The sequence below is a fragment of the Ruegeria sp. BB5 genome (genome assembly GCF_056539405.1).
The window spans coordinates 1-57,671 of the sequence record NZ_JBQFUX010000009.1; the positions used below are offsets into that span (position 1 = coordinate 1).

Sequence of the window (57,671 nt, forward strand, 5' to 3'; positions counted from 1 at the left end):
AAAGGGTTCATGCTCATCAGCCCAACCTCACTCAGTCATCTCAATCAGCAACACCATAAACAAAACACAACTAACACAACCAAAACACACCGAACGGAACGGCCAAAAGAGATGCAATAGCCCAGCCTCAATAGAAATACGGAAGGTTCTTTTTACGGGCAGCACGAACCCAGTTAGGAACAAACGGAATGATTTTGTCTTGCGATGGCACCATGATCTCGATGAAATTTGCCCCTGGGTTGGCTATGGCATCCGACAGGATCGGCTCGATATCAGCCTCTGAGGTGATGCGAGCCGTTTTGAATCCGAAGCCTTCTGCCACTTTGACATAGTCGACTGCACCGAAATCGGTGCTCCAAGGTTCGTCGACATCGTCAAGAAGGATCGCTTCACCTCGAATCCAGCCAAATGTATCGTTGCGTGTCAGGATCACAGTCACGTTCCTGCCTGATCGTTTGAGCGTTTCCATATCTCCGATCACAAACCCAAAGGACCCATCTCCGGTGAATGAAATCACTGGTCCGTCATTGGCATAGGCGGCCCCTATACAGGCCGGCACCGAGTATCCCAAAGCCCCCATCGAATAATTGGTAATGTACCGCCGCCCGGGTTTGCGGAAGGTCAGCAGCGCCGAAGGGTAAATCGCGCTGACGCCCGGCTCTGAGGTGACCACGGCATCATCGGGCATGATCTTGTCCAGCACCTGCGATAGCCGAACAGGTGACAAGGTGCCTTCGGGCATGGGGATGTTGGAGTTGAAGACCTTGTCGAGCGCGGTTTTCTTGAACGGGTTCAGATCGACCTTGGGCCGATCCAGGTCGGGGTATTCGGACCGGATGAGTTCAACCATATATTCAAGGCTGGCGCGCGCATCGCCTACCAAGCCGACCTGCACCGGAAAATTGTTCCCGATATGGGCTTCGGCTATGTCCAAATGCAGGAACGTCTTTGTGTTTGGATCGCCATACAGTTTCCAATGATCGGTAGCGGCGCTGTCGGTGTTTGAGCCGATGAAAAAGATCGTGTCGGCGTCGTGGACGTATTGATTGGAATATTCCATACCACCCCGGCCACCAATCACACGCAGGGCCAGCGGATGGTCTTCGGGAATGGTGCCCTTGCCCGGTGTGGTGGTGCCGACCGGGATTTGCAGCAGCTCAGCCAGCTCTAGAATCACGTGTGACGCTTTGGAGATCAGCCCCCCCTGACCGCAGACAATGGCCGGATTTTTCGCTTTGATCAGAATATCAATGGCCGCGCGGATTTTGCTGTGATCCGCGACCGGGCGATGCGCCGGGTAATGGCTGTACTCGGGCTCGGCGTAAAGGTCATTGATCTCAGCCTCTTCGCCGTAAATGTTGATCGGCACCCGGATATGAACGGGCGCAGGACGCCCCGACGTTGCCACACGGAAGGCGCGGCGAAGCAGGAAAGGGATGTCCTTGACGTTGGTCAGAACAAAGCTTTCCTTGCAGATACTGTCGTAAAGCCTGGTTTGATCAATACCCGTCAGCCCATGTTTCTTGTCCTGATTAATCGGGATGTCCGAGCTGAAGAATATCACTGGAACCGAGCTGAGGAACGCCTCGGTGATACCAGGTGTGCAGTGAGTGATGCCGGGGCTTGGGGCCTCAAGAACACAAGGTCGACCCGTGATCTTGGCATAAGCTTCGGCCGCATAAGAAGCAGTACGTTCGTCCCGTGTCAGAACAAACTCGATATCGCTGTGTTCGCGCCATTCCTTGTACCAGCCGATTGTCGTTTCACCGGGCAGGCCAAACACATGGCGTACACCATGAAGCTCCAGCATCTTCATGATGACCTGCGCGCCGTTCATCCGCATGGATTCTGCCGGTTTCAACACATGAACCTCCGTTTCGTGAGTCGCTTATTCTAATTGTCGACAATTGATTATACAGTATTGCCGACCAGTCAATACTCAGTTCAAACCCCGGCAAAAACCTGTTAGTCCCAAGCTTGATCTTTGACTTGAGGAAACCGGATGACAAAAACCGAAGATCGTGTTGGTCGCGTCTATGATCTTGTGCGCAGGATGGCCGAGAACTTTGAGTTCAAACCAGAATCCCAGATCAATGAGGTTGCCCTGGCCAAAAGCTTTGGCACCAGCCGGACACCTGTACGCGAAGCGCTGAACCGGCTGGTGGCCGAAGGGTTCCTGACCTTTCAGGCCAGGCGGGGATTTTTCTGCCGTCCGCTTAGCCCCTCTCAGATTCTTTCCTTGTATGAGGCCCGGATCGCGGTTGAGACGGAAGCTGTGAGGCTGGCTATTCGCAAATCCTCGGATAGTCAGCTGGCCGCATTGGTGGAAACATTGCGTGGGGTTTTGAGGGAATATGACCAGTGCGAAGACCCCCGACGGTTGTTGGAGTTGGATGAGCAATTCCATGTGGACATTGCCAAGGGGTCCAAAAATCAGGAACTTGTGCGTATTCTTGAGAACCTCAATGCGCGCATCCGGTTCGTTCGCCTGATCGATCTAAAGAATGCGTATTTGAATGGTGGGGCTGAAACGACGAATAGCCAAATTCCCAGCCACCTGATGATCATGCAAAATATTGCAGACCGCGATGAAGGCATCGCAGTCGATACCATTCGAAAACACATCGAACGCCGCCGAGAAGAGACGACTGAAGCCGTCGCCAAAGCGTTCGCCGAAATCTACTTTGTGGATGACGATGCCTAAGCGCTATGACCCTTGACCACGCTTGCAGGATTTAACGATGTCTTGCACCAGAATTTCAACCGCCCTCCTTTGGGCCAGTGATGGCCGTGTTGCGAGGTAAAAGGTTGAGTTCCAGTTCAGCTTGTCCGGCGCAAGCTCTCTGAGTCGATCGCGGTGGGCCCAGTTTTTGATAAAGTGAACCGGTAGCGGACCCAAAAAGTGACCGGTTTCAATCATCATCGCCATTGCTTCCATATTTGCCACGGTGGCTTTTGGCTGCGCAGTCTGAAGCACCGGTGACACCAGAATGTTGTAGGAGCGCTGACAAATTTGGTGCTGTGAGATTACATCCAGATCAATCTGATCGTCGGGTAAGTCAAACAAGGGATGATCCTGCCCACAGTACAAACGATGCTCTTCCTGGCACAGTTCGGTGTATGTCAGCTCTGGGACCTGATTGCGGAAAGGGGCGATTGCAACATGCAAATCACCGGTAATCAGCTTCTGTGTTAACTCAGTTGGTGATGCGACGACCACCTCTAACTGCACTTCGTTGGGGCGGTCGAGAAACCGCTTAAGGACCTGTGCCAGATTAAGCTCTGCCAATGTATTGACCGCATCAATGGTACCAATCCGCAGATCTCCAGTAGTGGTCCCACGCAATTCCAGCAATTCAGCGTCGAAATCACGGGCACTGCGCAAAATGTCTCCGGCTTTGCGATAGGCGATTTCGCCCCGTTCCGTCAGGCGAAACCCGCCGCGGCCGCGTTCGCAAATCCGATAACCAAGCGCGGTTTCCAGATCTCGGATTCGGATGCTGATCGCCGATTGCGTAATGCCCAATGCGTATTGCGCATCCGTAAATCCACCGCATTCGACCACGGTCACGAAGGTTTCAAGCAGAGTATTTCTAAGCAGTTTCAACGCTTATCCGCCTTTCGGGAGTCGTGGTGTTATTTACATAAAAATACCTCATGTGAACATAAACAAGATGATATTTTTTTGTGTAATTTTCTATGCTGTCCTGATCCCTGAAGACTAAACCCAATAAGGCAACAGGGAAGAAACCAACATGACCTTGACCTCTCGTCCCCTCAAGATAACTGCCGCAGCAGCATTGCTGGGTCTGACCCCTCTCGCCGCCTTGGCCGAGGATTGGAAGTTCGCAATCGAAGAGATTCCGGGCTCGATCATGGATGCCTACGCGCAGGAGTTCAAATCACGCATCGAAGCCGCCACCGATGGTGAAGTGACCGTGACCGTCTATCCGATGGGCACGCTGGGCACACCGACCGAAACGGTTGAACAGGCCGCCGACGGTGTCATCCAGTTCACCAACGTATCGATTGGCAATCTTGGCACCGTGGTGCCAGAAAGCCAGGTTTTCCTGCTCCCCTACTTGCTGCCATCCGATCCGGCCGCGATTTCGAACATCCTCAGCAGCTCGGAAACCATCTACGGTCCGCTGAACGATGACTTCCGCCAGCGTGGTCTGGAAGTTATGACCATGTATTCCGAAGGGCCGCAGGTCTGGACCACCAACCGCGAAATCCGCACGCCCGAAGACTTTGACAACTTCAAGATGCGGGTAATGGTGTCGCCGATCCTGCTGGAGACCTATAAAAACATGGGCGCCAGCCCGACACCGCTGCCGTTTGGCGAAGTTTTCGGCGCGCTGCAACTGGGCGCAGTTGACGGTCAGGTCAATCCGATCCCGACCATCGAAGAGATGAAGTTCTATGAGGTCACCAGCCACCTGATCTGGGCCGGTGAGCAAGAGCTTGTCACCACCGTCGTTGCCGGTTCGGACTGGTTTGAAACCCTCAACCCCGACCGCCAGCAACTTGTGCGCGACACCATGGCCGACATGACAGGGTTCATTGATGGCGTCGTCACTGATTTTAACCAAAAACGTCTGGATATCATCAAAGAAGCCAAACCTGACATTGGCCTGGTCGTTCTGACCGAGGACGAGCGTGACGCCTTCCGTGAGCGTAGCACGGGCACCTCTGCCGCCTATGTCGACACGGTAGGCGACCGTGGTCAGGAACTGCTGGACGCGCTGCAGGCGGAACTGTCGGGCAACTGATCCCTCCCCACCCACTCACTCACTCAAAACTACCTCACGCGCCTTGCGCGTGGGGGCTTTCAAAGGGGGGAAACCATGCAAAGCAATACTGCCACTCCCTTCGGCTTGTTGGGAAAGATCGACGCCGTCATCGGACGGATCGAAATCTGGATCCTGGGCTGGGGGATCACCCTGATGGCCGTGAACACCATCGCCAATGTCTTTGGGCGATATGTGTTCAACCAATCCATCTATTTTTCGGAAGAGCTGAACGAGTTTCTAATTGTGATCGTCACCTTCATGGGACTGGGCTACGCCACTCGCAAGGGCATCCACATCCGAATGTCAGCCATCTATGACGCCCTGCCAGTCAAACTACGCAAAGGCCTGATGGTTGTGATCGCCACCACCACAGCCATCGTGATGGGTGTGCTGGCCTGGTACGCGTTTGAATATGTGCAGAAAGTCGCCTCACGCGGGCGGATCACCCCGGCGCTGCAGCTGCCGCTGTACCTGACCTATGTCTGGGTGGTGATCGGATTGGCACTGGCCTCGTTCCAATACCTGCTGACTGCGATCCGTAACCTGAACTTCGCTGACGAGGACGTCTATATCTCGTACCTCGAAATTGACAGCTATGAAGATCCGGAAACTGCGTCGGCCATCAAGAAATTCCAAGATACTGCGGAGGCGGACAAATGACCGAGTTGATGCTGGTTGTAATGATCGTCCTGCTGCTGGCAGGCTTTCCAATGAAAATGCCCTTGATTTCGGCGGCTGTGCTGGGGTTTCTCGTCTACTTCCCTGAAATGAACATGCAAATCCTGATCCAGCAGATGATCGGGGGTGTGAAGCCGGCTGCGCTGATCGCGGTGCCGATGTTCATTTTGGCCGCTGATATCATCACGCGAGGACATTCCGCCAACCGGCTTATCGATCTTGTGATGAGTTTCATGGGCCATATCAAAGGCGGCCTGGCAATTTCCGTCACTTCGGCCTGCGCCTTGTTCGGTGCGGTGTGCGGATCGACCCAGGCGACGGTGGTGGCCATTGGCGGTGCGATGCGGCCGCGTATGTTGAAATCGGGCTATAGCGACAGCTTTTCGATCGGGTTGATCGTAAATGCCGCTGATCTGGCCTATCTGATCCCGCCATCCATCGGCATGATCATCTATGGCGTGGTCTCGGGGACGTCGATTTCGCAGCTTTTCATCGCAGGCATCTTGCCCGGGTTGCTGATCGTAGTGTTATTCTCGGCCTATTGCATGGTGTACGCTTACCGTCACGATATCCCAGTTCTGCCTCGCGAGGGGTGGGGACAGCGCTTTACCGCGTTGCGCAAAGCCCTGTGGCCGATGGGATTTCCGGCGATCATCGTCGGAGGCATCTATGGCGGCGTGTTCTCACCCACCGAAGCGGCGGCAATCTGCGTGCTTTATGCTGTGATCCTCGAGGTTGTGATCTTTCGCTCGATCAAGGTCGGAGACCTGTTCGATATTGCCCTGTCCACAGGGGCCATCACTTCCGTCGTGTTTATCCTGATTGCCGCCGGAGCCGCCTTTAGCTGGACACTTAGTTTTGCCCAAGTGCCGCAGACTATCATCGCAGCGCTGGGGCTGGAACAAGCCAGCCCGCTTATGGTGTTGCTGGCGATCAACGTGGCCTTCTTCCTCGGCTGCATGTTCGTTGACTCGATCGTGGTGATCCTGATCCTAGTTCCGATCTTTGCGCCGATGATCAAGGCCAGTGGGTTAGACCCGGTACTGGTTGGCGTTCTGATCACACTGCAAGTCGCCATCGGCGCCGCCACACCCCCCTTTGGCTGCAACCTGTTCACCGCCATCGCTGTATTCCGCCGCCCCTTTGTCGAGGTGGTCCGCGGCGTGCCGCCCTTTCTGATCATCCTTTTGGTTGTCACCGGGCTGCTGATGGCATTCCCTCAAATCGCGCTGTTCCTGCCGGAATTGGCGTACCGATAATCCATAAGAAACGGAGAAATCATGTCGGGTCATGGCTATGAATCTGGTCGTCTGAACCTGCCTTTTGTCGGCATCGCGACTTTTGGCAAAAAACCTTATGTCGAGAATTGGGATAAGATCGACGCTGATGTCGCCGTCCTTGGTGCACCTTTCGATTTCGGGTGTCAGTTTCGATCCGGTGCCCGGTTTGGGCCGCGCGCTGTGCGCGAAGCGTCAACCCTGTTCAGCTTTGGCCACGCCGGTGCCTATGACCACGAGGATGACGCAACCTATCTGGCCAGCGATGTGCGCATCGTCGATCTGGGCGATGCCGACATCATCCATACCAAGACTGAGGAAAGCCACGCCAACATCGAATACGGTGTGAAGAAAATCCTGGATGCGGGCGCTCTGCCGGTGACTATCGGTGGAGATCACTCGATCAACATTCCGTGCATCCGCGCCTTTGAAGAAGATTGCGCAAAGAACGGACCTATCCACGTGATCCAGATCGATGCGCATCTGGACTTTGTCGACGAACGCAAAGGCGTCACCGATGGTCACGGCAACCCGATGCGTCGGGCAATCGAAAAAGACTATGTCTCGGGCATGACCCAACTGGGCATCCGCAACGTGTCCTCAACCGCGAAAGAAGGTTATGACGACGCGCGGGCGCGGGGTTCAGATATCCTGTCCGTACGACAGGTGCGTAAACTGGGAACCGAGGGCGTTTTGGATCGTATCCCCGAAGGTGCGCGTTATTACGTCACCATAGATATCGACGCGTTCTGCCCGTCGATTGCGCCCGGAACAGGGACACCCAGCCATGGCGGGTTCCAGTACTATGATGTCCTGGAAATAGTTCAGGGGCTCAGTAAACGCGGTAATGTGGTTGGCATTGATCTGGTTGAGGTCGCCCCTGCCTATGACCAGACCGAAAGCACTCAGATTCTTGCGGCGCAATTGCTGCTGAACTTCCTCGGGTTCATTTTCCACAACCGGAAATAAGGTCCCTCCCTGTCAGTCCGGCGTGCAGAAACCTTTCAACTACGCGCCGGGCTGCGAGTTTCCTTTCGCAGGTTTCCATCCAATGTCCCTACCCCAAATAGTCGCGCAGGCTGGGCGGTGGATTGTCCAAAAGGTCCCGGGTCGGCGCAGGAGGATGTGCCTGCTCGTTAGACACAAGAACCGTCTGGCCGGTAATGCGGCGCGCGTCCTGCGGGTCGTGGCTGACCATAAGCAGGGTCGTTCCGGTTTCCGCCAGCAACCCAGCCACAAGATCAAGCATTTCAGCCTTCAGTGCCGGCCCCAGCGCCGCAAACGGTTCGTCCAGCAGCAACATCTGACGGCGCTGCACAAGAACCCGGGCTAATGCGACCCGGCTTTGCTGACCTCCAGACAGTTCGGCTGGCTTGCGATCACCCAGACCCGGCAGGGCAACCCGATCTAGTGCGGTTTGGACCTGAGATTGCTCATCAACGGTCAACCGCCCATTCGGGCGCAAGCCCAAAGCGATATTCTGTTCGACCGTCAGATGTGGGAATAGATTGCCATCCTGAAACAGCATCGCCAAAGGGCGCTTGCCAGGGGCGCGGTTTGATATAAGGTCTCCGTCCCAGAATATCTTTCCCTGTTTAAGGTCACGAAACCCGGCAATCGCCTCAAGCAGTGTCGACTTTCCCGCACCAGACGGCCCAATAATGGCTACACTGGCACCGGTCTCGACGGCAAAATCAGCACGCAACGAGAAATTTCCGTTCTCGATTACGCAGCCTTTAAGTTTCAGCATGCAACCGCCCTCCGCGATCCAATAGCCAGAATGCCCCCATCGACAGCAACAACAGCAACAGAGCTGCCCCGGCCGCTGCTTGCATCTGATACGCCCCCATCAACCGATAGATCTGCAAGGGCAAGGTCGCGATCTGTGGATCGGCGAACAGGGCAATAACTCCCAGATCTCCCATCGATAGCGCGGCTGACAAACCCGTGGCAAAGCGGATCTGTGGGCGCATGCGCGGCAACAGGACGCGGGCAAAGAATGTTTTCTTGTCCATGTCCAGCGACAGGGCAAGCCGTCCGTGTCGCGCCACCACGTCGCGGGCCGCCGGCACCAGAATGCGTAGCGCGAAGGGCAAGGCCATGACGGCATTCACCAGCGTGGTTACCGGCAATGCCAGTGTTACTGGATTAGCGATGGGGCGGATCAGAATGAACAGCCCGGTGCCAATCACCAACGGTGAAGCCGCCAGCCCCAGAATACCGCTAAGCTCAACAATCCCGTGACGACCGGTTGCAACGGCCATGGCCATCGGCAGTGCAAGCATCAACAAAACAATCGTACTAGCAGTGGCAACCAGAACCGATATCACCGCCGCACGGAACACCAAGGCAGGCATTTCGAGCAACCCAGATAGGCCAGAGATCGCCACGGCAGCCAAAGGAAGAAGCAGAAACGCTGCCGCGAGCCCAATCCAGCACGCATCAATTGCGGGCGCGCCGCCATCCCATCGTTGTATCGCGCGATCCAATCCAGCGCCGAACCCGTCACCACGCGAAAACTTCAAAGCAGCTAGCGCGGCAGCAGCGGTCAAGGCCAGTTGCACCGCAGAAAGCAACGCCGCGCGGCCAAGGTCGAAATCGTAGGTAAAGGATTGATAGATCGCGAGTTCAAGTGTCGTTGCGCGAGGCCCTCCGCCAAGAGTCAACGCGACGGCAAAGCTAGTCAGGCAAATCGCAAAGATCACGGCCAGAACACCCGGCAGAATGCGCCTTAACATTGGCAGTTCGATCAGACGGAACATGGCAAAGCCGTCGCACCCCAATTGCGCGGCCAACCGAAATCTTTCTGCCGGAATTTCCTGCCACGCCTGCAGGATCAGCCGCGTGGCAAGTGGCAGGTTGAAAAATACATGGGCTAGAACCACCCCGTGCAACCCATAGATGCGCAGCGGCGGCAAACCAAACAGACCTAAAAAATCTGAAATCCAGCCGGCACGTCCGAAAACCTGCAACAACCCAAGGATCGCGACGATGACCGGCAGGATAAAGGGGGCGCCCAATAGGGCGATCAGGGCAGACCGTCCACGAAACCGACGCCGCGCCAGTGCCCGGGCGACCGGAATAGCCAGCCCGGCACTGAACAACGCAGACAACACCGCCTGAACCAGCGTAAAGCGCAGCGCCGCCCAATCGGCCGGACCCAACCCACCCGCTGTATCAGCGCGCAGGGCTACCGCGGCCAATGTGCCCAATATCAGCGCAGCAACCAGTGCCGCTGCGCCAACACCCGGCCAAGGGCTTACTGGCTGAGCGCGCCCAGCCATTCCGCAAGCGCCTGATCCCGCACGGAGGCGGCTTCATCCGGGGTATACAGCAAGGATTTCTCAGGCGTGATCAACGTATCAAACCCTTCGGGCAGGCCAGCCACAGGGGTCACTGCCGGATACATCCAGTTGGTGGTCGGGATGATCTGCTGGAAGGTGTCCGAGACCATGAATTCCAGAAATTGATCCGCCAGTTCGGGCTGATCGGTACCGGCCAGCTTCGCCGCAACTTCAACCTGCATATAGTGGCCCTCATCAAAGGCGGCCGCTGCTTTGCTGGCGTCATCCTCGGCGATCAAGTGATAAGCAGGCGATGTGGTGTAGCTGAGCACCATGTCCGCCTCACCCTCAAGAAACAGGCCATACGCCTCGGACCAACCTTTGGTCACGGTCACGATATTGTCGGCAAGCCCGGCCCAGATTTCGGGGGCTTCGTCTCCATAAGACGCTTTGACCCACAACAGCAGCCCCAGACCCGGAGTGGACGAGCGCGGGTCTTGAATAATGATCTTGGTTTCACCCTCGGCCAGTTCACGGAAATTGGCAGGTGCCGCCGCATCTGCGTTATGGACAAAAGCAAAATAGCCCCAGTCATAAGGCGCGAACACGTCATCTGACCATTCAATCGGCAGGGTATAATCGGCGCTGACCGAATTGGGAGCAAACAAGCCAGTTTCCTTGGCTGCTGCGATCAGGCCGGTGTCCAGCCCAAGCACCACATCGGCGTCCGTGTTTTCTCCCTCAAGCCGAAGACGCGACAACAGCGCCGCGCCGTCTTCGACGCCCACAAGGTTCAGATCACAGTTGCATACTGCTTCGAAAGCTTCTTCTACTTTCGGGCCCGGACCCCAGTCCGAGACAAAGCTGTCATAGGTGTAAACGGTCAGCTGAGGTTTGTCGGCCGCGACAGCCGCTGTTGCGCTCAGAAGTCCCGCAGCAATCATCAGATGTTTCATGTCATCCTCCATTGCGGCGAGAGGGCAAGGGTGGATGAAACCGTTACCTTTCCCTCCGCCGGTTCTAGCCGGTTCAGGTTCTACGGGTTCGCCAAAAGCATCTCAGCGCGGCAGGCCACGCACCCCGAGGTGAGGTTGTCAGTAGGTTGGAACGGACGAAAAGACAACCGGGTTAAAGTGTTTTTTGGATGCTCAAATTGGCATCCGTTCAGTTGGACTGAGAGATGCGCAACCTAATCGCCCTGTGGAACAATCACCGTGGGAAAGGTTTTGAACTACGTTCCAGGTACTGGAACGGTTTGCGTTTTTACCCTTGAGAACTTCAGAGGCCGAATCTCAAAACTGAGAGGACGGCCACCAGTCTTTTAGGCCTGAAGGCTAACCATCTTACCTTTCGGTCCCAGCCGCGTTGGGACGATAAAAGTCGCGGTACCACTTAACAAACTCAGCCACACCATCTTCGATCGAAGTCCTTGGTTGATAACCGGTCAATTCCCTGAGCAGCGATGCATCGGCCCAAGTTGCGGGCACGTCACCGGGCTGCATTGGCATCATGTTTTTATTCGCCTTGATGCCAGTGGCCGTTTCGATAGCTTCAATAAACGCGGTCAGCTGTACCGCATCATTGTTGCCGATATTCACCACTCGATGGGGGGCGACCGGTGACAAACTGTCCCCTTCTGGAACATTGCCGTCTGCGGGGCGCACAGGGACGGCGTCCATCAGCAGGCGGATCGCCTCAACCAGATCTTCAACATAGGTAAAGTCGCGTTTCATGTCACCGTGATTATAGACGTCGATCGCATTGCCCTCGAGGATCGCTTTGGTAAATTTGAACAGCGCCATGTCCGGGCGACCCCAAGGACCATAGACGGTGAAAAACCGGAATATGGTGATCGGCAAATCGAACAGATGCGCATAGGAATGGGCCATGCTTTCGGTCGACTTCTTGGTGGCCGCGTAGAACGACATCTGATGATCGGCGCGTTGGGTTTCCTTGTAGGGCATCTCGGTATTGGCGCCAAAGGCCGAAGAAGTCGAAGCCAACAGCATATGTTTGGGCGGATGCGCCCGCGCCGCTTCCAGAATTTCGAAAGTCCCTATCACATTGCTTTCCAGATACGAGCGCGGATTCTCGATCGAATAGCGCACCCCAGCTTGGGCAGCGAGGTGAATGACATAGTCAAAACCATGTTCCCCGAACAGCTCCATCATCAGGCCGGGGGTTTCCACCTTCCCAATGACGGGCGAAAAATTCTTACCATTGGGTTCGCGCGCCAGCATGTCGTGGCGGGCCTTTTTCAACGACACATCATAATAATCGTTCAGAGAGTCCAACCCCACTACGTGGTACCCTTGGGCCAGCAGAAGCTTGCTCAGATGAAAGCCAATAAAACCGGCTGACCCGGTGATGAGAACGCTCTGCATAATGTTGCCCTTGTAAAAAACTTGGTATTTCGGGCCTTTTTAGTGCGAGATCAAGGGAAGATACCACCACAGATATCGCAGAAAGCGGTGTATTCTGCTGTGCCCTTTCGCCACCTAGGCAACGCGTAGCAATAATCTATCTTTGTATAGGATTGGCAGCAGCGGACGCCAAAGGTTGTCAGCATTAATCATGCGCATAATTGACGCGCATATATAATGGACCTATCTTAGGGTGAAGGGAGGCATATCTGATGAACGCCCAATCACGCAGACCAACCAACCTTTCGCTGGACAGCGCATTGCTGTCCGAAGCCAAAGCTTTGAAGGTCAACCTTTCCCGCGCAGCCGAAGAAGGTGTTCGTATAGCTGTTGCCGAGGCCAAAGCCGAGCAGTGGAAAGCAGAAAACGCGGAAGCCCTCAAAAGCTCAAACGCGTTTGTTGAGCAACACGGCCTGCCGCTGGACAGCTTCCGGCAATTCTGATGCCCAAATACGATGTTTTTCCGAATCCATCGGGTGATGGCTATCTTCTGGATGTGCAAACCGATCTGCTTGGGGACCTGAATACGCGGGTGGTCGCCCCGTTGATACCATTGGCCAAGGCCCCAAAGCCCGCGACCCGGCTTAATCCAGTGTTCGATGTCCATGGCGAGCAGGTTGTCATGGTCACCCAATTCATGGCCGCGGTTCCGGTGGGAATTCTCAAATCTCAGACCGCCAACCTGAATGAGGAAGCCGACCGGATCACGGTTGCCATAGACATGCTGATGCAGGGCTTCTGATATCTGTGGAGCGACCGAAGTCTTGTTGATCAGGGTTGACTGAACCCTCCGCTAGTTGTCCTGACCCAGCACCTTTATGGCACCCAGTAGACGAGCGATTTCCTGTTCGGTGTTGTAGTGGCAGAACGAGATGCGGATGCAATCCGACAGGCCCAGTGGCTTTAGGACGTTGCCGGAATAGTGGTCATCCTTACGGGTGTGGGTGCGGATGCCCTGCTGACTCAATATCTCCACCACATCTTCCGAGGCATGCCCTTTGACCACGATTGAAACCAACCCTTCGCGCGCGGGATTGTCAGCCCCGGCCAGAATGGTGACGTGATCCATATCGCGCAGGCCAGGCAGATTTCCGGTCCCATTAATGGCGGCGTTGGTCAGGTGGGTCTCATAGGCATGGATAGCACGGCCAGCGGCCTCGATCCGTTTGCGCGGGTCGGTCTCGTCCGACACCTCTCCGCCCAGCCAGTCGAAATAGGACACCACGTCCGAGACGGTCGCATAAGACCCAGTGTCACGAGTGCCGAATTCCCAGCCCGTCGCAGGCGCGTCGATCAGCATGTCATGCGGGGTGTTGGTTAGCTTTTCAGAAATCCAGGCAATGCCATAGCCATGGCGCGAAAACACCTTGTAGGGCGAGATCGCATAGCCATCAACATTGTAGGCATCCAGATCCAGTTGCCCGTGGGCGGCGTGCTGAATGCCATCGACGATGATCATGCAATCCGGTGCAACCGCGCGGATCGCGGAGGAAATCGCCGCCACATCCATTCCCATACCTGTCACCGGTGAGGCATGCAGGATTGTTGCCACCGCCACATCGGGTGTCATCAGCGCAGTGTAATCCTCGGGTGTGACCAGCCCGGTTTCGTCATTATGCGGCACAATTACGTAGTCCAGTCCCGCAATCTCAGCCCAGCGGTGCGCAGCGCTGCGGGTGGCAGGGTGTTCTATGGACGACCCGATCACCTTGGACCCCTTGGGGGCGGCCAGACAGGCGGTGCGGATCATCCGGAACAGCAACTCTGTCCCGCTTTCACCGGCAAAGAACTGCCCGCCCGAGGCATTCATGAATACCGCCAGGTCACCCTTGGCCTTGTTGATCACATTCTGTGTCCCCTGCCCCGCCGGGTTGATGCGCCCGGGGTTGTCTGGGATCGCAGCATAAAAAGCCGAGGTTTCGGTGACTGTTTTCAATGTCAGCGCACCGCCTGCGTTTTCGAAAAAAATACGCTCGCCCTGAAACGGGCAGCTTTCGACATGGTTAAACCGGTCGCGGATCGCATCGATGAGGGCTGGGTTGTTCTGGATCATGGGTCTGTCCTGTAGTTTTTCAAAGCGCGCGGGGTGCGATCAGAGTGTGAGCGGTCATTCAGGTGTCTGCCAGCTTTGTCTCTGTAACCCAAGGATTGTCGAGCAGATTGGCGGCCGTCTGGCGCGTTGGCGACATCAGACAGTCTGCCACCGCCATCACTATCTAGAGGTATTGCCAACGAGAGCGACGCCGATAATCATGCGAAGTCTTGCCGGATCGCCAAAAGAGTGAGTGCAATATCCCTTAAAAACCCACATGAAACAAATAAATTCAGGATATTTGGGTTGAAATTGTATGTTTTTGTGGAACTATAGGGAAGAATGATGTCAAAAAGCCGGAATCTGATGTTACAAGAAGATGACAGCCTGGAACTTCAGGATTGGATTGTTGACTTGCACAGCGTGATGCAGTGTGCCGAGGGCTATCAGTGCGTCGGAATAGCGGGAGATGTCCGAGATTCTAAAGGTGAAGCTCGACCGCCCGAAAGGAAGCTGGGCGCCACCACGGGGCACGGCTATGCGCAGACGTTGGACGTTGAAGCAAATTCAAGAAATGCGATCGAACTTAATTGTAATTCGGCTAGAGCCCGCATGACCTTTCCCAATTATTGCTGCCCTAGCCCAGCAATCCATCACTAGACAGGACGGACATGGATGTTGAATCCAACAAGCTCACAAAATACCGAAATGGCTGATCTGGTAACGCATGCGATGGCGGTTGCCGACATAGCCAATACTGCGGCACGAGGGTATTTTCGCGGTAGGTTGGGTGTTGAATTCAAGTCGGATGAAAGCCCGGTTACACAGGCCGATAAAGGTGTTGAAACCCAGGTGCGCACTTACCTAGAGCAGCATTTCCCGGATCATGGTATCTTTGGCGAAGAGCACGGGTTTGACGGGCAGAATTGTCGTGAAGTTTGGATCATTGACCCGATTGATGGCACAAGATCGTTCCTTTCGGGGCATCCGCTGTTCGGCTTCTTGCTGGGGCATCTGGTTAATGGCAAGCCGGATATCGGAGTGATAGGTATGCCTGCGTTGAATGAGGTGTTTGTAGGCGTTTCCGGTCAGGGCGCGACTCTGAATGGCAATGCCATGGCAACGTCAAAAAAGACGCGGTTGGATCAATCCATCCTGTTTGTGAACGAAGGCGACAAGATCTATCGCGATCACCCGTCTTTATTCGCAAAACTGATGCAATCCGGGCAGACCCGCCGGTTCGCCTATGACTGCTACCCGCATGCCCTGCTGGCGGCAGGGCATGTGGATGCGGTGATTGATTATGACTTGCAGCCTTATGACTACTTGCCTGTTCTGGCCGTTGTTGAGGCCGCAGGCGGGGTGATGACCGATTGGAATGGCAAGCCCCTCGACCTGAACTCGGATGGTCGGGTGATCTCGACCGCAACGCCTGAACTGCATGCGGAAATGCTGGATATGGTGAACGGTTAGGCTCATGGCGATTGTAAGCTTTCTCATCAACTTGGCCGGAGCGACAATGTTGTTGCTTTTTGCCGTGCGCATGGTGCGCACGGGGATTGAGCGCAGCTATGGGGCCTCGTTCCAGCGCGTTATGACGGGTCAGCGCAGTTATTTGCAGGCGTCGATGGTGGGGCTTTCGATGGCTATTGTGCTGCAAAGCTCGGCGGCGGTGGCATTGTTGACCTCGGGCTTTGCCGCTGGTGGAATGCTGGCATTTCCTGCGGGCCTTGCAATGGTACTGGGTGGCGATCTGGGGTCTGCGCTGATTATTCAGATTCTGTCGTTCAAGCTGGATTGGCTGGTGCCGCTTCTGTTGGCGATTGGCGGGTATCTGTTCGTCAAAACCGAGTCCAAGAAACCGCGGCAATTGGGCCGCATTCTGATGGGCATCGCATTCATCCTGATCTCATTGCGCTTTTTGCGTGAGGCAATGGACCCGATCCGCGACAGTGCTTTTCTGCCCGCCATCGCCGACTATCTGGCCCGCGACTATATCACCGCGTTTTTGGTGGGTGGTGCGCTGGCCTTTGTCATGCATTCCTCGGTCGCGGCGATCTTGATGTGCGTGACGCTTGTGCAAATCGGCGCAATTCCTTTTGCCGCCGGGTTGTCGCTGGTGTTAGGGGCTAACTTCGGCTCGGCCTTTATCCCGGTTTGGTTGACGCGGGGGATGGATCTATCAGCCCGGCGCATCCCCTTTGCCAATCTAGCCCTACGTGGCAGTTGGGCCGTTATTACCCTTTTCGCGGCCACCACAGCCCTGAGGGCGGGCGTTCTGGGCGATCTGCAAGGCGGGCAAATGCTGGTGAACGCGCATCTGGCCTTTAATGCCTCTTTGCTGGTTCTGGCGCTGCCATTCTGTGGACGCCTAAGTGCCCCGTTCGAGCGGCTGTTGCCAGTCCCGATAACATCAGAGGCTGCGGTGCAGCCGGGTCGTCCCGCCAGCGCGTTGGACATGCGCAATATCGGCAGCCCCAGCCAGGCCCTATCGAGCCTCAAGCGGGAACTGCTGCGGATGAGCGATCTGGTTGAATCGATGTTCCGCCCATCGCTGGAACTGTACCGCAGCGGTGACAAGGAACAGATCCGTGCCGTCAGGGACATTGATGTCGAGGTGAACGAGTGCCTGTCTGGCGTCCGAAAATTCGTGGCGGCCATTCCGGCAGAGGATTTTGGAAAGCAGAATGCGAAAGTGGCGCGCGACTTGATGGAATACGCCATTCGCCTTGAAACCGCAGGCGACGTTGTCGCCAAACGTTTGACTGTGTTGGCAACCAGCATGCGCAAAAAAGGTGCATCATTCTCGAAAGAAGGTTGGGCAGAATTGGTCGAAATGCACGAGGGTATTTTAGCCAATCTCAAACTGGCCTCGAACGTGCTGATCTCGGATGATTTGGAAAGTGCCCGCCTACTGAGCCTTGAAAAGACCGAAATCAAACGGGCCGAGCGTGACAGCCGCAAGCGTCATCTCAAACGGCTTCAGCATGGCAGTACGGAAAGTTTTGAGACCAGCGATATCCATCTTGAGACGTTGCGCGCGCTGCGTGAATTCAACAGTCACATCGCAGCGGTGGCCTATCCGATCCTTTATCGGAATGGTCAGTTGCTGGAAACACGCCTGATCGAAGAAATGCCCCGGACGCAAAAAGATTCAGATACAGAGGTGAAAGGATGATTGCGCCCGTAGAGGTACTGAACGAAGAAGGCCAGGGCAAAGTGGTCTTATTGTGCGAACACGCGAGCCATCGGATTCCATCAGAATACAGTGATCTGGGTCTGTCCGAAGCTGACCGGCTAAGCCACGCAGTCTGGGACCCGGGTGCACGAAGCCTGGCGCTTCAGCTTTCGCAGGCATTGGATGCGCCGGTGGTGGCCTCGACCGTTTCGCGCTTGGTATATGATTGCAACCGTCCCCCGGAAGCCGCAAGCGCAATGCCTGAGAAATCTGAACAGATCATGGTCCCGGGGAATACAGGCCTGACGCAAGCGCAGCGCGATGCGCGTACGGCTGCGGTTTACGATCCGTTCTGCGCTGTTGTGTCCGAGGTTCTGAACAAGCGCCGGGCTGATACGGTGATCGTGACTGTGCATTCATTTACCCCGGTCTATTTCGGCCAACCGCGTGCGGTTGAGCTGGGTTTGTTGCATGATGAAGACAGTCGGCTTGTGGATGCGATGCTGAATTATGTGGATCGTATTCCGAACCGCCGAACCGAACGAAATGAGCCTTATGGTCCAACCGATGGGGTCACCCATTCGTTACGCCTGCATGCGCTCAACCGAAATTTGCCAAATGTAATGCTGGAAGTGCGCAACGACCTACTGCGTACCGATGAAGAGATTGCTGTCGCAGCAGAAGAGGTATTGACCCTGCTGTTACCGGCACTGAACGACATCGCGATTAAGGAGGATAAATCGTGAGCGGAACTTTCAACCTCGACGAACTGAAGGCGCGTGTGACTGCGGGCGATGTTGACACCGTTTTGGTATGTTTTGTTGACATGCAGGGACGTTTGATGGGCAAACGCTTTCATGCGGGTCACTTTGTTGCGGGTGCATGGGAAGAAACGCATTGCTGCAACTATTTGCTGGCGACAGATTTGGAGATGGGTACACCGGATGGCTATGCCTCGACCAGTTGGGAGCGGGGCTATGGCGATTACGTCATGAAGCCGGACCTCAGCACGCTGCGCCCTGTTCCGTGGCTGGAAGGCACTGTGATGGTGATGTGCGATGTGCTGGATCACCATACCCACGAAGAAGTGCCACATGCGCCACGCTCGATCCTTAAGAAACAGGTCAATCGTTTGAAGGCCATGGGCTATGACGCGATGTGCGCCACCGAGCTGGAGTTTTTCCTGTTCGAGAAAAGCTTTGACCAAATCCGCAAGGAAGGTTTCCGCGATCTGGAACCGATATCGGGCTATAACGAGGATTACCACATCCTGCAGACCACCAAGGAAGAGCATGTGATGCGGCCGATCCGCAACCATCTGTGGAATGCGGGCATCCCGGTCGAGAACTCGAAGGGTGAGGCCGAGACCGGTCAGGAAGAACTGAACATCAAATACGCGCCGGCAATGGAGACGGCGGAGTACCACTCGATCGCCAAGAACGCGGTGAAAGAGATCGCCTGGCAGCATGGTCATGCGGCGACCTTCCTGCCGAAATGGCATCATGACAAGGTGGGCAGTTCGTCCCACGTACATCAGTCGCTGTGGGCGGACGGTCAGCCGGCATTTTTCGATAAGTCGGATGCGTTAGGCATGTCGGCGCTGATGAAAAGCTACATGGCGGGGCTGCTGAAATACGCGCCGGACTACACCTATTTCATGGCACCCTACATCAACAGCTACAAGCGTTTCATGAAGGGCACCTTTGCGCCCACACGGATCATTTGGTCGGTGGACAATCGCACGGCCGGATACCGTTTGTGTGGCGATGGCACCAAGGCGGTGCGGGTCGAATGCCGCATTCCGGGCTCGGACATGAACCCGTATCTGGCGATGGCGGGGATGCTGGCTGCCGGAATTTCAGGGATCGAGGAAGGGCTGGAGCTGCAGCCGCCCACCCAAGGCGATGTGTATCAGGGCGACACCGGCATGATCCCCGGCAACCTGCGCGCGGCGCGGGATGCGCTGCATGGGTCAGAGATGTTGCGCGCGGCGATGGGGGATGAGGTGGTTGATCACTATACCCGCGCGGCTGAGGTCGAGATCGAGGAATTCGAGCGCGTGGTAACCGATTGGGAAGTTGCCCGCGGGTTCGAGCGGGCGTGAGCTTGGGCCAGGCTGGGGGCTCTGCCCCCAGACTCCCGAGGTATTTTTGGCCAGATGAAGCAGGGGATCCTGCCGTCTTTCGAAATGGAGTGGTTATGGGGCAGATGTTGAAATGTGTCTCACCGATTGATGGATCGGTTTTTGCGGAACGCGAGGTTCTGTCGCGGGACGCCGCCTTTGCAGCGGCTGAGTGCGCACGTGCCGCGCAGGCGAACTGGGCGGCGCGGCCGTTGGAGGAGCGTATCGATCGTGTGATGGCGGGCGTGGCGGCTGTTGGTACGATGAATGATGAGATCGTTCCCGAGCTAGCTCATATGATGGGCCGCCCGGTGCGCTATGGCGGTGAGTTTGGTGGCTTTAACGAGCGCGCCAGCCATATGGCCGGGATCGCCGAGGCGTCGCTGGCGGATATCGCGGTGGGCGAGGATGAGACCTTCAAACGCTATATCAAGCGCATCCCGCATGGGGTCGTGTTTGTGGTGGCGCCCTGGAACTACCCTTACATGACGGCAATCAATACGGTGGCCCCGGCGCTGATCGCGGGCAACACGGTGATCCTGAAACACGCCACCCAGACCCTGTTGGTGGGTGAGCGGATGGCACAGGCCTTCCATGCAGCTGGCGTGCCGACAGATGTGTTCCAGAACGTGTTCCTCAGCCATGACGTGACAAATGACCTGATCGCGGGCAATGCGTTCGACTTTGTGAACTTCACCGGTTCGGTCGGCGGTGGTCAGGCGATGGAGCGCGCGGCGGCGGGCACTTTTACCGGTGTGGGCACCGAACTGGGCGGCAAGGACCCCGGCTATGTCATGGAGGATGCCGATCTGGATGCCGCCGTGGATACGCTGATCGACGGGGCGATGTTCAACGCCGGACAGTGTTGCTGCGGGATCGAGCGGATTTACGTGCATGAAGCCCTCTATGACGACTTTGTCGCCAAGGCGGTGGAAGTCGTGAAGGGTTACAAGCTGGGCAATCCGCTGGACAGCGAGACGACGATTGGCCCCATGGCCAATGTGCGCTTTGCTGATGAGGTGCGCGCGCAGATCGCCGAGGCGGTCGCCGATGGCGCGGTGGCCCATATCGACACCTTCGCTGAGGATGACGGTGGTGCTTATCTCACCCCGCAGATTCTGACCAATGTGACCCATGAAATGCGAGTGATGCGGGATGAAAGCTTTGGTCCGGTGGTGGGCATTTTGAAGGTCTCATCCGACGAAGAAGCGATTGCGCTGATGAACGACAGCGAATTTGGCCTGACCGCCAGCCTGTGGACCCGCGACGTGGATCGCGCGGCCCGTGTTGGCGACCAGATCGAGACCGGCACCGTGTTCATGAACCGGGCCGATTATTTGGACCCCGGCCTGTGCTGGACCGGCTGCAAGAACACCGGGCGCGGCGGCGGCCTTTCGGTCATCGGCTATCACAACCTGACGCGCCCCAAATCCTACCATCTGAAGAAGGTGACATCATGAGCCTTGTTGGAAACTGGTCTTACCCGACCGCGATCAAATTCGGTGCTGGGCGCATCAAAGAATTGCCCGAGGCTTGTGCCACAGCGGGGATGAAAAAGCCCTTGCTGGTCACCGACAAAGGGCTGGCCGACCTGCCGATCACCACGGCAACGTTGGACATCATGGAGGCCGCCGGTCTGGGCCGGGGTCTGTTCAGCGACGTTGACCCGAACCCGAATGAAAAAAACCTTGAAGCCGGGGTTGCCGCCTATAACGCTGGTGGTCATGACGGGGTGATTGCGTTCGGCGGTGGCTCAGGGCTGGATCTGGGCAAGATGGTGGCCTTCATGGCCGGTCAGACGCGTCCGGTCTGGGATTTTGAAGACATCGGCGACTGGTGGACCCGCGCCGATGCGGATGTTATCGCCCCGATCATCGCGGTGCCAACCACCGCCGGAACAGGGTCTGAGGTTGGGCGCGCCAGCGTCATCACCAACTCTGAGACGCATGCCAAGAAGATCATCTTCCACCCAAAGGTTCTGCCGAGCGTGGTGATCTGCGACCCAGAATTGACCGTGGGCATGCCCAAATTTATCACCGCAGGCACCGGTCTGGATGCTTTTGCCCACTGTGTCGAGGCATTCTCAAGCCCGCATTACCATCCGATGAGCCAGGGCATCGCGCTGGAAGGCATGCGGTTGGTCAAAGAGTATCTGCCGCGCGCCTATGCCGATGGCACCGATCTCGAGGCCCGCGCACATATGATGAGCGCAGCCTCGATGGGCGCCACCGGTTTCCAAAAAGGTCTGGGCGCGATCCACGCCATGAGCCACCCCATCGGGGCGGTGTTCAACACCCATCACGGCACTACCAACGCGGTCTGCATGCCTGGCGTGCTGGAGTTTAACGCCCCTGCCATTGCCGACCGGTTCCAGATGGCAGCCGATTATCTGGGCATCCAGGGCGGCTTTGACGGCTTCCGCGCCTTTGTGCAAGACTTCAACGACGAGTTGGGCATTCCGCGCAAACTGTCTGACCTGGGCGTGACCGAGGCCGCAATTCCTGAACTGGTCCAAGGCGCAATCATCGACCCATCATGCGGTGGGAATCCCGTTGAGCTGACTGAAAGAAATCTGAAAACACTGTTCGAAGCAGCGTTGTGAAAGCAAGGGCCTCGGTGGACACTCTGCCGGGGCCAGAATTTATAATCACCAGTGGTGTTCCACAGGGTGAAGCCGGTAGGTCTTACCGGGCAAAAGCAGTCAAGTGTTCATATATTAGAAGACCAGACGCGTTTCAGTCGATGACCGGATTTATTGGAAAATATAAATAAATCCCCGTAATTCAAATATTGTCACAAAACATTCACAATTTTTGTGGATTTTTAAGTGAAACTATGTTGGGCTTAAAAAATGGATCACGATAGCGATAATATCCCTCATCGGGGCCGTGAACTTCTGGATGTCCTGGCAAGGTTGGGGGGCTCGGCGCGCAATACCCAGATCGCGCAGGTTATGGACGTTTCTGAGGAAACTGTTCGTCGACTGGTCAAAGCGCTGGCGCAAAAAAACATGGTTGAGAGGGTGCATGGGGGAACCTATCTTTCCCGGGCGCAGGACACGCCTATGTTTTCCGGGGCGTTGGAGCAAAACGCCGAAGAAAAGACGCTTATTGCCAACAAGGTCAGCCAAATGATCGAAGACGGCATGGTGCTGTTCATTACGGTGGGCTCAACGACCACCCATGTTGCCGAGCAGCTGCGCGATCTGAAGAACCTAACCGTGGTCAGCAACTCGCTATCGGTTGTCGCCTCACTGGCTGATCACAACGGAACGCGAGCAATCCTTGCCGGTGGTGAGGTTATTCGATCCGAACGCGGCAGTTTTGGTCGTGCGGCCGAGGAACTGGCATGCCAATACAGTTATGATGCGGTGATTTGCGGTGCGGATGCCATATCGCTTTCTGGCGGCGTGTTGGCTTCGAACCCGCTGGAGGCTGAGTTGACGCGCGCGTTGCTTAAAAATACGCGGCGCATGATTGTCGCAACCGATCACACGAAATTCGGGGAAAAAGCGACCAATGTATCCTGCCGATTTGATCAGGTGACCGATTTGGTGACCGACATACCCCCGTCTGAAACTTTCGCCACAGCTTTGAAGGATGCGGGGGTTACAGTCCATGTCGCTGCGCTGCGTGGCAAAAAAAAGAAAAAGAAGAAGAGAACCGACGTTGCTGCAGTCAACTAATCGGTTTCACAAGCAAATAAAAAACGAAACTGACGTTACCGTAGGGAGAAAACATGAAACAGCTTCTGATGTCAGGTGTGGCCTTGGTCACTCTGGGGGGAACTGCCTGGGCGAACTGTCCGGCAGCGACAGTTGCAGATATGCAGGGCCTATCTGATGGTGCTTATCCGCAGCAATTTGATCTGGCAGAGTTTCAGTCGGCCGCGGGCTGTACGCTGAGCTTTGCAGAAAACCCAGCCATTGCAGATCTAAATGGTAAAATCCGCGGCAATAGCGACCTGCCTGCGGTCGCGGATCGTCTGCCGGCCGAGCCTTTGGTCATCGTGCCATATGACTCGATCGGTCAGTATGGTGGGGTTTTGGATGCGCTGTCCAACGCCACCGAAAGCGGCACGTCAGACTTCCTGTCTGTACGTCACGTGAACCTGTTCCGGTATTCCGACGATCTTCAAACCTTGGTGCCTAATGTGGCCAAGTCCTGGGAATGGAACGATGATTTCACCCAACTGACCGTGCATCTGCGCGAAGGTCACAAGTGGTCGGATGGGGCACCGTTCACCGCGGCGGATGTCGTGTTCTGGTATGACAACCTGATGATGGACACCAATGTCATCGCCGAAGCCAAGGATTATGCTTTGGCAGGCGGTGAACCCATGAAGGTCGAGGCGCTGGATGATACCACGGTGCAGTTCACCCTGGTCGCACCCAAACCGGGCCTGACCGAGACGTTTTCGTTCACTTATGTGCAACCCTACCAGCCCAAGCATTTCTTCGAAAAGTTCCACCCGGCGTTGGACGAAAATGCGGACGCCAACGCACAAGCGCTTGGGTATGAAAACGGTTATGAACTGATCAAGGCCTACTACGGTAATTCGGACTGGATGGATACGCCGTCGCCAATGCTGACGGCAGGTGACAAGCTGGCGGGTCTGCCCAAGGATGCTATGCCGACCCTTGAAAGCCATATTCTTGTGAAGGAAAGCACCGAAGGGCGCCACTATGTCGCCAACCCCTACTTCTTCCAGGTCGACACACAGGGTAACCAGCTGCCCTATATCTCGGAAATGGATGAAACATATGTCCCGGATGAAGAGGTGCGTAACCTCAAACTATTGAACGGCGAGGTGGATTACAAATCTCAGGGTGTGAACCTGACATCTGCTCCGGTTCTTTTGGAGGGTCAAGAAAGCGGCAACTACACGTTGGAAGTAAAGCCCGCGATCGGCTATCCGGTGCTGACGTTCAACGTGACCGCCGAGGATGAGGCCAAACGCGCGCTCTTCAACGACATCCGTTTCAGAACGGCCATGTCGGTTGCGATGGACCGCAATCAGCTGAACGAAGTTACCGCTTTTGGACTGGGTGAGCCGACACAGTATATCGGGTTCTCACCGCGCCCGGACTTCATTGATGCCAAATGGTCAGAGTACGAGGCTGGTTTTGATCAGGACCGCGCCAATGCTCTGCTGGATGAGGTCGGCCTTGTTGACCAGAACGGCGATGGTTTCCGTGATCTGCCAAATGGTGACCCGCTTGTGCTGGACTGGCAGTTCTCGACGCAGTCAGCCTCTGCTCAACTGGTGGAACTGATCGCTCAGAACTGGAAAGACGTGGGCGTCAATACCGCGATCAAAGAGGTTACTTCGGATGAGTTCCGCGCGGCGCAATCGGCCAATACGTTGGATATGGGGATGTGGCTCAAGAGCCAGCCTGCCGGTTCGGTTCTGGGCGATGGCGAAATCTGGGTTCCCCCGTTTGACGGGTACTTCGATGTTCGAACCGGGATGCTCTGGGCGGAATACATCAGCTCGAACGGTGAAAACGGTGTCGAGCCGCCTGCGTGGGTTGCCGATCTGAAAGCCGCTCTGGACACATACCAATCCAGCGCACCTGGATCGGACGCATCCATTGCTGCCGCTCAGAAAATGGTTGAGATAATGACCAGCGAACTGCTGTTCATTGGTACGGTCAACTCGCCGGCACCGATCTACCACTCGAACAATCTGCAGAACTTCACCGAGTTCAAGACGCAGTCCTACGAGTTCTATCGGACCTATCCGTACCGCCCCGCACAATGGTGGCTGTCCGAGTGATCCGATCCTCGATCTGAGATGACGGAATGGGGCGCCCGCGCCCCGTTCCATATGCTAGCCGGGAACAAAGACATGCTCCAATTCGCCCGCTTTGCCGCCACGCGCGCGGTGATGGCTGTGGTCACACTTGTATTGGTATCACTCATCGTGTTCACGCTGATGGAGCTTGTGCCGGGCGATTGTGCCGAACGCTATCTTGCCTATAAAAATACTCAAGGCTCGGCCATCACACTGGCGGATATCGAGGCCGAACGGGCCCGACTAGGGCTTGATCGCCCGTTCCTGACACGCTGGGCCAGTTGGCTGAGCGGTGCCTTCCGCGGTGATTTCGGCGAAAGCTGCATCTTGCGCGTAAATATCGCGCAGCTATTGGGCGACAAGTTTTGGATCTCGTTGTGGATCTGCCTTGGATCGTTGACGCTGGCCTATATGATCGCGCTGCCCGTGGGCATTATCTCGGCGGCTTCCAAGAACGCATTCCTCAACAATTCCCTGCGCCTGATCAGCTATCTGGGTCTGGCCATGCCCAACTTTCTGCTGGCGCTGATGGTAATGCTGTTTTCCACCATCTATTTCGGCGAGACGCTCACCGGCTTGTTCAGCCCAGAATATCGCGAGGCCCCTTGGTCATGGGCCAAATTCGTGGACCTGCTGAAACATGCCTGGTTGCCCATATTCATTCTGGGTTGGTCCGCGACTGCCTTTGCGTTGCAGACCGTGCGCGCATTGATGTCGGATGAGATCGGCAAGCTTTACGTAACCGCAGCTGCGGCGCGTGGGATTTATGGCCCGCGTTTGTTGTGGCGCTATCCCGCCCGTCATGCGCTTGGGCCAATTGTCAACTCGCTGGGATTTGACCTGAACCGCATCTTCAACGAGCTGCCCATTGTCGCCCTGATCCTGACACTGACCGAGGCAGGGTCGCTGCTGCTGGAGGCTCTCGCACGGTCGAACGACCAACAACTAGCAGGCGCCATCATCTTCCTGCTAACAGCCGCCATCGTCACACTCAATTTCGCCACGGATATCCTGTTGGCCGTGATTGATCCGCGTGTGCGCAAGAGCATTCTGAGGTAAGATCCATGTCTGCAAAAACCTCCACGAAAATCGACGATCAGAAGGCCAAGGAAGCGTATTTCACGGCGTCGCAAAGACAGCTGATCTGGGCCAGGTTCAAAAAGCAGCGCGCGGCGATGATCGCGGCCACCGTTTTGGTTGTTCTGATCCTGTCGGGCCTCTTTGCGCCGTTTTTGTCGCCATACGATCCAACGGTCGCAGGACGGGACAAGGATTACCTGAACGGGGCCCCTCAGATACCGAAATTCTGCGACAAGAACGGCTGTTCGATCCGCCCGTTTCTGCACACGGTGACGCGCGAGCGGTCGATTGCCACTAACTTTCGCTGGGTCGAAAAGATAAACGAGGATGAACGCCGCTACATGCAGTTTTTCGTCCACGGCGACAGCTACAAACTGTTTGGGTTCATTCCGGGCAACATCCATCTTTTTGGCATGGATCAGGGCTATGTCCATCTTTTCGGCACAGACAGCGCAGGAAAAGACATCTTTTCACGCACACTGCACGCGGTCTGGACGTCACTTCAGGTGGGCACGTTAGGCGTGGTGATCTCGTTCGTGTTGGCTTTGATAATTGGTGGCGTGGCTGGATATTATGGCGGGGCCATAGACAGTGTGATCCAGATGATCACCGACGCGGTCAGGACAGTACCATCTATCCCCCTTTTCATGGCCATCGCCGCCTTTATTCCACCCGAATGGTCGGCTGAAACCCGATTTTTCGTCATAACCCTGATCCTCGGGCTGGTTGGATGGCCAACCTTGGCCCGACGGGTACGGACCCATCTGCTGACCGAGCGCAATCAGGAATACGTTCTGGCCGCGCAATTGTGCGGGGCACCCGCCGGTCACGTCATCAGGCGGCATCTTCTGCCAAGCTTTACCAGCTATATCATCGTCGACTTGGTCATCTCGTTCCCCTACGTGGTCCTGTCGGAAACGGCGCTCAGCTTTATTGGGCTGGGCCTCAAAGACCCGGTGAACTCATTGGGTGTTATGTTGCAGAACGTGACCAAAGCAGATGTGTTGTTGAATTATCATTGGTACTTCATCCCGGTCCTCTTCTTCATCGCGCTTGTCATGGCCTTCGTCTTTGTGGGCGACGGGCTGCGCGATGCTGCCGATCCCTATTCGGAGACCCGTAAATGAGCCTGATCGACGTCGAAAACCTGACGCTGCAATTCAAGACCGACGAAGGGCTGATCACCGCGGTCGACAACGTGTCATTTTCGCTGGCACCGGGCGAGGTCATGGGCCTTGTGGGTGAAAGTGGCTCGGGCAAATCCGTGACCGCGAAATCGCTGATGAAGCTTAATCCGGGCAATGCAGTCTACGCACCGGAAAGCCGTATCACGCTTCATCTGGACAGCGGACCGGTGGATGTCCTTGCCTTGCAGCGCCCGCGAGATATGGAAGTTGTGCGTGGCGGGGCGATCAGCATGATCTTTCAGGAACCGATGGCCAGTTTCGCACCTGCAATGACAATCGGCAGCCAGATGGTCGAGCAGCTTTTGATTCACACGGATATGTCCAAAAAACAGGCCCGTGAACTGTCGATCGAGATGCTGGACCGCGTCGGTATTTCCGATGCGTCCACCCGGTTTGGGCAATACGCATTTGAAATGTCGGGCGGCATGCGTCAGCGGGCGATGATTGCCATGGCGTTATCGACCAAGCCAAAGCTTTTGATCGCGGACGAGCCCACCACGGCACTGGACGTAACGATACAGGCTCAGGTCATCGACCTGATGAAGGATCTGGTGGATGAATTCGGGATGGGCATCATCTTTATCACCCATGACCTTGGGGTGGTCGCACAGACAGCCGACAAGGTGGCGGTGATGTATTTGGGCAAGATGATCGAACAAGGCCCGGTCCGCGAGGTGATCCGCAACCCCTATCACCCATATACCCAAGGACTGATCGACGCGCTGCCACAGCTGGACGATCTGGACAAGCCATTGATGCCGGTGCCAGGCGATATCCCTTCGCCGCTGGAACGGCCTGAAGGCTGCGTTTTCCATACCCGTTGCAGCAAAATCGTTGGCGATGTCTGTCGAACGATTGTGCCGGGCTGGTCGGACACCGGTGAAAACCATCGCACAGCCTGCCACCTTTGTGACGAGAGACAATCCGCATGAGCAACCACAATCTGATCGAAACCCAGGACCTGTCGGTTGGATTCCCTGTCGGCGGGAAGATTTTCAACAAGCGTACCCTGATGGCGGTCAACGAAGTTTCGCTGTCGATCCCCCGAGGGTCTTTTTTCGGTGTGGTAGGTGAGAGCGGTTCGGGTAAGACAACCTTTGGTCGCGCCCTGCTGAATGCGGCACCCATCACCGGTGGCACCGCCCATTATGATGATGGAGAGGTTAGCTATGATCTGGGCAATTTGGCCGGGGCCGACTTGAAGGAATACCGCCGCCGTGCACAGCTAATTTTTCAAGACCCGTATGCTGCGCTATCTCCGCGTATGACCGTTCGCGACATCATTGCCGAACCTCTGGAAGTTATGGGTCTGTGCAACTCGCGCGAAGAGGTGGACGAACGTGTGCGCGAAATCGCCAGCTTGTGTCGGCTGAACCTGGAACATTTGCGCCGGTTTCCACATGCTTTTTCTGGCGGTCAACGTCAGCGGATTTCCATTGCCCGCGCTCTGGTGTCCAAACCCCGGTTTGTGGTGGCAGACGAAAGCGTCGCGGCACTGGATGTGTCAATTCAGGCCGACATCCTGAACCTGTTAAAGTCGCTTCAGGATGAGATGGGGCTGACTTATCTGTTCATCAGTCATGACCTGTCAGTGGTGGCCCATACCTGCGATCATGTCGCCGTGATGTATCTGGGGCAGATCATGGAAAGCGCGCCAACGCGCCAGCTGTTCCAATCGCCGCGTCACCCATACACCAAAGCACTGTTTTCAGCGATCCCGTCTCTGGACCCGGATGATCGCGGCAAAGCGCAGAAACTTGAAGGTGAGATCCCGTCGCCAACCAATCGCCCCAGAGGTTGTCAGTTTCACACACGTTGTCCTTTTGCCACTGACCTGTGCAAGCGGGAAGAGCCGCATTTGGAGACCTGCGAGGCTGGACACGCAGTAAGCTGCCACCGATGGCGTGAATTGCAGTTGGCGGGTTAATCCGGGTCAAAGTGTTGGTTGCCGTCAAATTGGTTCAACGCCTTTGAGGCGATAGAGGCAACTGACGAGCAATGTGACTTGGGGAGACACTGAAAGCTTTTTTGTTTAACCGAATACGGCTTCTCGCGAACACACATCGGTACTTTAAGAAAACTCACAATCCACCTGTTTCCGCGGGGCGTATGTTCAGGCGGCAATAAGTATCTTGGTCCCACGAAAGCCGTTGCACTTCACACTTCTTGGCGCAATGAGAAGGATTGGGTATTTCCAGCACCAAAATCCCGGTCAAAAGGCTTTTCGCCTAGCCGGTATTACGGTAATGGGTGGACTCATACGATGAAGGTCAAACCGTCTAGGTTCGGAGTTTCTTGCACGCAGAGCATCTTACTTGATCGGTAATGGTGTTTCTGCAATCTGAAAGTCGTACTTTTGCACGTTCCGTGAAAATTAATTCAACAAACCGTACATTATATTGCTTCTGGTATTCCCAGCTCTGACAACCCTTGAGAATTTGAAAAATGGTTAACAGTCCTAACGCACAGGGCGTCGAACGCCACTGGCAACTGAGTCCCAGGCATAACCAAAGTGCGTCATTAACCAAGACAGCGGCGGGCACGTTGCTGTTGTTTGTTACTTTCTCTCAGGGCAACGTCACCAGTGCCAGCCAGTTTGTCATCTTATACTTGCCGATCCTGTTTTTGGCGCTTGTGATCATCGGCGGCCGGAGGGGTTCTGCAGGTACTCTTGCCCCCAGCAGCCCCGCACGGCTCGGACTTCTACTGATACTCGTTCCGGTACTTCTGGCGACCCTTTCCACGGCCACCGTGCAATACGTCATCATCCTGCTTGGCTTTACCCTTATTGTCTTAACGCTGCCGGTGGGCGGGTTCCTCCAAAACCTTCCAACTTATGCTTATTACGCAGCCTGGCTGAATGCGATGCTGTACATGGGCGAAGTAATATTTTGGGGGCAACTGGGAATACCATTCGACCCATCAGTGTTTAACTATGTCGGCGTCGACCGTGAGGGGGTAATCACCACATGGGGATTGACCCGCTATGGTGGACACCATTCGGAGCCAGGGTCCTTCGCAGTCAATTTCGCGGCGTTAACGGTGTTGTCGTTGATGGGCGATCGAAAGCCTACTCTGTTCCATTGGTTTGCTGTGTTTCTATTGGCTGGAACGCTGTCGATCACGGCGGCGCTATTGGCTGTGGTTGTGGTGGTGTCGATTATTCTGACCAGCAGACTGACGGCGAGATCTCTGTTTTTGCTTGTACTGGGACTTGGCCTGATCCCTGTGCTGATTTTGCAAGTTCTACCCCTTTTAGGCTTGCAATCGATGGAATTTCTGACTGAACGCCTAGTTGACCGTGGCGGGAACGATATCAGTATCTACATTAAAGCACAGCTTATCGAAGATGTTAAAACGCGAGACTTCTTATCTACAATATTAGGGAACCGATACGCAGAGTGCTTTCATTGTAGTTACTCCAAATCCATGGGCTTTGGTTTCTATTTTCTGTTTCAAGGCGGTCTGGTTGGCGCCGTTGCAGTTGCAACCATTGGTGGCATCGCAATCTGGCGACTTGGACGAAAGGGCTTCGCGCTATTCATCGTTTTTATGTTGATGCGGTTGGAGTTTCATTTCCCTCAAGCCATGATGCTTTATTTGATCGTTGCAGGTTTGCCAGCACCCAACGGACGTTCCTCAAAGGGTAAGGTCGCGTGAAAAATATTTTGGTATTTGCGTTGCGTATGATCACGCTTCGTTTGGCAGTCATTCTTTTGTCGTTGGCGCAGACTACACTTTGGGCGGCTGAGTTGGGGGTTGCAGGTTTCGGCCTAGTTTCGGCCTTCATCAGCGCGCAGGTTCTTTTAGGGTTGGGCGCGCGCTTTGGTGCGGACAACGTTTTGGTGCGTCACTTTCGCACTGATCCGAACTTTCCGAAGCATTTCCATACTTTTGTCCGCGCGGCGATCTTAGCCTCGGTGGTCGTCGCCCTAATCGGGTTTACGATATTGGCAAAGCCAGTGTTCGGTAAGCTGACCAGTTACGGCGCCGTCGCATTTGTAATGTTGTTGCTGAGTTTTAACATCATGCAAATCCTGATTCAGGTCGTCGTAGCCCAAAAACGTCAGGTGCTGGTGACACTGGTTGGAGGCGTACTACCACTGTTGGTAAGTCTAGGATTTTTCTCCTTACCGTTGGACAACTACCTTTCAGTGCCCAGACACATTCAGGCAGTAGCGTTCTTGGCTTTAGGATATTTTTTGGCTGCCGCGGTTTTGGCGGTTCTTCTGCGTGATTTCTGGGCAGAATGTCGTGCGCAACACCGAGCGGCTCCTGGGCGCATGCGATTGTTGCTGGGTTCTGAGCAGTGGCACTTTCTAGCTTATCAAAGTATTGGCCTTGCCCGGGTTCATGGGACCACGTTGGCTGTCATGGCGTTGTTTGGTGCTGAAACAGCCGGGTTCTTTGCTCTTGCATTGCGCTTTGGCAATCTACTGAGCTACCTCAACGAGCCAGCTCGCATGTATGTACTTCCGCGCGTTGCCGGCAGTTCCAGGGGTAATATCTGGCGCCTCTATTGCTCAATGTTGGGATTGAACGCTGGGCTGTTCGTGATCGGTGTCCTGTCGCTTGCCGGTCTCTATTTCTTTGTCCAGCTGCCATTTTCCACAGACCCACCGTTCCTGCTCTATACCGTTATCATCATGGCCGGTGCGGCGGTGAACCTCTGTGTTGGTCCAGTAGGGGCTATTCTTTCTCAAAGCGGCAATGAAAAACGCAACCTCACCGCAAATATTCTGGGCTTTGGCATCGCAAGCTTCTTTCTGCTTTTGGCTTGGGCTTTAAATGAGCCTGTTGCGGCAGTATTGGGAGTGTCATTGTCCACCGCGACGATCAATCTATCTAACACTTTAAGCCTGATGCAGGTAATGCGCGATCCAATTGCCGGTCCCGGTCCGTGGCAACTGGGCCGTAGGCGTGGGTAGAGGGCCATCCAGGGTAAAGCACGTTTTGTTGGCAGCAAAAAATTTAGAATGGCACTGGTTGAAAAAAAGGTCATCTGAGTTGATACATATTCGAAATTTCCAAATCGCAAGATCAAAAAGATGAATAACAGTTACGCGCCTATTTTGATCTTTGCTTACAACAGGCCGGATAGATTATCTCAAACCTTGCAATCACTAAAGCGATGTCCTGAGTTTTTGGAGTCACCTCTAAAAGTGTTCATTGACGGGCCGAGAACCGCCAAAGATACCAAAATGGTAGAACGCGTACGCGAAGTTGTTCAAAATCTGGAACACCCCAATAAGACAATTCACGTGAGGGAAAGAAATCTGGGCCTGAAAGCTTCGATCAGTAAAGGTGTTTCTGACGAGTTGAGGGAAAATGATTGCGCTATCATCCTGGAAGACGATCTTATCCTATCGCCGCAGACGCTGCATTTTTTCAATCAGGCTCTGGCAAAGTTTGCTTCGGATGACCGGGTTTGGAGTATTTCTGGCTATATGTACGACGTCGCGAGTTTTAAGGAGCGGCGGGACGCATTTTTTGTTCCATTTCCTCATCCTTGGGGCTGGGCAACCTGGAAAACATCTTGGGAGCGTTTCGCGTCTGGCTCGAAGGATCACGCTGTCGTCGGGTCCAAAAGTTTCAGAACTTATTTTGACGTTCTTGGTCTTCGCGATTTCTCATCCATTCTCGAGCTTGACGACCTTGGCTTAATAAGCAGCTGGTACGTGAACTGGTACCTAGAGATTTTTTTGCAAGGCGGCGTTTCACTAGCCCCGCCCGTTAGCCTAGTGCGGAACGCAGGTATGTTTGCGGGTACACATGCAAGCCCTCTCAACCCTTATCGCTTTTTGCACAAGAACCAAGAGTTGGCCTCGTTTTCACCTAAATTGCCGTCAGAAGTTGTGCTGGACTTCAAAGCGTTGGATTCGATCAGAAGCTCACGGGATGTGAAATTGCAAAAGGTCATCTCCCAGCTGGGTCGGGTAAAACGACGTGCCAAACAGGTGGCATCCATCGGGGCGAGGCACGTGAAATGAAATATGTGCGAAACGCTTATCGAGCGATGAACAGATACACTGCAATTCGGGCGAATGTGAGTGTCGGAAAAAGCTTTGTTATCGGTGTGGAAGGGCACATTCAGGCCCCCGATCAATTAAAAATTGGTGACAACGTCAATATCGGGCGAAACTTCTACATGGCTTGCAATGGAACCATTGGAAGCAACGTTCTGATATCTAGCTATGTTGGCATTGTGGGTCGGCGGGATCATGACATGAAGCAAGTCGGCGTGCCGATTACCCAAGCGTCATGGATCTACAGCGACGATCAGGACAGCGACACACCCGAAAGCACGATCTGTATCGAGGACGATGTCTGGATAGGATTTGGCGCGATATTGTTGAGCGGAATCACTGTCGGCAGAGGAGCTGTCATTGGTGCAGGTTCACTGGTAAACTCGAATGTCGAAAGCTACGACGTTGTTGCCGGGAACCCGGCGAAAAAGATTTCACGACGGTTTTCGGACGAGGAAATTGCCAATCACGAAAATGCAACAATCTAGTTCTGCGCTTATTTTCATATGTTCACTATTCAAGTTCTTTCCGATTTGGTGTCTAAAAGGATCAATCCAGCCTGAATTTTTCGATAACAGTAATATTCAAAACGAAATAATTTTTGTTTAGCCATCTAACATAACTCAGCCTGCCATGGCTTGACGCAACTTTCTATTGCTCGCACGAGAATTTCATGACCGAACCAACTTCAGTACGCCCCATTTTCATCGGCGCTTGCCCCAGAAGTGGAACGACCTTTTTGGGGGATCGCGTAGGGGCACTGCTGAACGGTCGAGTGATGCCCGAATCTCAGTTCAAACGCCCCGCCTTGCGGGCGTTGGCGGTTAATGGCCCCGAGGTCGCAGTCAAAGTACTCGACAATGAGCGGTCTTATCGACTTTGGAGGGATCGCCCGGCGCGTGAGACACTGTTGAAATGTAATGATGCCGCTAGCTTTTTGAGCCATTTGGTTTTTCCCGCAGGCGTCCCTGTTGGCACTGCGCCAATCTGGGTAGATCACACCCCGATTAACTTCGAAGATTTTAGCATTTTGCGGCGAGCATTTCCCAACGCCCGGTTCGTTAACTTGGTTCGAGATGGGCGGGCAGTCTTCTCCTCGGTTCGGGGGTTGGAATGGGGACCGCGCAACCCAATGCACGCATCATGGTGGTGGGCCGCACGTACAGCGCCGGGGCTTGCTGCAAGCCTGAGACATCCGGATTGCTGCATAACCGTCCGGTATGAGGATTTGGCACGCGGACATCTGGATGATTGGAGCTCGTTGCTAACTTTTCTGACCGCAGGCGAGAAACGCAGCGTTACCCCAGAAGAGCTGAGCGCTTCTAGCGGATTTGAAGTGCCCGACTACACTCGCCATCAACACCAACTTGTCGGCGAAGCTCCTTCTGCCGATCGCGTCGAAAGCTGGCGTACAACCCTCTCACAGCGTGAGATCGAAATCTTCGAAGCGAACAACGGCGGCGCGCTGCTTGAGATGCTGGGATACGATCGGCTCTTTTCCTTTCCGCGACCTGCAATCAGGTCAGAGATGATCCGAATGGGCGAATGGCCGTTTCGTGTAACCGCCGAACCCATCAAGAAATTCAAACAGGCGCTGCGTTGGAACAAGGTTAAGTCTGCAGACAAGGTTACAAGTGCATGAGCGATCAGGGTTGTTTCCTTCTCGGGTTGGGTGCGCAAAAATCCGGTTCGACCTGGGTGCATTCCTATCTCGCTGCGGATTCGAATGCAGATTTTGGTCCGATAAAGGAATACCACGTCTGGGATTCGGTCCATTTGCCAGAAATGGCACACTACGATCATCGTGGGCGATCAGGTCTGCGAAACGCAGGTGAATCCTTACTGCGCCGCGCGCTCCGCCGGTCTCCGTCTGTCTCTGCGGTTCGCGGCGCGTTACAGGATGATCTTGAAGGTTACTTCGATTTCTTCAAGGATTTGCTCAATCGTCCTGGGATTGCTTTAACTGGCGATATCACTCCAGCTTATGCAGGTCTACCAGCGTCAGTACTAGAAACCATTCGAGACGGCTTTGCCCATCGCGGCATTCCTATGAAAGCTATGTTTCTCATGCGCGATCCGGTGACGCGATGCGTTTCTGCAGCACAGATGAACCGACGCAAAAGCACCCGCACCGAAGCTGTACAGCTAGATGGCGATTTGGATACCGCTGTACTGGCTTATGCACAATCACCCGAAGCGAGACTGCGAGCTGACTACGAACGCACCGTAACTGCGTTGCGACAAGTTTTTGCCGAAGATCAGTTGTTCTTTGGCTTTTACGAAACGATCTTTCAGCGAGATGAAATCGCCCGCCTGTCCGAGTTTGCGGGTGTCGCCTACTGCCCCGAGCATGCAGAACGGCAGGTGAATGTGCATGCCAAAGCTGAATACGTCGGCGACGCGACCCAAGAACAACTGCGCGTCATTTTCGATCCGACTTACAATTTTTGCGCAGAAATATATCCAGAAACCAAGGACATTTGGATGCCCGAGGTACTCAACCCGGAAACATTGGTGAAAACCGCCTCATGATCTATCCAAAACGCATCCGCATTGTCTCGCCGGTCTATCCCCGCCCCTATAAACCGGAATCCGGTCGTTTTGTTGCCAACCTTGCCGAGGGCTGGAGTGCCCAAGGTGTTGCTGTCGATGTGATTAGCGCGACTACCCTTTCGGAGCGCCTCAAAGGACGATCTCTCCGCGAAGATGTCTCGATCCCCGGCGTCAATACAGATCTGGTGCCTACGTTAGGCACCCCATTTGCCAAGCATTTACCTAAAGGGCTCTACCGCTTGCTGCTAGACCGCCACAACGACAATATCCTCTCGGGGTTGCGTGGTGGTAAGCGACCCGATCTGATCTACGCACAATTTGCCGAGTCGGGGCAGTTTGCCCGTGTCGTTGCTCGGGAAAAGGGGCTGCCCTATTTCGTGGCTTTGGGCGAGTCCCATTCTCTACTGAAAGGCACAACCGATACGGTTGAGATGCGCCGCACAGTTATACGTGACGCGGCAGGGATTGTCTGTGTATCACCGCGATTGCAGGATGAGGCGATAGAGCTGGGTGCCGATTCATCACGCGTGGAACTGATATTGAATTTCCCGAATTGGGCACGGTTTCGTCCGATGGATAAGGTCGAATGTCGACAAAAGCTTGGGCTGAGCCAAGATGCATTCATCCCGGTCTACGTAGGCCACTATTACGACCGCAAAGGAGCATCCCGGCTTAACGCAGCGCTGCACAAAATGATAAAGCCTGTCCAAGCTGCGTTTCTAGGTTCTGGACCGCTGGTGCCAGACTTTCCAGGAGTCATCAAGACAGGGAGCGTCAGCCATGAGGACCTTGCGTTATGGCTGAATGCCGCCGATGTGCTGGCCCTTCCAACTCTGGCCGAGGGCTGCTGCAACGCCATCGCTGAGGCCATGGCTTGCGCGCTTCCTGCAGTGACGTCGGATATTCCCGACGTCAGGTGGCAGGTGCCGGACAAAGGTGTGGTATTGGTGAACCCCTACGATATTGATGCTCTTGCCGCGGCACTGGATGAGCTTGCTGCCAACCCCCTCCGCGTGGCGGAAATGCGCGAAAGCCTGTTGCCGTTGTCACAGGCAGATCGTAAAAAAAGTCGCCCATCTGAAATTCTGTCATGGATTCAACGGACGCTCGCCAACGACAGGATTCAATGCCCGGCGTAGTTGCCGTTTAGGCACTGCCAAACTTGTAGCATAACGTCCTTGAGAGTGGGTAGCGTCCCAGCCAAAATAGGACCTAAACCCAGCTTTAAGGGCTTCGAACTTCTGCGTGAAACAAACGTTTATGCGGTCTGGAACTAACATCGGTTTGCTCTCAATACAACAGGTGACGTTGAATTGCTGGTAGAGTGAGACGTCAAATTCAAACTTGGAGTTTGCGGTCCAAACGAGCAACTACCTAAAAATTAGAGTTTATTTTAGTTCAACGACCGCCTCAAGCCTCGTGAAGGTGCTTTCTGACGGTTGGATCAATCCTATTGCTTTGGGCAGGATAGATTCCACAAGCAGCAATTGCCTCACGGGCGGTTACACGCTCGTGCAATCGTTTCCAGATTGCCTTGGCAGCGTAGGGATGTGGGTATGGGCGCCATGCGACGCCCATTGTCATGCCTCGCAGATATTTCAGCTGTTGACGGTGTGCGGAATACAAAATCGTATTGGCAACGCTACCTTCGCGCGTAAGCTCGTGCTCGGTCACGAATATCCTGTTTCCGCGCATTGTCACCAAACCGGCATAGCGTGAAATCTGGTGCGTGCTTTTGTCTGGAGACGTAGCAATTTCTCGGGAGCGGATCGTGAACAGCCCATCAACTTCCTGAATTCGGATCAATGAACAAAAGATCTTTCCTTCCCATGAAGGTGTGCAGAAATAGGAATGATAGAACCCCACGTATCGCCTGAGGTTTTTCTGTTGACCCCGAAAAGGTTCCAAAAAAGCATCCGTTGGCGTTGTTCCGGTATGTGACAGGGCGCCTTTTAGCATCAGTTCGAAGACGCCGGTTTCAGCGAATAAATCGGCTTCTGTCAGGTCGAAATGACGCGCAATGCGACGCATGTTGTACGCGGAAGGCAGACTGGCGCCATTCAAGTAACGATTGAATTGCTGTCTGTTGACGCCGATATCGCGACAAATCTGCGAAATGTTCCCATGTTCTGCGCATAACGACCGCAGGTTGGCAGAAAAATTCTCGGACACAGGCAAAACCTTTCGCGTTCTGACGCGGTATCACTGCAAATAGCGTCAATCCGCGTAAGATCGCACAATTTGTTTTGTCTGCAAATCGGTTTCTTCTTCGGTATCGGCCCACAACAGATAAGTCTCAGATGCCAATCGAAACCATCGAAAACACATGGATCACCCTTGCGGACGGGCGGCGGCTTGCCGCGCGTATCTGGTTACCCGAAACAGATCCGGCCCCGGCCATTCTGGAATACCTGCCATATCGCAAACGCGATGGCACTGCGCCAAGAGATGAAACAACACACACAGTTTTTGCTGAAGCAGGATATGCCTGCATCCGCGTCGACATTGCTGGGACCGGAGACAGCGAAGGGCAGTTTGACGACGAGTATTCCGAGCAGGAACTGCGTGATGGCGAGGAGGTCATAGCCTGGATTGCCGCGCAGGATTGGTGTGACGGGTTTGTCGGGATGATTGGAATATCGTGGGGCGGGTTTAACGGTCTGCAACTGGCCTTTCGACAACCACCTGCGTTGAAAGCCGTGGTCAGTGTCGCTTCGACTGTGGATCGCTATGCGGATGACATCCATTTTATGGGTGGATGCCTGCTAAGTGACAATATGAACTGGGGCAGTCAGATGTTTGCGTACCTGACCCGCCCTGCTGATCCTGAACTTCGCGCGGATTGGCGAGAGGATTGGCTTGCCCGACTGCAAAACGTCCCATTCTCTGCGGCGGATTGGTTGCGTCATCCGACACGGGACTCTTTCTGGAAGCACGGCTCAGTTTGCGAGGATTGGTCCGCGATCCAGACCCCTGTATTGGCAATCACTGGCTGGGCAGATGCTTATGTCAATGCACCCCCGGCTTTGGTCGCGAACCTAACCGTGCCCGCTAAAGCCGTCATTGGACCTTGGGAACATCGCTACGCGCATATCTCGAAACTTGATCCGGCGGATTTTCACTCAGAAGTCATCGGCTGGTTTGATCGCTGGCTGAAAGGGCAAGAAAATGGCGCCGAGGATTTGCCTGCGTATCGGACCTATATGCAGGAACACTTCAACCCAACAGCGCATAACAGCCCTCGGCAAGGTCGTTGGATCGCTGAGGCGACATGGCCTTCGCCTCATGTCTCTGAACAGGTCTGGCATCTGACAAAGGGCGGTTTTTCGCAGGAGTCGACGTCTGGCACGGTCGCTATCGCGTCGCCCTGTCATATTGGTGCCGATGGGGGGTATTTCTGTGCAGGCATGCGGATCGACAACGAACTTGCGGGCGACCAGGCCAGGGACGACGCCCTGTCGGTTTGTTTTGACAGCGCGCCGCTGCAAGCTCCGTTAGAGTTACTGGGGCGTGCAAAGCTGAAGTTTCAATTTTCAGTGGATCAACCAGTGGCACAACTGGTCGCGCGGTTGTGCGACGTCTCGCCTGACGGTGTATCGCAGCGGATCAGCTATCGGTCTTTGAACCTGTGTCACTACCACAGTCATGAGACGCCGCAAACGCTGGAGCCAGGTCAGATTTACGAGGCCGAGATAGCCCTGAATGAATGCGCGCATCACTTACGCCGGGGCCATGTGTTGCGGCTGGCCCTGTCTACATCTTACTGGCCGATCGTCTGGCCGGCGCCGAATTCTGCCGAGGTGACATTGCACTTGCAAGATTGCGCCCTGCATCTGCCGGTGCGCGAGGTCACACGCGAAATTAATGCCTCGGAACCGGGACCGGCACAGACATATCCGGTTCTGGAAGCTGAACCTTTGCGTCCACCTTCAGCCCAATCCGAACGCATGATGACCGACGATGGTCGAGTGGTTCTGGAAACGTTCGATGACTACGGCAAGACGCGCGATCCTTATCATGATCTGATTGTCGGCAGCGATGTGCGAATGCACTACGGTATCCACCCCGATGATCCCGCCACCGCCGTCTTCGAGACCGCCTGGAACTTTACCTTTGAGCGGGTGGATTGGCAGGTGGCCATCTCGACCGAGTGCCGCATGACCTGCGATGCGCAGAATTTCTACCTCTACCGCAAACTACGCGCCACCGAAGGCGCAGACGAAATCGAAGTTCTGACAAAGGAATGGTCGGAAACCATTCCGCGCGGGCTTCTTTGAATTAATCCAAGGGAGGATACTATGAAGATCGAATGGACAAAGGCCAATATCGGTCGCAGGGGGTTTCTGAAAGGCGCAACCGCGCTTGGGGCCGCAACCGCGCTTCCGATGGGGTGGGCGGACCGTGCGCTTGCAGCAGATGACGGTGTTTTGCGTGTGCGGGCTTATGGTGATGCACAGAACATGGATCCGGCCCATTCCGTTGGTGTTGTTGAAGAGGAAGTACATGCTTCGATTTACAACAAGCTGATCCAGTACAAACCGGGCGAGGAATGGGGCTGGCAACTGGATGCCGCAACGATGATTGAGCAGGTTGATCCGACCCACATCAAATTCGCACTACGTGACGATATCGGGTTCACCAAGGGTTTTGGTGCCATGACTGCCGAAGATGTCAAATTCAGCATGGAACGGGTCGTGGACGACGCGACCGACAGTCCGAACAAGCCCGACTTGGGGCCATTCAGCCATGTTGAAGTAACTGGTGAACGCGAAGGGACAATTGTTCTGAACAAGCCGTTCGCACCGATCTGGTCGATCGCACTGCCCTATATCACCGGAAACATCGTCTCAAAAGCGGCAGTCGAGGCCGCTGGTGGCCGGATCGGGGCTGATCCGGTTGCAGAGTCCGGGCCGTACCTGCGGGACAGTTGGTCACCCAAGGAAAAGACGGTTCTTAAGCGCAACCCTGATTGGAAAGGGGATGCGCCGACCTGGGATACTGTCGAGATTTATCCAATTGACGATGAAAACACAGCCGAGATTGCGTTTGAGGCAGGTGAGTTGGATGTAACCCGCGTGTCGCTGGGCTCGGTCGAGCGGTACCGCGCCGGTGTTCCGAATGGCGGATCGCTGGTTGAAAAACCCTCGCTTTATTATGTCTGGTTGGGAATGAACGTCGAGCATCCGAAGCTGCAAAATCAAAAACTGCGGCAGGCGATCCAGCACGCGGTGGATGTACCCAGCATTCTAGAGGCCGCCTATTTTGGTGCCGCTGATCCATCGACCGGCATCATTGCACCGGGTCTTGCCGGACATCGACCTTCTTCGCTTGTGCCACCCGAGGCGAATTTTGAAAAAGCGGCGCAGTTGCTGGCGGAATCCGGTGAAACCAATGTCACGCTGACCCTCGATACACTAAACAAGACGACCTTTACGACAACTGCCCAGATCATTCAGGCGACACTGGCGCAGATCGGGATCACGGTTGAAGTGAATGTTCTAGAATCCGGGGCGTTCTGGGCGTCTGGCGACAATGAGAACCTTCAGCTTGTACTGAATCGCTATTCCATGACCCCTGATCCGTACTATGCGACGTCGTGGTTTACGCCCGAACAGATTGGCAAGTGGAACTGGGAGCGTTTCAATAGTCCTGAATTCAACGAAATCCATGAAGCCGCGGCTGCGGAAACGGATATCGCAAAACGGGCTGAAATGTATCAGCGCGCGCAGGACTTGATGGAAGATAGCGGTGCCTATCGCTTTATCACCCACGAGGCGACACCGGTCATCCACAGCGCACGTGTCATTCCTGCGCTGCGGCCGGATGGCCTGTCCCTGCTTCGCTATTTCGGCAAGGCGACCTGATCTCCCCAGGTCGACCGAGGTGCGGCGGGCGCGTAACGCTCGCCGTACCAAAAACAAAGCCACAAACCCGCAAGGAGCCAGTTGGCCATGCTGAATTTCGCAACCCGTCGCTTCGGGCTGTCGCTGCTTATCCTCTTCGTGGCGGTGACCGTCATGTTCCTGATGATCCGCGCCGTGCCAGGCGATCCGGTCCAGATCATGCTGGGCCCGCGCGCAACGCCCGAGCTTCAGGCTCAGCTAACTGCGGCGCTGGGGCTTGATCAACCGATCTGGAAACAACTTTTGATCTTCTATGGAAACCTCCTGCAGGGTGACCTTGGCACTGACGTCTTCTCGGGCCGTTCCGTGACCGAGATTGTGTTTCAGCAATTGCCTTTCACTCTGGAGCTGATCTTTGCGTCTATCCTGTGGTCTGCAAGCTTGGGCATTGCGCTTGGTGCCTATGCGGCTGCGCATCCTAACACTTTGATCGACCGGATCGCTGCTGCAGTATCCGTCAGCTTTGTTGCTGCGCCGGCCTTTGTTGTTGCACTGTTGGCGCTGCTTGTTTTTGCCGTGCATCTGCAATGGTTCCCTGCCATTGGCGCGGGCGAAGGGTTCTGGGATCGACTGGACCATCTGGTCCTGCCGGCCTTTGCCATAGGGCTCAGCTGGGTTGGCTATATTGCCAGGCTTGTGCGGGCTTCGATGCTGGAAGTTATGGGCGAAAGCCATGTACGCACGGCCCGGGCCTTTGGTATCGCCGAACGTCGCGTGGTCATGGTTTACGCGTTGCGTATTGCCATACTGCCAGTGGTTACCGTGATTGGGGTCGGGATGGGCTTTCTTCTCAGCTCGGCCGTTTTTGCAGAAATCGTCTTTGCCCGCCCCGGGCTGGGAAAGTTGGTGATCGATAGCATCACGACCCGCAACTACCCGATTGTCATGGGTTCGGTCCTCGTATCCACCGCGCTGTTCGTGGTGTCGACCGCATTGGCTGATCTGATCAATGCGTTGCTCGATCCACGTGCGCGTACGGCTCATTGAGGAGGGGGAGTTATGGAAAAATCTCGTTCTGAACTGAGCCAGATCATAGTCGGCGTCGCCCGTGACCCGCTTGGCTTAATGGGCTTGATCATCGTTGGCATCATCGTGTTCTGCGCGATATTCGCGGCCTGGATCGTGCCCTATGACCCGATTGCGATGGATATCAAATCCCGCATGCAAGGACCGTCCGCGGCGCATCTGCTGGGAACCGACCAGCTGGGTCGCGATACGTTTTCGCGTGTGATTGCCGGAGGCCAAGTCGCGCTCAAGGTGGCTTTGCCTGCTGTGTTTGGTGCCATGGCGATTGGCCTGACGCTGGGTATGATTGCAGGGTACGGCCCGAAATGGCTCGACAATCTTTTGATGCTGTTTTTCGATACCATTCGGTCCTTTCCGACCGTGATGTTCGCGCTTGCTGTTGTGGCCCTCGTCGGGCCGAGCCTTCAGACCGTGGTGTTTGTGGTCATGGCGACCTCGATCCCAACCTATGGGCGAGTGGCGCGAACCCAGACGCTGACGCTGCGCAACTCCGAGTTCATTCTGGCCGAACGCTCGATGGGGGCCAGCATGGCGCGTATCTTGGGTGTGCATATGCTGCCCAACATCATTGGCGTTCTGGCGGTGCTGGCGGCGATGGACATCCCCACAGTTATCGCTCTTGAGGCTGGCCTCTCCTTCTTGGGACTGGGTGTCAAACCCCCAACCCCCAGCTGGGGCGCATTGCTCAAGGATGGCTATTCGCTGATCCGCCAAACACCGTGGCTGGTAGTGGGCGGCGGCCTGCCAATCATTCTGGCAACGCTTGGGTTCACCTTCCTGGGTGAAAGCCTGCGCGACGTGGTTGACCCGAAACTGAGGAAACAGAGATGACCGATATACTTCTGGAAATCGACCACCTCAGCGTCGACTACGAAACAGGCCGTGGCGACCTCAAAGCCTTGAGGGACATCACCTTCAACGTCAACAAAGGTGAAATTGTCGGCATCGTCGGGGAATCCGGCTGCGGCAAATCCACCCTGATCTCATCCATCCTACGCCTGACCGCACCCAATACGCGGTTCCGCGAAGGAGAGGTCAGGTTCAAAGGTCAGGATTTGTTGCAGGCGTCCGAGCGTCAGATGCGTGATCTGCGTGGGGCGGACATATCCATTGTCTTTCAGGATCCGATGCAAACGCATAATCCGGTTCTGACCATCGGGCAGCAGATGCTGGACATTCAGCACCGATCCAAGCAATCCAAAGCGGGCAAACTGGCCCACGCAGCCAAGATGCTGGGTGCCGTTGGCATTCCCGATCCCGAAGCGCGATTGAAACAATATCCTCATGAGTTCTCAGGCGGGATGCGTCAGCGGATCGCGATTGCGATGGCGTTGATGTCCGAACCTGATCTTTTGATCGCAGATGAGCCGACTACGGCGCTGGATGCGACGCTTGAGGTGCAGATCATTGAGCGCCTGCAAGAACTGCAGCGCGAGTTTCACTGCGCCATCCTGTTTATCTCGCACCATCTGGGTGTGATTGCTGAACTCTGCGACCGGGTGGTGGTGATGTATGCCGGTGCAGTTGTCGAAAGCGGCGACGTGCGGGAGATTTTTCACAATCCCAAACACCCCTACACGCGCCGTCTTATAGAATGCGACCCCGGTCACATCAAGGAACGCGCCCGCGTTTTGCCCACCATCCCCGGCGAAGTGCCCGATCTGGCCAACCTGCCACGTGGCTGCATTTTCAGAGATCGTTGCGATCAAGCGATGGCACGCTGCGCGAGTGAGGTGCCCCCTTTGGATCAACTAAAAGAAGGCCATCATGCTGCGTGCTGGCTGAACCATGAGGAGGCCACAACATGAGCTTGCTGAACGTCGTGGACCTTAAAACCAGCTATGGACCGGTCAATGTTCTGGCGGGCGTCAGCTTTACCGTAGAACCCGGCGAGACCTACGCGCTGGTTGGTGAAAGTGGCTCTGGCAAAACGACGGTTATTCGCGCCATTGCGGGACTTGCCCCGGCGCAGGATGGTTCGGTCACTTTCGAAGGCCAGGAAATTCGAGGCGCGCCGGAAAAGGTCATGCGTCCGCTTCGCAAGGACATGGCATTGATGTTTCAGGACCCGGTCGGCAGCCTCTCGCCACGCTTGACGATCCGCAGCCTGATCACAGAACCCTATCGCATTCAGGGTATGAAGGACCGCGATCTGGATGCCGAGGCCAAGCGCCTGTTGGAAATGGTCAACCTGCCCACGCATTTTGCGGATCGTTACCCCTATCAGCTGTCTGGCGGTCAGGCACGGCGTGTGGGCGTGGCCCGTGCGTTGGCGCTGGAGCCCAAGCTGATCCTGGCGGATGAACCAACCGCTGGCCTTGACGTGTCGGTGCAGGGCGAATTGCTGAACCTGCTCAACGATCTGCGTGAAAGGCTGGGTCTGGCGATGGTTATCATCACACATAACCTCAGCGTCGTGCGCCACGTGGCCGACAGGATGGGCATCATGTATCTGGGCCGATTGGTCGAAGAAGGCACGACCGAGACAATTTTCAACGACCCGCGCCATCCTTATACGCGCTGTCTTCTGAGTGCCAACCCAGAGCCCGACCCGGATGCGCGATTGGAACGGATCGCCCTTAAAGGTGAACCCCCCAGCCTGCTCAAGCGCCCTTCCGGGTGCGAATTCCGCGAGCGCTGTCCTTTTGCCAAGGAAATCTGCACCCAGACACCAGAATGGGAAGTGGGCGAAGGCCACGGCCTGCGTTGTCTGGCCCCGCTGTCCTAATAGGTAGTCCAATGCCAAGCACACTCTATTTCAATGGCACAATCCTGACGATGGATGCACAGAATTCTTCGCCTGAGGCAGTTTTGACTGCAGGTGACAGAATCCAGGCGGTAGGGTCCGAAGCTGACCTGCGCGCTCGCATGCCTTCTGATGTCAAAGAGCATAACCTGCAGGGGCGAACTCTGATTCCTGCGTTTATCGACCCTCACGGGCACTTCCCGGATCCGGGGTTTATCCGACTGTTCCGTGTTGACCTGTCCCCGCCCCCATTGGGGGATTGCACACAAATGGCCCAGGCGCTGGACAGACTTCGAGAGAAAGCCGACGCGACGCCCGAGGGTGAATGGGTCATGGGGGTGTCGTTTGACAATACGTCCATTCTAGAACACCGAATGCCCACACGGGCCGAGTTGGACGACGTATCATTACGCCATCCCATCTGGGTTATCCATGCGTCGGGTCACAACGGGGTCGCAAATTCTGTTGCACTCGAGAGGCGCGGGATAAACCGTCAAACCCCTGACCCGGAAGGTGGCCGTTTTGGTCGCGATCCCGATACCGGCGCCTTAACGGGGTTGATCGAAGGGCTATCGGCCATGGGTGAGATGGGCGACACGGATTTCCTTATCAACCGGGAAAGATTTTGGCAGGGCTTTGATGCCTGTCGTGACGAATACCTGGCCCACGGTGTAACCTATGCGCAGAATGCCTGGACTTCGCAGGCCATGCTGGATCACTTTGCCAGTTTGCCTGCGGATCAGGACCCGGGAATAGACATTGAGCTTTTGCCCATCGCAAGCCTGGAGCCCAAACTAAGCACGCATTGGATCGGCGCGAATTGGCCCGGCAACCCACATTTTACACTGGGTCCGCGCAAGCTGTTCACGGATGGGGCGTTTCAGTTGCAGACCGCCTATCTGTCGGCCCCCTATTATCGACCGATAGATTCGGATCATCCATGCGGAATGGTCTACACCTCGCAACAGCAGCTGGATGCTGACGTTCGCAGGCTTCATGAAAAAGGTCTTCAAATTCATTGCCACTGCAATGGCGATGCCGGCGCCGAGATGTTCATTGATGCGGTTGAAAAAGGCCTGCAGGCGCACACCCGCGCAGATCATCGCCATACCATTATCCACGGTCAGGCCCTGCGGGATGATCAGCTAAGGCGTATGGCCCAGCTTGGCCTGACCGTCAGCTTCTTTCCCGCTCATGTGTATTTTTGGGGGGATCGCCACTTTGACACCTTCCTGGGGCCCGAGCGGTCTGCGCGAATTTCCCCTGCGGCGTCAGCGGAAAAGTTCGGCGTGCGATACACGATCCACAACGACGCCTCGGTCACGCCGACACGTCCGATCCACTTGGCCCATTGCGCGGTAAATCGCAAAACCGCTTCGGGCCGTATGCTTGGCGAGGGTCAGAAGATCAGCGTTCTGTCGGCCTTACGCGCACAAACTATCGACGCAGCCTGGCAAGTCTTCAAAGAGGATCAGCGCGGGTCTATCGAGCCGGGTAAGGTCGCTGATTTCGCCATTCTTTCGCGTAACCCTTTGCACGCCCCGGATCACCTGACAGACACACGGGTGCTGGAAACAATTCGCAACGGTCAAATAGTATTTTCAGCACTGCCCACCGAACAAGAAGTCGAGCATACCTAATGACGGCCAAGAGTATCGCGATCGCGGGGTTTCAGCATGAAACCAATTGCTATGGTGTGACAAAGGCTGGTCTGGCCGAGTTTGAGATGGCGGATTCCTGGCCTAGTATGCTGCTAGGCGCGCAGGTTATTTCGGAAACGGCTGGCATGAACCTGCCCGCCGCAGGTTTTGCTGCAGCGGCTGCCGCAGTAGGGTTTGAAGTCGTGCCGATACTGTGGTGTTCGGCAGAGCCATCTGCTCATGTAACCGATCACGCATTCGAAACGATTTGCGGGATGCTATTGGATGGAATCCGCGCTGCGGGTCAGATTGACGGCGTGTATCTTGATCTGCACGGCGCGATGGTCACCGAAAGCCTAGCTGATGGTGAGGGAGAGGTTTTGCGTCGCGTCCGCAATCTCGTGGGCCCAGAAATTCCAGTGGTGGCAAGTTTAGACCTGCATGCCAACATCTCGGCTCAGATGGTTGAACACGCAGATTACCTGTCGATCTTTCGCACCTACCCTCATCTGGATATGGCGGAAACAGGCGCAAGGTGTGTTCCTGTGCTACAGCGTTTGCTGGCAGGTGAAACACTGAGCAAAGCGTTTCAAGCGGTGCCATATCTTATTCCGCTGCATGCACAATATACCGGCTCTGCGCCATTCGACGAAATCTATCAATTGCCAGCAAGATTCGAGCAGCAGGATGTACTGACAGAAATCGCGCTTGGCTTTACGGCGGCGGATTTTCCCGACACCGGCCCGTCCTGCGTTGTCTACGCAGCCACAGCGAATAAAGCGGCCGCTGCCGTTGAAGATATCGTCAACTTGTTTTTGGCCCAGGAAACCCGCCTTGATTGTTCCATGCTGTCTCTGGAAGAGGCTATTTTGACAGGCCGCCAAAGACGGGAAAAGCCGGTTGTATTGGCTGATGTTCAGGACAACGCCGGTGCGGGTGGGACGTCTGACACCACTGGATTGCTGGCAGCCCTGATAGAGGGTGGAGTCACAAACGTTTTGATGGGCCTATTCAATGATCCCGAAAGCGCAGAGCAAGCCCATGCGGCGGGTGAAGGTGCATTGGTCAATCTGGCTATTGGTGCAAAATCCAACTTGGCGGGTCACGTTCCGGTCAAAGCAAAGTTTGAAGTTCTGGCATTGAGTGATGGCACATGTCGCTATACGGGTGAAATGTATGGTGGTGGCATTGCAACGCTCGGCAAGACGGCGGCCCTTCGGTTAGTTGGGCACAAGGCCGAGATTGATCTTGTCGTCACAAGTATACGCAACCAATGCCTGGATCGCGCGCATTTCACGCATATTGGTTTAAATCCAACGAGTTATTCGGTGATTTGCGTGAAGAGTACAGCCCATTTCCGGGCAGATTTCGAACCTATTGCAGAAGAGGTTTTTGCGGTTTCTTCACCAGGTACCTTTGTCTGCGACCTGAAAAAAATCTCCTACACCCGTATCACCAGAAGGCTGCCCATCGCTGCTGGGTCTGCTGCTAACGACGTTCCCGACACTGTTGGCTATTCGGGTGCAACCCCGGCATAGTTCCGTGCTTTGGACATCTTTCCAATTCCGGGGTTGAACGAATTGGTGGGATCACAGCATTTGTAATGTGCCGCCAGATCGGGTTTCGCGGCATACAGGTGGCCCACATTGTGTTCGGCCGGATATTCCGCGCCGCGCGCATCGAACAACTTGAGCATCGCCGCTTTCAATGCCTTAGGGTCCGCCCCTTTTCGAACCACATAGTCCTGATGCATCACGTGGCACATGAAATGTCCATAATAGAGCTTGTGGACAAGCTGATTACTTATCTCGGGTGGTAGGTTTTCCAGCCAATCCTGATCATTGCGTCGCAGGGCGACGTCCAAGGCGATGATGTCCTCGACCTCATCTGCGTGAATGGCCATATAGCGCACGGCGGCCCCCGCAGCGGCGAAACGGTGCAGCCCCGCAATCTTGGCCTCACGCGCTGTGCATTCAAAGAAATCGGCGTCACGACCTTCCAGAAATCCGGGCAACCAATTGGCCGCTTCATCTATCCCGGCATCCTTCATTTTAAGGATCAGGTGATGTTCAAATCGGTCGCGGAAACCCAGCATTCTTTTGGGCAGAACTCGTGGCCACAGTGCCACTGCCATTTGCATGAAGCGGTCGGTAAAATTGCGCAGGATCGGAACCCGTCGCAACCGCGCATCCACAGCCCCTTTCATGGCAAAAAACATCGGCAGGCGGTCAGTGCCTAGCTTATCGATCATCACGACCGTGTCCTTGCCATAGCGCGCAGTGATATCGAACACGTCGCGATGCATGTATTCTGCGGACACTGGCAAGACTTTAAACTCGGACAGAATGTGGCGGCGTAGGGCGGCCAGATCACCGGGATCGTTGGCGCCGATGTAAAACACCTTCTCAGCGTTGTTCTTCGGAAAAGTATCGAGGCGCACGGCGAATACGGCCAACTTTCCAGCAGACCCAGCGGATTCGAACAGTTTCCCCTTGTCGGCGTTGAACCGCGCCGGCGTTTGAGCATCCACATCGCGCACGATCAGCGCATAGTCACTGGCCGAGGCGCGTTTATTAGAGGATTCTGGTGTCCGGTTGAAGGTTCCGGCGTCCAGATTGGTCAGAATTTCTTCGGGCGTCTCGCCCAGATCAATACCCAGATGATTGACCAACTCTAGATCACCCTGTTCGGTGATCCGGGCATAGACCGAAAGTTCGGTGTAAACTGGACCGCGTTCGACCAGGGAACCTCCCGAGTTGTTGCAGACTCCACCAACAATCGACGCCCCGATACAGGACGACCCAATTACCGAATGCGGCTCGCGTCCCAGCGGAGCCAGTAGTTTTTCCAGTGCGAAAAGTGTGGCACCCGGAAAGCTGACAATCTGCGCGCCGTCATTCAATGGGACCAAGGTGTCCATCCGGCGAGTGTTTATCAGGACCACATCTCGGTCATAGTGACCGGACGGGGTCGAGCCCTCGGTCAAGCCGGTGTTGGCCGCTTGCATGATGACGATTTTATCCGCCGCGACGCAGGCTTGCAGCACCCTCCACTGTTCCAACAGCGTACCCGGTCGGATGACACACAATGCCTCGCCCTCACCCGAGCGAAAGCCGCGGCAAAACCGTTCAGTCGCGCGTTTGTCGGTCAGGACATGGCGAGAGCCGACGATGGCGCGGAACGTCCCGATCAGGTCCTCATTGGTCATGCTGCGTCCCTTTGCACATTCAAAGTGGGCGCAGTGTCCCTGAACCGGACATTATTGCGGTTCAACTGGTCGATACGTGTCACACCCATCAGTTTCATATCGCGTTCAATCTCGGCCTGCATCAATCCCAACGCGCGTTCGACACCTGCCTGCCCCGCAGCGGCAAGCGGATACAAATAGTGACGCCCTACCCCAACGGCCTTTGCCCCCAGTGACAGCGCCTTCAACACATGGGTTCCGCGCTGGATACCGCTGTCCATCATCACGTCCAGCTTGTCTCCGACCGCATCGACGATCTCGGCCAGTTGGTCGAACGGCGTGCGCGAGCCGTCCAACTGACGACCGCCATGGTTTGACAGGATAATCCCGGTGCATCCGATCTCGGCCGCGCGACGCGCGTCTTCAACGGTCATGATCCCTTTCAGGCAGAACTGACCGTCCCAATCCCGCACCATCTGTGCGACGTCATTCCAGGTCATCGACGGATCCAGCATGTCGGTGAAATACCCGCCGATCGAACTGGCACCTCCACCCATGTCTACATGTTCCTCTAACTGCGGCAGGCGGAATTTCTCGTGGGTCACATAGTTGATCCCCCACATCGGCTTGATTGCGAACTGGATCATACCCCCCAACGTCAGCCGGAACGGGATCGAAAAGCCGGTGCGCAGGTCACGCTCGCGATTGCCGCCGGTGATGCTGTCGACGGTCAGCATCATGACTTCGACACCGGCCTCTTTGGCGCGCTGCATCATGGCGGCGTTCAGGCCGCGGTCCTTGTGGAAATAGAATTGATAGACTTGCGGGTTCTTGTGCTTTTGCCGCAGCTCTTCAAGCGATACGGTGCCCAGTGACGATACGCCAAACATGGTGCCGTATTTCTCGGCCGCTGCGGCCACCGCGCGTTCACCCTGATGGTGGAACAGGCGCTGCAGTGCTGTGGGCGAACAATAGACGGGCATGTCCAGCTTTTGACCCATCACTGTGACGGACATATCAACATCCGATACCCCGCGCAGAACCGAGGGCAGCAGATCGCAGCGGTCAAACGCGTTTGTATTCTCGCGATACGTCACCTCGTCATCTGCACCGCCATCGATATAGTTGAAGATGGGCCCCGGCAGCCGCTTTTTGGCCAGCCGCCGAAAGTCATGAAAGTTGTGGCATTGGCTCAGACGCATCACGCGAACTCCTTAATAGGCGACCGAAGGCAACCAGGTGGCAAGGGTCGGCCATAAGAAAACCAGGGCCAGACCGGTAAGCTGCAGCAGCACAAAGGGAATGATCCCCTTGTAGATGTGCATCAGCTTGATCTCGGGCGGGCAAACGCCTTTTAGATAGAACAGCGCGAAACCCACGGGCGGTGTCAGGAAGCTGGTTTGCAGCGTCACCGCAACCAGGATCACGAACCACACCAGCGCGGGTTCGTCCAAAACGCCAAAGCCCGGGATGTCGATGCCAAGGCCGTTCACGATGGGGCGCATCAGGGGCAGCACGATCAGCGTGATTTCGATCCAGTCCAACACAAACCCCAGTAGGAAAACGATGAACAGGATAAAGAGGATGGTACCGTTTGCACTGAATCCGGTGGATTGCACCACATGTTCAATCAACTCGTCGCCGCCCAGTTCCCGCAGGACATACGAAAACACGGTTGCACCAAGGAAGATGGCAAAGATGTAGGCGGTGGTATTGAAGGTCGACACCAGCACGTTCCACAACTTGTGGAAGGTAAGCTTGCGATAGCCCAGGGCCAACAGCGTCGCGCCCAGTGCGCCGATGCCAGAGGCTTCGGTCGGAGTGGTCAAACCAGCAAAGATCGAACCCAGAACCGCAAGGATCAGCATTAGCGTCGGGATGACGGCGATCATTACGTCTTTGACCGCAGCCCAGTCGGGGGCCTTCGCGCCTTCAGGCACGGGGGCCGCGTCACGTTTCACCAGTGCTAGTATGAAGATGTATGTCAGGTAAAGGCCACCAATGATCACACCCGGGAAGACCGCGGCCATGAACAGGTCACCCACCGACAGGGCCATCTGGTCGGCCATGATCACCAGCATGATTGAGGGCGGGATCAGAATACCCAGCGTACCGGATGCCGAGACCACGCCCGCCGCAAGCGTCGGCTGGTATTTCTGTTGCATCATCGACGGCAGGGACAGCACGCCCAGCAACACCACAGATGCACCGATGATACCGGTCGAGGCCGCCAGAATGATACCGATCAGGGTAACGGTGATGGCCAATCCTCCACGCACTGTACCAAACAGGCGCTGCATCGAGGACATCAGACGTTCCGCAACACCGGATTCGTCCAGCATCAGACCCATGAAAATAAACATCGGCAACGCAACCAGAACCGCATTGGACATCGTCGCATAGACACGGTTCACAACCGCACCAAGGGTCAGATAGTCGAGCCCTGTAAAGGTGCTCTCCAACCCGGTCCACAGCATCAGATCATTGTCGAACAGATAGGCCAGACCACAATAGGCAACGCCGACACCCGCCAGAACCCAGGCCACCGGGTACCCAGTAAACAACAGCGCGATGAAGGTCAGGAACATGGCGATGACAAGCTTTTCCTCGGTAGTTTCCACGAGGAAGGTCAAGCCGACGCAAACAGCGGCAAACACGGCCAGAACCAGCAGGATACGACGCAAAGATGCACCTTCGCGCTCTGAGGCCGGTCCATACAAAAGCGCGTGCCCATCGTGGATCAGTCGCGCAAGCGCCGCCAGTGCTAGAAGAACAAAGCTGATCGGGATTACTGCCTTGAAAGCCCAGCGGGCAGGCAGGCCGGTTGGGCTGTCTGAGCGTTCATTGACCCGGAAGCTTTCGTAGAAATAGTCGTACCCCTGATCGATCATCAGATAGATGAACGGGGTCAACAGGGTAAGAATACCGATCACCTCGATGACCCGCTGAGCCCGGCGTGACAGCTGCATGTGCAGAACATCGACGCGCACGTGACTGTCGGTGATCAAAGCATAAGAGATGCCGATCATCGTCACGATGCCGTAGAAATGCCACTGGATCTCGTCCAACTTGGGGTAGTTCTGGCTGAGCAAATAGCGCAGAGCGACCTGGGTAAAAATTGCCCCCATCAGCAGGACGTTTGCCCACATGACCACATGGCCGACAGCCTTGACGCCTGCGTCTATCGCGACCGCGATCTTCTGACGATCGGTTTCGGGATGTTCCAGGATGCCTTCATAGGCTTCGACCGGATCGGTAAGATTGTTTTGTGTGGTCATGGTCATACCTCGCTCAACAGCCCGGCGCGCGGGCAGTGAAAGGTTAGAAATTCCGAAAATCAGGAAATAGGTACCGGAGCGACGGATCCCGCCGCCCCGGTTGCGTCAGCAAGGGAGATTACTGACGAGGGAGGAACGCGTTCGTTTTCCAGAGGTCGTAACCGTCGCGGAACTCGTTCATGTCGGCCAAAACCTGAGCGAAGAAGGCGTCGTTAGCGGCTTCTTCTGCTGCAACCTCTTCCCAAGTTGTGCGGAAGGTATCCAGCATCTCAGGCGACCACTGTTTGATGGTGACACCGTTGTTTTCAATATTGTCGATCAGCGCAGCGTGCTGAATGGCTTCGCCTTCGGCAAAGCTGTCCGCCATCGAAGCTTTACAGGCGCTTTCAATGATCGCTTTGTGCTGGTCGCTGGTTTCGTTCCAGACGTCCTTGTTAATCAGCAGTTCGAACACAGTTGCCTGCTGATGCCAGCCGGGGAAGTAGTTGTATTTCACCAGCTTGTGGAACCCCAGACGCGCGTCGATGGCAGGCATCGAAAATTCGGTCGCGTCGATCGCGCCTTTTTCCAGCGCAGGGAAGATCTCACCACCTGGCAGCAGCGAGGTCGCCACGCCCAGTTTCTGCATCACTTTTCCACCCAGACCAAAGAAACGCATCTTCAGGCCGTTCAGGTCTTCGGGTGAATTGATCTCGGATGCGAACCAGCCCGAAGTTTCAGGCGCAATGATCGCGCAGGGCAGAACTTTGACGTTGAAGCCCGCCTGATCATACATCTCTTGGTAAAGAGTCAGGCCGTTGCCGTAATACAGCCAAGCCATGTATTCGCCCGCCTCGGGGCCAAAAGGAACGGCCGAGAACAGCGGCGCGGCAGGGATTTTACCCGCCCAATATCCGGCCGTAGTGTAGCCAGAATTGATCTTGCCGGTCGACACAGCGTCCAGAATTTCAAACGGCGGAACCAGCTTGCCCGGCTCGTAGACTTTCATCTTCAACGTACCGCCCGACATCAACTCAAGCTGTTCGGCAACGCGCGGGATCGGTGAACCCAGGCCCGGCAGCTCGGTCGAAAAGGCAATCGGGGTTTTCAGCAACAGTTTGTCTGCGGCAACTGCAGGTGCGGCCAGCAGGCTGGCAGCTACGGCGAGGCTCGTCAGGGTCTTCTTCATGAATTCTCCTCCAGGGTAGGTCGGAACATTGTCCCGATCAGCGGCGCAGGTCCCTCCCACACCATTCCGGTGGTAAACTAACTTTACCAATGAAAACCAGTCAACAACTTTATTTACCAATGGAATTGAGCCATCGTAACAATGCAGGCACCTCAGCTACACACGTCACTCGCAAAGAAGAAATGAAAATGGATCAAATTACGTTCAAAAACAGTCACCTGTTATACGGTGATCTTCCGGATCTCACTGCTTGAATCTAAACAGATTATGGTTATATTTATTTACCAGTGATCTTTACTTAAGACATCGAACAGAGGCACAGCACCATGAGCCCCACAGCGATATTTGAACCGGTTGGACACGAATCACTGGCCGAGGCTGTTGTGTCTCAGATCGAAGATTTGATCGCCTCGGGCATCCTGAAACAGGGTCGCAAACTGCCTTCGGAACGAGACCTCGCGGAGATGCTGCGCGTTTCGCGCCCGAAACTGCGCGAGGCTCTGTCCGTTCTGGAAGAGCGCGGCTTGGTCACGACGCAACATGGTGAAGGAACCTTTGTCGCGGCTCTGACAGGTCAGGCCATGATGCCGGCACTACTCGCACTTTATGAGAGACATGAGCCCGCCTTTTTCGATTATCTGGAATATCGGCGCGAACAGGAAGGCTTTGCCGCCCGCCTTGCAGCGCGCCGCGCGACAAAAGCAGATCAAGAGAGGATTGCCGAGATTTTGGTCGAAAATGAACGCGCCTGGCGTGAAGACGACACCAAAGCCTCTCAAGAGGCAGATTTTGCGCTGCACTCTGCAATCGTCGACGCCAGCCAGAACGCAACACTGATCCATATCATGGCTTCAATCTACGAACTTACGCGCAAGGGCGTATTCTACAATCGCGACTTTCTTAAGACGATCGATGGCACCGGCAAAAAGCTGCTGGATCAACATATGGAGCTTGGCCGGGCCGTAATCGACGGCGACGAGGAACGTGCAGAAAAGGCCGCAACCGACCACATCGATTTCGTCGAGGAGTCCTTTAGGTTGGGGATCGAACGCAGCCGCAGGGAAGCAATGGCTGAAAAACGCCGTCTGCTGTCGGATCAAAAACCCTCGTAGCGCTTTCAGATCATGAGGATGGGCCACACATCTTTGCCTAAGGAAAATGCGATCTGTTGCCCAAGGCAGCGCAGCCGAATATTCCGCTGCTGGTTGTTGGTGGGTCGCAACAATCGATCCCGTGGATTACCGAACACGGGCAAGCCTGGATCACGTACCCGCGCCCGCTGCAATTTCAGGCGCAGATCACCGCCGCCTGGCAGGCGGCCGTGAAAGAGACTGGCAAGGTCGAGGAAAAGCCATTCGCCCAGTCGCTTTACGTTGATCTGGTCGACGATCCGAATACACCGGCGCGTCCGATCCATCTGGGATCCCAGTCAGGCCGTAACCATCTGTTGCATCACCTGAACGAATTGCACAAAATCGGGGTGTCTCATGTCGCGCTGAACCTGAAATACGGATCCCGCCCCGCGAAAGAGGTTGTGCAGGAAATTGGCGAATATGTGATCCCGCAACTAGGCTGATCATTTTGAGATTTTTCGGACAGATGAAAAATTGGGGGGCCGCATAGTCTAAACACTGTGCGGCTTTTCCAATGCCCAGCAGGGGGCCGAGTGTTTGCCTTGTGCAAACCAGTCAGGCTATTTGAGCAAATCTATGGTTAATGCGGGACCGCGTGCCTGTCGATATTCAACGCACCCTTTAACGCTTCGGGAAACTGCACTGCATCCTCCAGCGTCATTGCATCAAGCACTTCAAAATAGGCTTCCAGTGCTTTTCGGAACAGTTCACGAAAGCGGCAGACACCGGTAATCCGGCAGGTCCGGGTCTGACCCAAGCATTCAACAAGTGCCATGTCCTCTTCCGTGGCCCGAATGATATCGCTAATGGTGATCTGAGAGGCAGAAGGACTTAGGCGAATACCGCCACCACGGCCGCGCGCGGCCTCAAGAAACCCCGTTTTCTTCAATCGGTACGCGACTTTAGCAAGATGGTCATGGGATATCTGATAGGCCGCCGCAATTTCATTGACGGTCGCCTTTCTTTCAGGCGCGATAGCCAAATAGGTCAGCACACGCAGTGCGTAGTCTGAATGTAAAGTTAAGCGCACGACTGAATTCCCTCAAATACCACTAAACCGTCGATCAATGAAATCTGTTCCCAATGCAAACATTTGGCGGTCGCTTATAATCTGTATCGATGCTGCGACTTTACCAACTGAATTTCGCAATCCAGACCGAC

At 55.3% G+C, this 57,671-nt stretch carries 50 protein-coding genes and 1 riboswitch (1 of these 51 running past the window's edge); of the genes, 37 read left to right on the top strand and 13 right to left on the bottom strand.

The window, feature by feature from the left end; all coding sequences use genetic code 11:
- Positions 1–127: 127 nt before the first annotated feature.
- A complete protein-coding gene (locus tag ACR0DL_RS17265; RefSeq protein ID WP_480690434.1) occupies positions 128–1,864 on the bottom strand; it encodes a thiamine pyrophosphate-binding protein in 1,737 nt (578 codons plus the stop codon).
- Positions 1,865–2,002: 138 nt separating this feature from the next.
- Here ACR0DL_RS17265 and ACR0DL_RS17270 point away from each other — a divergent pair, with 138 nt between their 5' ends.
- Positions 2,003–2,704, top strand: a complete 702-nt coding sequence (locus ACR0DL_RS17270; RefSeq protein ID WP_170351141.1) for a GntR family transcriptional regulator — start codon at positions 2,003–2,005, stop codon at positions 2,702–2,704.
- A gap of 3 nt (positions 2,705–2,707) precedes the next feature.
- Here ACR0DL_RS17270 and ACR0DL_RS17275 read toward each other — a convergent pair whose 3' ends face one another.
- Positions 2,708–3,607 (bottom strand): LysR family transcriptional regulator, encoded by a 900-nt coding sequence (locus ACR0DL_RS17275; RefSeq protein WP_480690436.1) that lies wholly within the window; start codon positions 3,605–3,607, stop codon positions 2,708–2,710.
- Positions 3,608–3,755: 148 nt separating this feature from the next.
- Between ACR0DL_RS17275 and ACR0DL_RS17280 the strand changes: the two genes are divergently transcribed.
- From ACR0DL_RS17280 to speB, 4 genes are all read left to right on the top strand, one after another.
- Positions 3,756–4,772, top strand: a complete 1,017-nt coding sequence (locus tag ACR0DL_RS17280) for a TRAP transporter substrate-binding protein (protein WP_480690438.1) — start codon at positions 3,756–3,758, stop codon at positions 4,770–4,772.
- A 75-nt stretch (positions 4,773–4,847) separates the two neighbouring features.
- On the top strand, positions 4,848–5,453 hold the full coding sequence (locus ACR0DL_RS17285) for a TRAP transporter small permease (protein ID WP_480690440.1): 606 nt from the start codon (positions 4,848–4,850) through the stop codon (positions 5,451–5,453).
- A complete protein-coding gene (locus ACR0DL_RS17290) occupies positions 5,450–6,730 on the top strand; it encodes a TRAP transporter large permease (RefSeq protein WP_170351145.1) in 1,281 nt (426 codons plus the stop codon). Before ACR0DL_RS17285 ends, ACR0DL_RS17290 begins: the two co-directional genes overlap by 4 nt.
- Before the next feature lie 21 nt (positions 6,731–6,751).
- Positions 6,752–7,717 (top strand): agmatinase, encoded by a 966-nt coding sequence (speB, locus tag ACR0DL_RS17295; RefSeq protein WP_480648434.1) that lies wholly within the window; start codon positions 6,752–6,754, stop codon positions 7,715–7,717.
- An 88-nt stretch (positions 7,718–7,805) separates the two neighbouring features.
- On the opposite strand, the gene ACR0DL_RS17300 is transcribed toward speB, so the two are convergent.
- The 4 genes from ACR0DL_RS17300 to ACR0DL_RS17315 form a co-directional block, all read right to left on the bottom strand.
- On the bottom strand, positions 7,806–8,498 hold the full coding sequence (locus tag ACR0DL_RS17300; RefSeq protein ID WP_480690442.1) for a thiamine ABC transporter ATP-binding protein: 693 nt from the start codon (positions 8,496–8,498) through the stop codon (positions 7,806–7,808).
- Entirely contained in the window at positions 8,485–10,032 is a 1,548-nt protein-coding gene (locus tag ACR0DL_RS17305; RefSeq protein ID WP_170413181.1) for an ABC transporter permease family protein, read from the bottom strand. The genes ACR0DL_RS17300 and ACR0DL_RS17305 overlap by 14 nt, the downstream gene beginning before the upstream one ends.
- Positions 10,008–10,988 carry a thiamine ABC transporter substrate binding subunit gene (gene thiB / locus ACR0DL_RS17310; protein WP_480690444.1) on the bottom strand — a complete coding sequence of 327 codons (981 nt, stop codon included), beginning with the start codon at positions 10,986–10,988 and terminating at the stop codon, positions 10,008–10,010. Before thiB ends, ACR0DL_RS17305 begins: the two co-directional genes overlap by 25 nt.
- Before the next feature lie 32 nt (positions 10,989–11,020).
- Positions 11,021–11,125: riboswitch (TPP riboswitch) on the bottom strand.
- Between the two features lie 250 nt (positions 11,126–11,375).
- Positions 11,376–12,416 carry a GDP-mannose 4,6-dehydratase gene (locus ACR0DL_RS17315; protein WP_480690446.1) on the bottom strand — a complete coding sequence of 347 codons (1,041 nt, stop codon included), beginning with the start codon at positions 12,414–12,416 and terminating at the stop codon, positions 11,376–11,378.
- A gap of 251 nt (positions 12,417–12,667) precedes the next feature.
- On the opposite strand from ACR0DL_RS17315, the gene ACR0DL_RS17320 reads away from it, so the two are divergent.
- Entirely contained in the window at positions 12,668–12,898 is a 231-nt protein-coding gene (locus ACR0DL_RS17320) for a type II toxin-antitoxin system CcdA family antitoxin (RefSeq protein ID WP_170395219.1), read from the top strand.
- A complete protein-coding gene (locus ACR0DL_RS17325) occupies positions 12,898–13,197 on the top strand; it encodes a CcdB family protein (RefSeq protein WP_480690447.1) in 300 nt (99 codons plus the stop codon). The genes ACR0DL_RS17320 and ACR0DL_RS17325 overlap by 1 nt, the downstream gene beginning before the upstream one ends.
- A 51-nt stretch (positions 13,198–13,248) precedes the next feature.
- Here the strand turns inward: ACR0DL_RS17325 and ACR0DL_RS17330 are convergent, their stop codons facing one another.
- Positions 13,249–14,508: an aminotransferase class V-fold PLP-dependent enzyme gene (locus tag ACR0DL_RS17330; protein WP_480690448.1), complete on the bottom strand. Its 1,260-nt coding sequence runs from the start codon at positions 14,506–14,508 to the stop codon at positions 13,249–13,251.
- A gap of 687 nt (positions 14,509–15,195) precedes the next feature.
- Between ACR0DL_RS17330 and ACR0DL_RS17335 the strand changes: the two genes are divergently transcribed.
- The 19 genes from ACR0DL_RS17335 (at position 15,196) to ACR0DL_RS17425 (ending at position 37,568) form a co-directional block, all read left to right on the top strand.
- A complete protein-coding gene (locus tag ACR0DL_RS17335) occupies positions 15,196–15,960 on the top strand; it encodes an inositol monophosphatase family protein (RefSeq protein ID WP_480690449.1) in 765 nt (254 codons plus the stop codon).
- Between the two features lie 4 nt (positions 15,961–15,964).
- The gene (locus tag ACR0DL_RS17340; protein WP_480690451.1) at positions 15,965–17,665 is read left to right on the top strand and encodes a Na/Pi cotransporter family protein; all 1,701 of its coding nucleotides are present in this window, start codon (positions 15,965–15,967) and stop codon (positions 17,663–17,665) included.
- A complete protein-coding gene (locus tag ACR0DL_RS17345; protein ID WP_480690453.1) occupies positions 17,662–18,411 on the top strand; it encodes an N-formylglutamate amidohydrolase in 750 nt (249 codons plus the stop codon). The genes ACR0DL_RS17340 and ACR0DL_RS17345 overlap by 4 nt, the downstream gene beginning before the upstream one ends.
- 80 nt (positions 18,412–18,491) lie before the next feature.
- Positions 18,492–19,769: a glutamine synthetase family protein gene (locus ACR0DL_RS17350; RefSeq protein ID WP_480690602.1), complete on the top strand. Its 1,278-nt coding sequence runs from the start codon at positions 18,492–18,494 to the stop codon at positions 19,767–19,769.
- A 95-nt stretch (positions 19,770–19,864) separates the two neighbouring features.
- Positions 19,865–21,247, top strand: a complete 1,383-nt coding sequence (locus tag ACR0DL_RS17355; protein WP_480690455.1) for an aldehyde dehydrogenase family protein — start codon at positions 19,865–19,867, stop codon at positions 21,245–21,247.
- The gene (locus ACR0DL_RS17360) at positions 21,244–22,389 is read left to right on the top strand and encodes an iron-containing alcohol dehydrogenase (protein WP_170413203.1); all 1,146 of its coding nucleotides are present in this window, start codon (positions 21,244–21,246) and stop codon (positions 22,387–22,389) included. The genes ACR0DL_RS17355 and ACR0DL_RS17360 overlap by 4 nt, the downstream gene beginning before the upstream one ends.
- 249 nt (positions 22,390–22,638) lie before the next feature.
- A complete protein-coding gene (locus tag ACR0DL_RS17365) occupies positions 22,639–23,472 on the top strand; it encodes a DeoR/GlpR family DNA-binding transcription regulator (protein ID WP_170351160.1) in 834 nt (277 codons plus the stop codon).
- A gap of 53 nt (positions 23,473–23,525) precedes the next feature.
- Entirely contained in the window at positions 23,526–25,565 is a 2,040-nt protein-coding gene (locus ACR0DL_RS17370) for an ABC transporter substrate-binding protein (protein WP_170551137.1), read from the top strand.
- A gap of 72 nt (positions 25,566–25,637) precedes the next feature.
- Positions 25,638–26,642, top strand: coding sequence for an ABC transporter permease (locus ACR0DL_RS17375; RefSeq protein ID WP_170351162.1), 1,005 nt, complete (start codon positions 25,638–25,640; stop codon positions 26,640–26,642).
- Between the two features lie 5 nt (positions 26,643–26,647).
- Positions 26,648–27,790: an ABC transporter permease gene (locus ACR0DL_RS17380; RefSeq protein WP_170351163.1), complete on the top strand. Its 1,143-nt coding sequence runs from the start codon at positions 26,648–26,650 to the stop codon at positions 27,788–27,790.
- Entirely contained in the window at positions 27,787–28,782 is a 996-nt protein-coding gene (locus tag ACR0DL_RS17385; protein ID WP_480690458.1) for an ABC transporter ATP-binding protein, read from the top strand. The genes ACR0DL_RS17380 and ACR0DL_RS17385 overlap by 4 nt, the downstream gene beginning before the upstream one ends.
- Positions 28,779–29,777, top strand: a complete 999-nt coding sequence (locus ACR0DL_RS17390; protein WP_480690460.1) for an ABC transporter ATP-binding protein — start codon at positions 28,779–28,781, stop codon at positions 29,775–29,777. The genes ACR0DL_RS17385 and ACR0DL_RS17390 overlap by 4 nt, the downstream gene beginning before the upstream one ends.
- Positions 29,778–30,295: 518 nt before the next feature.
- Entirely contained in the window at positions 30,296–31,510 is a 1,215-nt protein-coding gene (locus tag ACR0DL_RS17395; protein ID WP_480690462.1) for a hypothetical protein, read from the top strand.
- Complete coding sequence (locus ACR0DL_RS17400) at positions 31,507–32,778, top strand: polysaccharide biosynthesis protein (protein ID WP_480690464.1); 1,272 nt, start codon at positions 31,507–31,509, stop codon at positions 32,776–32,778. The genes ACR0DL_RS17395 and ACR0DL_RS17400 overlap by 4 nt, the downstream gene beginning before the upstream one ends.
- A gap of 120 nt (positions 32,779–32,898) precedes the next feature.
- The gene (locus ACR0DL_RS17405; RefSeq protein WP_480690466.1) at positions 32,899–33,840 is read left to right on the top strand and encodes a glycosyltransferase family protein; all 942 of its coding nucleotides are present in this window, start codon (positions 32,899–32,901) and stop codon (positions 33,838–33,840) included.
- Complete coding sequence (locus ACR0DL_RS17410; RefSeq protein WP_170379444.1) at positions 33,837–34,364, top strand: acyltransferase; 528 nt, start codon at positions 33,837–33,839, stop codon at positions 34,362–34,364. The genes ACR0DL_RS17405 and ACR0DL_RS17410 overlap by 4 nt, the downstream gene beginning before the upstream one ends.
- A 185-nt stretch (positions 34,365–34,549) precedes the next feature.
- Positions 34,550–35,518: a sulfotransferase family protein gene (locus tag ACR0DL_RS17415; protein ID WP_170379446.1), complete on the top strand. Its 969-nt coding sequence runs from the start codon at positions 34,550–34,552 to the stop codon at positions 35,516–35,518.
- A complete protein-coding gene (locus ACR0DL_RS17420) occupies positions 35,515–36,408 on the top strand; it encodes a sulfotransferase family protein (RefSeq protein WP_480690468.1) in 894 nt (297 codons plus the stop codon). The genes ACR0DL_RS17415 and ACR0DL_RS17420 overlap by 4 nt, the downstream gene beginning before the upstream one ends.
- On the top strand, positions 36,405–37,568 hold the full coding sequence (locus ACR0DL_RS17425) for a glycosyltransferase (RefSeq protein WP_480690470.1): 1,164 nt from the start codon (positions 36,405–36,407) through the stop codon (positions 37,566–37,568). Before ACR0DL_RS17420 ends, ACR0DL_RS17425 begins: the two co-directional genes overlap by 4 nt.
- A gap of 271 nt (positions 37,569–37,839) precedes the next feature.
- Here ACR0DL_RS17425 and ACR0DL_RS17430 read toward each other — a convergent pair whose 3' ends face one another.
- Positions 37,840–38,601: a helix-turn-helix transcriptional regulator gene (locus ACR0DL_RS17430; protein ID WP_170351173.1), complete on the bottom strand. Its 762-nt coding sequence runs from the start codon at positions 38,599–38,601 to the stop codon at positions 37,840–37,842.
- 128 nt (positions 38,602–38,729) lie between these two features.
- Here ACR0DL_RS17430 and ACR0DL_RS17435 point away from each other — a divergent pair, with 128 nt between their 5' ends.
- From ACR0DL_RS17435 to ACR0DL_RS17470, 8 genes are all read left to right on the top strand, one after another.
- Positions 38,730–40,706 (top strand): CocE/NonD family hydrolase, encoded by a 1,977-nt coding sequence (locus ACR0DL_RS17435; RefSeq protein WP_480663981.1) that lies wholly within the window; start codon positions 38,730–38,732, stop codon positions 40,704–40,706.
- Positions 40,707–40,727: 21 nt separating this feature from the next.
- Positions 40,728–42,293 carry an ABC transporter substrate-binding protein gene (locus tag ACR0DL_RS17440; RefSeq protein WP_480690472.1) on the top strand — a complete coding sequence of 522 codons (1,566 nt, stop codon included), beginning with the start codon at positions 40,728–40,730 and terminating at the stop codon, positions 42,291–42,293.
- Between the two features lie 87 nt (positions 42,294–42,380).
- Positions 42,381–43,319: an ABC transporter permease gene (locus tag ACR0DL_RS17445; protein ID WP_170351176.1), complete on the top strand. Its 939-nt coding sequence runs from the start codon at positions 42,381–42,383 to the stop codon at positions 43,317–43,319.
- Between the two features lie 12 nt (positions 43,320–43,331).
- A complete protein-coding gene (locus tag ACR0DL_RS17450; protein WP_170413240.1) occupies positions 43,332–44,189 on the top strand; it encodes an ABC transporter permease in 858 nt (285 codons plus the stop codon).
- Complete coding sequence (locus ACR0DL_RS17455; protein ID WP_480690474.1) at positions 44,186–45,166, top strand: ABC transporter ATP-binding protein; 981 nt, start codon at positions 44,186–44,188, stop codon at positions 45,164–45,166. The genes ACR0DL_RS17450 and ACR0DL_RS17455 overlap by 4 nt, the downstream gene beginning before the upstream one ends.
- Positions 45,163–46,086: an oligopeptide/dipeptide ABC transporter ATP-binding protein gene (locus ACR0DL_RS17460; RefSeq protein ID WP_480690476.1), complete on the top strand. Its 924-nt coding sequence runs from the start codon at positions 45,163–45,165 to the stop codon at positions 46,084–46,086. Before ACR0DL_RS17455 ends, ACR0DL_RS17460 begins: the two co-directional genes overlap by 4 nt.
- Before the next feature lie 11 nt (positions 46,087–46,097).
- Positions 46,098–47,744: an amidohydrolase gene (locus ACR0DL_RS17465; protein ID WP_480690478.1), complete on the top strand. Its 1,647-nt coding sequence runs from the start codon at positions 46,098–46,100 to the stop codon at positions 47,742–47,744.
- The gene (locus tag ACR0DL_RS17470; RefSeq protein ID WP_480690480.1) at positions 47,744–49,282 is read left to right on the top strand and encodes a M81 family metallopeptidase; all 1,539 of its coding nucleotides are present in this window, start codon (positions 47,744–47,746) and stop codon (positions 49,280–49,282) included. The genes ACR0DL_RS17465 and ACR0DL_RS17470 overlap by 1 nt, the downstream gene beginning before the upstream one ends.
- On the opposite strand, the gene dld is transcribed toward ACR0DL_RS17470, so the two are convergent.
- From dld to ACR0DL_RS17490, 4 genes are all read right to left on the bottom strand, one after another.
- Entirely contained in the window at positions 49,258–50,952 is a 1,695-nt protein-coding gene (gene dld / locus ACR0DL_RS17475) for a D-lactate dehydrogenase (protein WP_480690482.1), read from the bottom strand. The two genes, ACR0DL_RS17470 and dld, sit on opposite strands and share 25 nt — an antisense overlap.
- Positions 50,949–52,133 carry an alpha-hydroxy acid oxidase gene (locus ACR0DL_RS17480; protein ID WP_170362619.1) on the bottom strand — a complete coding sequence of 395 codons (1,185 nt, stop codon included), beginning with the start codon at positions 52,131–52,133 and terminating at the stop codon, positions 50,949–50,951. Before ACR0DL_RS17480 ends, dld begins: the two co-directional genes overlap by 4 nt.
- Positions 52,134–52,145: 12 nt before the next feature.
- Positions 52,146–54,209 (bottom strand): TRAP transporter large permease subunit, encoded by a 2,064-nt coding sequence (locus ACR0DL_RS17485; protein ID WP_480690484.1) that lies wholly within the window; start codon positions 54,207–54,209, stop codon positions 52,146–52,148.
- 118 nt (positions 54,210–54,327) lie between these two features.
- On the bottom strand, positions 54,328–55,377 hold the full coding sequence (locus tag ACR0DL_RS17490; RefSeq protein ID WP_170351184.1) for a TRAP transporter substrate-binding protein: 1,050 nt from the start codon (positions 55,375–55,377) through the stop codon (positions 54,328–54,330).
- Positions 55,378–55,703: 326 nt separating this feature from the next.
- Here ACR0DL_RS17490 and ACR0DL_RS17495 point away from each other — a divergent pair, with 326 nt between their 5' ends.
- Positions 55,704–56,489: a FadR/GntR family transcriptional regulator gene (locus ACR0DL_RS17495; protein ID WP_480690486.1), complete on the top strand. Its 786-nt coding sequence runs from the start codon at positions 55,704–55,706 to the stop codon at positions 56,487–56,489.
- A gap of 56 nt (positions 56,490–56,545) precedes the next feature.
- Positions 56,546–56,953 carry an LLM class oxidoreductase gene (locus ACR0DL_RS17500; RefSeq protein ID WP_480690488.1) on the top strand — a complete coding sequence of 136 codons (408 nt, stop codon included), beginning with the start codon at positions 56,546–56,548 and terminating at the stop codon, positions 56,951–56,953.
- A gap of 137 nt (positions 56,954–57,090) precedes the next feature.
- On the opposite strand, the gene ACR0DL_RS17505 is transcribed toward ACR0DL_RS17500, so the two are convergent.
- Positions 57,091–57,540, bottom strand: a complete 450-nt coding sequence (locus ACR0DL_RS17505) for an RrF2 family transcriptional regulator (RefSeq protein ID WP_480690490.1) — start codon at positions 57,538–57,540, stop codon at positions 57,091–57,093.
- A gap of 89 nt (positions 57,541–57,629) precedes the next feature.
- On the opposite strand from ACR0DL_RS17505, the gene ACR0DL_RS17510 reads away from it, so the two are divergent.
- Positions 57,630–57,671, top strand: the 5' end (the start) of a protein-coding gene (locus ACR0DL_RS17510; protein WP_480690492.1) for a hypothetical protein. Its footprint extends 579 nt past the window's final position; the window shows 42 of its 621 coding nt (coding positions 1–42); it begins with the start codon at positions 57,630–57,632; its stop codon lies off the right edge, out of view.

Bases quoted from the DNA above. Each gene is read 5' to 3' on its own strand.
- ACR0DL_RS17355 (WP_480690455.1), top strand. From the start codon at position 19,865: ATGGGGCAGATGTTGAAATGTGTCTCACCGATTGATGGATCGGTTTTT.
- ACR0DL_RS17300 (WP_480690442.1), bottom strand. From the start codon at position 8,498: ATGCTGAAACTTAAAGGCTGCGTAATCGAGAACGGAAATTTCTCGTTG.
- ACR0DL_RS17425 (WP_480690470.1), top strand. From the start codon at position 36,405: ATGATCTATCCAAAACGCATCCGCATTGTCTCGCCGGTCTATCCCCGC.
- ACR0DL_RS17360 (WP_170413203.1), top strand. From the start codon at position 21,244: ATGAGCCTTGTTGGAAACTGGTCTTACCCGACCGCGATCAAATTCGGT.
- speB (WP_480648434.1), top strand. From the start codon at position 6,752: ATGTCGGGTCATGGCTATGAATCTGGTCGTCTGAACCTGCCTTTTGTC.
- ACR0DL_RS17460 (WP_480690476.1), top strand. From the start codon at position 45,163: ATGAGCTTGCTGAACGTCGTGGACCTTAAAACCAGCTATGGACCGGTC.
- ACR0DL_RS17375 (WP_170351162.1), top strand. From the start codon at position 25,638: ATGCTCCAATTCGCCCGCTTTGCCGCCACGCGCGCGGTGATGGCTGTG.
- ACR0DL_RS17450 (WP_170413240.1), top strand. From the start codon at position 43,332: ATGGAAAAATCTCGTTCTGAACTGAGCCAGATCATAGTCGGCGTCGCC.
- ACR0DL_RS17415 (WP_170379446.1), top strand. From the start codon at position 34,550: ATGACCGAACCAACTTCAGTACGCCCCATTTTCATCGGCGCTTGCCCC.
- ACR0DL_RS17345 (WP_480690453.1), top strand. From the start codon at position 17,662: ATGATTGCGCCCGTAGAGGTACTGAACGAAGAAGGCCAGGGCAAAGTG.
- ACR0DL_RS17340 (WP_480690451.1), top strand. From the start codon at position 15,965: ATGGCGATTGTAAGCTTTCTCATCAACTTGGCCGGAGCGACAATGTTG.
- ACR0DL_RS17455 (WP_480690474.1), top strand. From the start codon at position 44,186: ATGACCGATATACTTCTGGAAATCGACCACCTCAGCGTCGACTACGAA.
- ACR0DL_RS17440 (WP_480690472.1), top strand. From the start codon at position 40,728: ATGAAGATCGAATGGACAAAGGCCAATATCGGTCGCAGGGGGTTTCTG.
- ACR0DL_RS17420 (WP_480690468.1), top strand. From the start codon at position 35,515: ATGAGCGATCAGGGTTGTTTCCTTCTCGGGTTGGGTGCGCAAAAATCC.
- ACR0DL_RS17490 (WP_170351184.1), bottom strand. From the start codon at position 55,377: ATGAAGAAGACCCTGACGAGCCTCGCCGTAGCTGCCAGCCTGCTGGCC.
- ACR0DL_RS17350 (WP_480690602.1), top strand. From the start codon at position 18,492: ATGCAGGGACGTTTGATGGGCAAACGCTTTCATGCGGGTCACTTTGTT.
- ACR0DL_RS17395 (WP_480690462.1), top strand. From the start codon at position 30,296: ATGGTTAACAGTCCTAACGCACAGGGCGTCGAACGCCACTGGCAACTG.
- ACR0DL_RS17365 (WP_170351160.1), top strand. From the start codon at position 22,639: ATGGATCACGATAGCGATAATATCCCTCATCGGGGCCGTGAACTTCTG.
- ACR0DL_RS17280 (WP_480690438.1), top strand. From the start codon at position 3,756: ATGACCTTGACCTCTCGTCCCCTCAAGATAACTGCCGCAGCAGCATTG.
- ACR0DL_RS17290 (WP_170351145.1), top strand. From the start codon at position 5,450: ATGACCGAGTTGATGCTGGTTGTAATGATCGTCCTGCTGCTGGCAGGC.
- ACR0DL_RS17335 (WP_480690449.1), top strand. From the start codon at position 15,196: ATGGCTGATCTGGTAACGCATGCGATGGCGGTTGCCGACATAGCCAAT.
- dld (WP_480690482.1), bottom strand. From the start codon at position 50,952: ATGACCAATGAGGACCTGATCGGGACGTTCCGCGCCATCGTCGGCTCT.
- ACR0DL_RS17390 (WP_480690460.1), top strand. From the start codon at position 28,779: ATGAGCAACCACAATCTGATCGAAACCCAGGACCTGTCGGTTGGATTC.
- ACR0DL_RS17285 (WP_480690440.1), top strand. From the start codon at position 4,848: ATGCAAAGCAATACTGCCACTCCCTTCGGCTTGTTGGGAAAGATCGAC.
- ACR0DL_RS17380 (WP_170351163.1), top strand. From the start codon at position 26,648: ATGTCTGCAAAAACCTCCACGAAAATCGACGATCAGAAGGCCAAGGAA.
- ACR0DL_RS17485 (WP_480690484.1), bottom strand. From the start codon at position 54,209: ATGACCACACAAAACAATCTTACCGATCCGGTCGAAGCCTATGAAGGC.
- ACR0DL_RS17480 (WP_170362619.1), bottom strand. From the start codon at position 52,133: ATGCGTCTGAGCCAATGCCACAACTTTCATGACTTTCGGCGGCTGGCC.
- ACR0DL_RS17325 (WP_480690447.1), top strand. From the start codon at position 12,898: ATGCCCAAATACGATGTTTTTCCGAATCCATCGGGTGATGGCTATCTT.
- ACR0DL_RS17405 (WP_480690466.1), top strand. From the start codon at position 32,899: ATGAATAACAGTTACGCGCCTATTTTGATCTTTGCTTACAACAGGCCG.
- ACR0DL_RS17495 (WP_480690486.1), top strand. From the start codon at position 55,704: ATGAGCCCCACAGCGATATTTGAACCGGTTGGACACGAATCACTGGCC.
- ACR0DL_RS17315 (WP_480690446.1), bottom strand. From the start codon at position 12,416: ATGCAGAGCGTTCTCATCACCGGGTCAGCCGGTTTTATTGGCTTTCAT.
- ACR0DL_RS17470 (WP_480690480.1), top strand. From the start codon at position 47,744: ATGACGGCCAAGAGTATCGCGATCGCGGGGTTTCAGCATGAAACCAAT.
- ACR0DL_RS17435 (WP_480663981.1), top strand. From the start codon at position 38,730: ATGCCAATCGAAACCATCGAAAACACATGGATCACCCTTGCGGACGGG.
- ACR0DL_RS17410 (WP_170379444.1), top strand. From the start codon at position 33,837: ATGAAATATGTGCGAAACGCTTATCGAGCGATGAACAGATACACTGCA.
- thiB (WP_480690444.1), bottom strand. From the start codon at position 10,988: ATGAAACATCTGATGATTGCTGCGGGACTTCTGAGCGCAACAGCGGCT.
- ACR0DL_RS17465 (WP_480690478.1), top strand. From the start codon at position 46,098: ATGCCAAGCACACTCTATTTCAATGGCACAATCCTGACGATGGATGCA.
- ACR0DL_RS17305 (WP_170413181.1), bottom strand. From the start codon at position 10,032: ATGGCTGGGCGCGCTCAGCCAGTAAGCCCTTGGCCGGGTGTTGGCGCA.
- ACR0DL_RS17445 (WP_170351176.1), top strand. From the start codon at position 42,381: ATGCTGAATTTCGCAACCCGTCGCTTCGGGCTGTCGCTGCTTATCCTC.
- ACR0DL_RS17320 (WP_170395219.1), top strand. From the start codon at position 12,668: ATGAACGCCCAATCACGCAGACCAACCAACCTTTCGCTGGACAGCGCA.
- ACR0DL_RS17330 (WP_480690448.1), bottom strand. From the start codon at position 14,508: ATGATCCAGAACAACCCAGCCCTCATCGATGCGATCCGCGACCGGTTT.
- ACR0DL_RS17385 (WP_480690458.1), top strand. From the start codon at position 27,787: ATGAGCCTGATCGACGTCGAAAACCTGACGCTGCAATTCAAGACCGAC.
- ACR0DL_RS17270 (WP_170351141.1), top strand. From the start codon at position 2,003: ATGACAAAAACCGAAGATCGTGTTGGTCGCGTCTATGATCTTGTGCGC.
- ACR0DL_RS17370 (WP_170551137.1), top strand. From the start codon at position 23,526: ATGAAACAGCTTCTGATGTCAGGTGTGGCCTTGGTCACTCTGGGGGGA.